51 protein-coding genes are annotated in these 56375 nt (G+C 60.9%); 21 read left to right on the forward strand and 30 right to left on the reverse strand.

Annotated elements, in window-relative coordinates:
- Positions 1 to 76: 76 nt before the first annotated feature.
- From DBR44_RS15595 to DBR44_RS15620, 6 genes are all read right to left on the reverse strand, one after another.
- Positions 77 to 1699: a CHASE2 domain-containing protein gene (locus tag DBR44_RS15595; RefSeq protein ID WP_124644945.1), complete on the reverse strand. Its 1623-nt coding sequence runs from the start codon at positions 1697 to 1699 to the stop codon at positions 77 to 79.
- Between the two features lie 21 nt (positions 1700 to 1720).
- Positions 1721 to 3271 carry a FecR domain-containing protein gene (locus tag DBR44_RS15600; RefSeq protein ID WP_124644946.1) on the reverse strand — a complete coding sequence of 517 codons (1551 nt, stop codon included), beginning with the start codon at positions 3269 to 3271 and terminating at the stop codon, positions 1721 to 1723.
- 192 nt (positions 3272 to 3463) lie between these two features.
- Entirely contained in the window at positions 3464 to 4282 is an 819-nt protein-coding gene (locus tag DBR44_RS15605; protein ID WP_103524522.1) for an ABC transporter permease, read from the reverse strand.
- 28 nt (positions 4283 to 4310) lie between these two features.
- Complete coding sequence (locus DBR44_RS15610) at positions 4311 to 5579, reverse strand: ABC transporter permease (RefSeq protein ID WP_124644947.1); 1269 nt, start codon at positions 5577 to 5579, stop codon at positions 4311 to 4313.
- A 253-nt stretch (positions 5580 to 5832) separates the two neighbouring features.
- Positions 5833 to 6858, reverse strand: coding sequence for a polyamine ABC transporter substrate-binding protein (locus DBR44_RS15615; protein WP_233578612.1), 1026 nt, complete (start codon positions 6856 to 6858; stop codon positions 5833 to 5835).
- 73 nt (positions 6859 to 6931) lie between these two features.
- Positions 6932 to 8038, reverse strand: coding sequence for an ABC transporter ATP-binding protein (locus DBR44_RS15620; protein ID WP_124644949.1), 1107 nt, complete (start codon positions 8036 to 8038; stop codon positions 6932 to 6934).
- 237 nt (positions 8039 to 8275) lie between these two features.
- Here DBR44_RS15620 and DBR44_RS15625 point away from each other — a divergent pair, with 237 nt between their 5' ends.
- From DBR44_RS15625 to DBR44_RS15635, 3 genes are all read left to right on the forward strand, one after another.
- Positions 8276 to 10033 carry a ribonucleoside triphosphate reductase gene (locus DBR44_RS15625; protein WP_255424592.1) on the forward strand — a complete coding sequence of 586 codons (1758 nt, stop codon included), beginning with the start codon at positions 8276 to 8278 and terminating at the stop codon, positions 10031 to 10033.
- A gap of 149 nt (positions 10034 to 10182) precedes the next feature.
- Positions 10183 to 10359: an anaerobic ribonucleoside-triphosphate reductase gene (nrdD, locus tag DBR44_RS15630; protein ID WP_124644951.1), complete on the forward strand. Its 177-nt coding sequence runs from the start codon at positions 10183 to 10185 to the stop codon at positions 10357 to 10359.
- Complete coding sequence (locus tag DBR44_RS15635; RefSeq protein ID WP_158613633.1) at positions 10337 to 11074, forward strand: anaerobic ribonucleoside-triphosphate reductase activating protein; 738 nt, start codon at positions 10337 to 10339, stop codon at positions 11072 to 11074. The genes nrdD and DBR44_RS15635 overlap by 23 nt, the downstream gene beginning before the upstream one ends.
- A 644-nt stretch (positions 11075 to 11718) precedes the next feature.
- Here DBR44_RS15635 and DBR44_RS15640 read toward each other — a convergent pair.
- Both DBR44_RS15640 and DBR44_RS15645 read right to left on the reverse strand, forming a co-directional pair.
- A complete protein-coding gene (locus DBR44_RS15640; RefSeq protein WP_124644953.1) occupies positions 11719 to 13329 on the reverse strand; it encodes an autotransporter outer membrane beta-barrel domain-containing protein in 1611 nt (536 codons plus the stop codon).
- A gap of 231 nt (positions 13330 to 13560) precedes the next feature.
- Positions 13561 to 14409, reverse strand: coding sequence for an alpha/beta hydrolase (locus tag DBR44_RS15645; RefSeq protein ID WP_124644954.1), 849 nt, complete (start codon positions 14407 to 14409; stop codon positions 13561 to 13563).
- Between the two features lie 904 nt (positions 14410 to 15313).
- On the opposite strand from DBR44_RS15645, the gene DBR44_RS15650 reads away from it, so the two are divergent.
- The 6 genes from DBR44_RS15650 (at position 15314) to DBR44_RS15675 (ending at position 24915) form a co-directional block, all read left to right on the forward strand.
- A complete protein-coding gene (locus tag DBR44_RS15650) occupies positions 15314 to 16972 on the forward strand; it encodes an NAD-dependent malic enzyme (protein ID WP_124644955.1) in 1659 nt (552 codons plus the stop codon).
- A gap of 228 nt (positions 16973 to 17200) precedes the next feature.
- Positions 17201 to 18883 carry an aspartate-alanine antiporter gene (gene aspT / locus DBR44_RS15655; RefSeq protein WP_124644956.1) on the forward strand — a complete coding sequence of 561 codons (1683 nt, stop codon included), beginning with the start codon at positions 17201 to 17203 and terminating at the stop codon, positions 18881 to 18883.
- Positions 18884 to 19073: 190 nt separating this feature from the next.
- Positions 19074 to 20897 carry an ATP-binding protein gene (locus DBR44_RS15660; RefSeq protein ID WP_124644957.1) on the forward strand — a complete coding sequence of 608 codons (1824 nt, stop codon included), beginning with the start codon at positions 19074 to 19076 and terminating at the stop codon, positions 20895 to 20897.
- Between the two features lie 3 nt (positions 20898 to 20900).
- Positions 20901 to 22220 carry a sigma-54 dependent transcriptional regulator gene (locus DBR44_RS15665; protein WP_124644958.1) on the forward strand — a complete coding sequence of 440 codons (1320 nt, stop codon included), beginning with the start codon at positions 20901 to 20903 and terminating at the stop codon, positions 22218 to 22220.
- A 408-nt stretch (positions 22221 to 22628) separates the two neighbouring features.
- Entirely contained in the window at positions 22629 to 23384 is a 756-nt protein-coding gene (locus DBR44_RS15670; RefSeq protein WP_124644959.1) for a hypothetical protein, read from the forward strand.
- Between the two features lie 238 nt (positions 23385 to 23622).
- Entirely contained in the window at positions 23623 to 24915 is a 1293-nt protein-coding gene (locus tag DBR44_RS15675; RefSeq protein WP_124644960.1) for a HEPN/Toprim-associated domain-containing protein, read from the forward strand.
- Positions 24916 to 25353: 438 nt separating this feature from the next.
- Here the strand turns inward: DBR44_RS15675 and DBR44_RS15680 are convergent, their stop codons facing one another.
- The 4 genes from DBR44_RS15680 to DBR44_RS15695 form a co-directional block, all read right to left on the reverse strand.
- A complete protein-coding gene (locus DBR44_RS15680; RefSeq protein ID WP_124644961.1) occupies positions 25354 to 25845 on the reverse strand; it encodes an aminoacyl-tRNA deacylase in 492 nt (163 codons plus the stop codon).
- Positions 25846 to 25910: 65 nt separating this feature from the next.
- Positions 25911 to 27161 (reverse strand): NADH-quinone oxidoreductase subunit F, encoded by a 1251-nt coding sequence (locus tag DBR44_RS15685; RefSeq protein ID WP_124644962.1) that lies wholly within the window; start codon positions 27159 to 27161, stop codon positions 25911 to 25913.
- Between the two features lie 12 nt (positions 27162 to 27173).
- Complete coding sequence (locus DBR44_RS15690; RefSeq protein ID WP_124644963.1) at positions 27174 to 28808, reverse strand: FAD-binding protein; 1635 nt, start codon at positions 28806 to 28808, stop codon at positions 27174 to 27176.
- On the reverse strand, positions 28805 to 29452 hold the full coding sequence (locus DBR44_RS15695) for a ferredoxin (protein WP_124644964.1): 648 nt from the start codon (positions 29450 to 29452) through the stop codon (positions 28805 to 28807). Before DBR44_RS15695 ends, DBR44_RS15690 begins: the two co-directional genes overlap by 4 nt.
- A 415-nt stretch (positions 29453 to 29867) precedes the next feature.
- Between DBR44_RS15695 and DBR44_RS15700 the strand changes: the two genes are divergently transcribed.
- Positions 29868 to 30809 (forward strand): AEC family transporter, encoded by a 942-nt coding sequence (locus DBR44_RS15700; protein ID WP_124644965.1) that lies wholly within the window; start codon positions 29868 to 29870, stop codon positions 30807 to 30809.
- Between the two features lie 255 nt (positions 30810 to 31064).
- Here DBR44_RS15700 and DBR44_RS15705 read toward each other — a convergent pair whose 3' ends face one another.
- Both DBR44_RS15705 and DBR44_RS15710 read right to left on the reverse strand, forming a co-directional pair.
- Positions 31065 to 31253: a hypothetical protein gene (locus DBR44_RS15705; RefSeq protein WP_124644966.1), complete on the reverse strand. Its 189-nt coding sequence runs from the start codon at positions 31251 to 31253 to the stop codon at positions 31065 to 31067.
- A gap of 148 nt (positions 31254 to 31401) precedes the next feature.
- Positions 31402 to 32073 (reverse strand): GntR family transcriptional regulator, encoded by a 672-nt coding sequence (locus tag DBR44_RS15710; protein WP_124644967.1) that lies wholly within the window; start codon positions 32071 to 32073, stop codon positions 31402 to 31404.
- A 134-nt stretch (positions 32074 to 32207) separates the two neighbouring features.
- Between DBR44_RS15710 and DBR44_RS15715 the strand changes: the two genes are divergently transcribed.
- Genes DBR44_RS15715 through DBR44_RS15725 form a run of 3 tightly spaced genes read left to right on the forward strand, consistent with a single transcriptional unit; the run spans position 32208 to position 35339 of the window.
- Positions 32208 to 32948: an SDR family NAD(P)-dependent oxidoreductase gene (locus DBR44_RS15715; protein ID WP_199731074.1), complete on the forward strand. Its 741-nt coding sequence runs from the start codon at positions 32208 to 32210 to the stop codon at positions 32946 to 32948.
- Positions 32941 to 34011: a phosphotransferase gene (locus tag DBR44_RS15720; protein ID WP_124644968.1), complete on the forward strand. Its 1071-nt coding sequence runs from the start codon at positions 32941 to 32943 to the stop codon at positions 34009 to 34011. The genes DBR44_RS15715 and DBR44_RS15720 overlap by 8 nt, the downstream gene beginning before the upstream one ends.
- Positions 34008 to 35339 carry an aspartate aminotransferase family protein gene (locus tag DBR44_RS15725; protein ID WP_199731075.1) on the forward strand — a complete coding sequence of 444 codons (1332 nt, stop codon included), beginning with the start codon at positions 34008 to 34010 and terminating at the stop codon, positions 35337 to 35339. The genes DBR44_RS15720 and DBR44_RS15725 overlap by 4 nt, the downstream gene beginning before the upstream one ends.
- A 44-nt stretch (positions 35340 to 35383) precedes the next feature.
- Here DBR44_RS15725 and mdcH read toward each other — a convergent pair whose 3' ends face one another.
- From mdcH to DBR44_RS15765, 8 genes are all read right to left on the reverse strand, one after another.
- Complete coding sequence (mdcH, locus tag DBR44_RS15730) at positions 35384 to 36316, reverse strand: malonate decarboxylase subunit epsilon (RefSeq protein WP_124644969.1); 933 nt, start codon at positions 36314 to 36316, stop codon at positions 35384 to 35386.
- On the reverse strand, positions 36313 to 36978 hold the full coding sequence (locus tag DBR44_RS15735; protein ID WP_124644970.1) for a malonate decarboxylase holo-ACP synthase: 666 nt from the start codon (positions 36976 to 36978) through the stop codon (positions 36313 to 36315). The genes mdcH and DBR44_RS15735 overlap by 4 nt, the downstream gene beginning before the upstream one ends.
- A gap of 62 nt (positions 36979 to 37040) precedes the next feature.
- Complete coding sequence (mdcE, locus tag DBR44_RS15740) at positions 37041 to 37868, reverse strand: biotin-independent malonate decarboxylase subunit gamma (protein WP_124644971.1); 828 nt, start codon at positions 37866 to 37868, stop codon at positions 37041 to 37043.
- Positions 37865 to 38728, reverse strand: coding sequence for a biotin-independent malonate decarboxylase subunit beta (locus DBR44_RS15745; protein ID WP_124644972.1), 864 nt, complete (start codon positions 38726 to 38728; stop codon positions 37865 to 37867). Before DBR44_RS15745 ends, mdcE begins: the two co-directional genes overlap by 4 nt.
- Positions 38725 to 39021, reverse strand: coding sequence for a malonate decarboxylase subunit delta (locus DBR44_RS15750; protein WP_124644973.1), 297 nt, complete (start codon positions 39019 to 39021; stop codon positions 38725 to 38727). The genes DBR44_RS15745 and DBR44_RS15750 overlap by 4 nt, the downstream gene beginning before the upstream one ends.
- A 22-nt stretch (positions 39022 to 39043) precedes the next feature.
- Complete coding sequence (locus DBR44_RS15755) at positions 39044 to 39901, reverse strand: triphosphoribosyl-dephospho-CoA synthase (protein ID WP_124644974.1); 858 nt, start codon at positions 39899 to 39901, stop codon at positions 39044 to 39046.
- Positions 39901 to 41562, reverse strand: a complete 1662-nt coding sequence (gene mdcA, locus DBR44_RS15760; protein ID WP_124644975.1) for a malonate decarboxylase subunit alpha — start codon at positions 41560 to 41562, stop codon at positions 39901 to 39903. The genes DBR44_RS15755 and mdcA overlap by 1 nt, the downstream gene beginning before the upstream one ends.
- 81 nt (positions 41563 to 41643) lie before the next feature.
- Complete coding sequence (locus DBR44_RS15765; protein ID WP_124644976.1) at positions 41644 to 42591, reverse strand: LysR family transcriptional regulator; 948 nt, start codon at positions 42589 to 42591, stop codon at positions 41644 to 41646.
- A 280-nt stretch (positions 42592 to 42871) separates the two neighbouring features.
- Between DBR44_RS15765 and DBR44_RS15770 the strand changes: the two genes are divergently transcribed.
- Positions 42872 to 43723 (forward strand): crotonase/enoyl-CoA hydratase family protein, encoded by an 852-nt coding sequence (locus DBR44_RS15770; protein WP_124644977.1) that lies wholly within the window; start codon positions 42872 to 42874, stop codon positions 43721 to 43723.
- A gap of 37 nt (positions 43724 to 43760) precedes the next feature.
- On the opposite strand, the gene pdeR is transcribed toward DBR44_RS15770, so the two are convergent.
- Positions 43761 to 45740, reverse strand: a complete 1980-nt coding sequence (gene pdeR, locus DBR44_RS15775; RefSeq protein WP_158613634.1) for a cyclic di-GMP phosphodiesterase — start codon at positions 45738 to 45740, stop codon at positions 43761 to 43763.
- 673 nt (positions 45741 to 46413) lie between these two features.
- Here pdeR and DBR44_RS15780 point away from each other — a divergent pair.
- Positions 46414 to 46977 carry a hypothetical protein gene (locus DBR44_RS15780; protein WP_124644979.1) on the forward strand — a complete coding sequence of 188 codons (564 nt, stop codon included), beginning with the start codon at positions 46414 to 46416 and terminating at the stop codon, positions 46975 to 46977.
- Positions 46978 to 47166: 189 nt separating this feature from the next.
- Positions 47167 to 47433: a hypothetical protein gene (locus tag DBR44_RS15785; RefSeq protein WP_124644980.1), complete on the forward strand. Its 267-nt coding sequence runs from the start codon at positions 47167 to 47169 to the stop codon at positions 47431 to 47433.
- Between the two features lie 105 nt (positions 47434 to 47538).
- On the opposite strand, the gene DBR44_RS15790 is transcribed toward DBR44_RS15785, so the two are convergent.
- From DBR44_RS15790 to ilvA, 5 genes are all read right to left on the reverse strand, one after another.
- Complete coding sequence (locus DBR44_RS15790) at positions 47539 to 48006, reverse strand: hypothetical protein (RefSeq protein WP_124644981.1); 468 nt, start codon at positions 48004 to 48006, stop codon at positions 47539 to 47541.
- Between the two features lie 22 nt (positions 48007 to 48028).
- Complete coding sequence (locus DBR44_RS15795) at positions 48029 to 48268, reverse strand: hypothetical protein (RefSeq protein WP_124644982.1); 240 nt, start codon at positions 48266 to 48268, stop codon at positions 48029 to 48031.
- Between the two features lie 227 nt (positions 48269 to 48495).
- Positions 48496 to 49143: an HAD family hydrolase gene (locus DBR44_RS15800; protein WP_124644983.1), complete on the reverse strand. Its 648-nt coding sequence runs from the start codon at positions 49141 to 49143 to the stop codon at positions 48496 to 48498.
- Positions 49144 to 49177: 34 nt separating this feature from the next.
- Entirely contained in the window at positions 49178 to 49552 is a 375-nt protein-coding gene (locus DBR44_RS15805) for a DUF4440 domain-containing protein (protein ID WP_124644984.1), read from the reverse strand.
- A complete protein-coding gene (ilvA, locus tag DBR44_RS15810; RefSeq protein WP_124645106.1) occupies positions 49552 to 51081 on the reverse strand; it encodes a threonine ammonia-lyase, biosynthetic in 1530 nt (509 codons plus the stop codon). Before ilvA ends, DBR44_RS15805 begins: the two co-directional genes overlap by 1 nt.
- A gap of 225 nt (positions 51082 to 51306) precedes the next feature.
- Between ilvA and DBR44_RS15815 the strand changes: the two genes are divergently transcribed.
- The 4 genes from DBR44_RS15815 (at position 51307) to lipA (ending at position 54415) form a co-directional block, all read left to right on the forward strand.
- Positions 51307 to 52455 carry a D-alanyl-D-alanine carboxypeptidase family protein gene (locus DBR44_RS15815; RefSeq protein WP_124645107.1) on the forward strand — a complete coding sequence of 383 codons (1149 nt, stop codon included), beginning with the start codon at positions 51307 to 51309 and terminating at the stop codon, positions 52453 to 52455.
- Positions 52456 to 52548: 93 nt separating this feature from the next.
- A complete protein-coding gene (locus DBR44_RS15820) occupies positions 52549 to 52827 on the forward strand; it encodes a YbeD family protein (protein WP_103526145.1) in 279 nt (92 codons plus the stop codon).
- Between the two features lie 20 nt (positions 52828 to 52847).
- Positions 52848 to 53471, forward strand: coding sequence for a lipoyl(octanoyl) transferase LipB (lipB, locus tag DBR44_RS15825; RefSeq protein WP_124644985.1), 624 nt, complete (start codon positions 52848 to 52850; stop codon positions 53469 to 53471).
- Positions 53468 to 54415, forward strand: a complete 948-nt coding sequence (gene lipA / locus DBR44_RS15830; protein ID WP_103526143.1) for a lipoyl synthase — start codon at positions 53468 to 53470, stop codon at positions 54413 to 54415. The genes lipB and lipA overlap by 4 nt, the downstream gene beginning before the upstream one ends.
- Positions 54416 to 54509: 94 nt before the next feature.
- Here the strand turns inward: lipA and DBR44_RS15835 are convergent, their stop codons facing one another.
- Positions 54510 to 55010: a prolyl-tRNA synthetase associated domain-containing protein gene (locus DBR44_RS15835; RefSeq protein ID WP_124644986.1), complete on the reverse strand. Its 501-nt coding sequence runs from the start codon at positions 55008 to 55010 to the stop codon at positions 54510 to 54512.
- Between the two features lie 116 nt (positions 55011 to 55126).
- Here DBR44_RS15835 and DBR44_RS15840 point away from each other — a divergent pair, with 116 nt between their 5' ends.
- A complete protein-coding gene (locus DBR44_RS15840; RefSeq protein ID WP_124644987.1) occupies positions 55127 to 55870 on the forward strand; it encodes an ABC transporter substrate-binding protein in 744 nt (247 codons plus the stop codon).
- Between the two features lie 17 nt (positions 55871 to 55887).
- Here DBR44_RS15840 and DBR44_RS15845 read toward each other — a convergent pair whose 3' ends face one another.
- Positions 55888 to 56289 (reverse strand): hypothetical protein, encoded by a 402-nt coding sequence (locus DBR44_RS15845; protein ID WP_124644988.1) that lies wholly within the window; start codon positions 56287 to 56289, stop codon positions 55888 to 55890.
- Between the last annotated feature and the right edge of the window lie 86 nt (positions 56290 to 56375).

Consider the following 56375-nt stretch of genomic DNA (forward strand, 5'->3'; position numbering starts at 1 on the left):
AGCGAGAGGGGTTTGTCAATAATCTGAGGCAGCCGGATGGCTGCCTTTTTCATGGTCATTCCGTCTGCATCACCTTTTAGCTGGAGGCCGGGCTCACCACATTGCGGCCGGAGCGTTTGGCGATATAGAGCGCGCCATCGGCCTCTTCGTAGATTTGCTGGGCGGTGTCGCTGGGCTGGGGAATGCGGGCGGCTACACCGATGCTGCAGGTCACCTTGTGCAGCGGGCTGCCGTCATGTGGCAGGTCGAGGTCTTCCAGTCGCTGGCGGAAGGTTTCGGCTGCATCAACTGCATCCTGCATGGTGGCACCCGGCATCAGTACGCCGAACTCTTCGCCGCCCAGCCGGGCCGGCAACTCGCCCTTGCGCTGGAATGACTCCCGCAGCACATGGGCCACGCGCTTGAGTACCACATCGCCGGCATAGTGACCGTACTGGTCGTTGTAAAGCTTGAAGTGGTCAATATCCAGCAGGACAAAGGCCAGCGGCTGCTGGGCATTACGCTGGCGCTCGATGGCCGGGATGAAGACTTCGTCAAAATGACGGCGGTTGGCCAGCTGGGTCAGCCCGTCGGTGGTGGCCAGCGTCTGCAGGCTGGCCTGGCGCGCGATGAAGCGGGTCAGGCCGGATAGCAGCAGCACCAGCATGGTACTGGCCGGGGCGAACCAGATATGGCCCTGGTTCAGCAGCAGCATGGATCCGGCAGCCACCAGCAGCGCGGCGGCAGGATAGGCCATCAGCACCGTACGCTGCCGGCCCCATGGTGCCAGCAGGTAGTCCAGCACCACGATCAGCAGCAGGGTCAGCAAGGCCTGACGTATCAGGCTGAGTGGCCGGACCAGGCTGCCATCCTGCAGGCCGCGCAGCAGATAGGCATTGATCACCACGCCGGGCATGCCGGCGGAATTGGCGGAAATCGGCGTGGTGTGCATATCGCCCAGCCCGGCCGCAGTGACCCCGATCAGCACGATGCGGTCGCGGAACGTTTCGCGTCCGGCATTGGACAGGGCGTCGATATACGATATGCGCTCGAAGGGTTCGGCACCGTTGCCAAAGGGCACCAGTACTTCGTCGTCGCGCACCCATGATTCGTCGCTGGCATGGAAGGGCCGTTTCAGCGCCGGGGCGGGCAGGCCTTGCGCGACCTCCTGCACTGCCTTGGCAAAGCCGGGAAAGTCCGGCGTGCCAAGACCGGCCATCAAATAGGTGCGGCGGATGACGCCGTCGTTGTCGCGCTCGAAGTCGGTGTGTCCCAGCCGGTTGGAGGCCGCTGCCAGCAGCGGTATCGGCCTGGTTTCGGTGAGGCTGTCGCCGGCGCTTTCCGGAAACACCGGGCTGACGACCTTGCCATTGCGTTGGATCGCGGCAGCCAGTGACTGATCGGGTTTGTTGCTGGCCAGGGTGCTTTCCGCCAGGGCAATGTCGAGGCCGACGGCTTTGGCGTATTGCAGCTGGTCTATCAGGCGGGCGTGCAATTCGCGAGGCCAGGGCCAGCTGCCCATCTCGGCCAGGCTGCGGTTGTCCACTTCGATCAGGATGGGATCGTCGGCACTCTTGTGCAGCACGTGCCGGCTGAGGGACGCGTCATAAAACCAGTAATCCAGCCGCTGCACGGCACCAGTCAGGGCCAGCAGCAGGCCGAGCAGGCCCGCCAGCAGGGGAAGCAGTTGGTATGACCGGTGTTTTATCGGTGATGGCATGCGCTTATTTTATGCGATTGCTCATTGGATGTTGATTTTTTCAATCGCTTCCACCGCGTGATATCCATCATCTCCATTGACTTCGAGTTGGGCAAAGTACTGGCCGCGTGGCAGTTTGTCCAGCAACCAGGCCGGTTGCGGCTGGGTATCGCGGTAGCTGATATTGCGCATGGCCGGATTATCCGCCAGCTTCAGCGTGTAGCGTGCACCGCTTACTGGGTAATGCCGCCCCAGCAAGGCGGGCGTGTTGTTGCCGATGCTGGAGAACAGGCCTTTGACCACGACCTGCTGGGCGTCGCTGTACGGGCCGGGCTGACCCTTGCCATCCAGCCGGGCCACGCGCCAGAACCACTGGCCCTTGTCCGGCAGTTGCAAGGTGATGTCGCCGTCCTGCAGTGTGAGATTCTGGCTGATGGTGGCAAAGTCGCTGCTGCGGGACAGTTGCAGTTGCAATGGCTGCTGCGGGCTGGCCAGTAGCTTCAGCGGCAGCGACTGGCTGCGGATTTCCTGCGGGCCGTCCGTGCCAAACAGCAGGGGCGGCGGCGGGAAGGCGTTCAGGATAAAGGTTTTGCTGCTGTCGTAGCCTTCCAGTCCGCGCTGGTTGCGCGCCCGTGCCGATAGCAGGTATTCGCCATTGGCCGGCAGTGCCGGGAACAGCTGCGGTGCTGCAACCGTGCGCTCAGTCAGCAGGCGGCCATGCTCACCAGGCCCGCGCAGCTTGATGCGGTAGGCCACGGCCTGTTGGTCGCCGGTCCATTTGAGCAGGGGCGGGTTGAAGCTGCTGGCTGCGGGCAGCAGGTCCAGGTCGGGCGCGGCGGGCAGGGCTTCCGGTGCGCTGGGCTTGCCCGAGCCGGTGGCCAGCGTGCCAAAGCCGGCCGGAACATCAACCTGGCCCTTGCTCTTGCTGCTGACGCTGACCTTGCCGCGCAGCACTTCGGTCAGCGTGGAATTGCCGGACTCGGTATTGACGCGGAATTCGGTGCCGCGCACGGTGGTGACGGCCGATGGCGTGCGAATCTGGTAGCGGTTGGGCATCAGGATGTTGGGAATCACCGAGCTGCCGGCATTACCCTTGTCCAGCTTGATTTCGGTTTTGGCCGAACCGGTGCTGGGATAGTAGATTTCGTTTTGCAGCTGGGCGCTGGAGTTGGCGTTCAGCAGCAGGGTGGAGCCGTCTTCGAAGCGCAGCTTGAGCATGGCGTCGTTGCCGGTCTGGAACTGCACACCCTTGGGATAGCGCGTTTCCTTGTTGATGGGCAGCGGTTTGCCCTTGGCATCGTGCGCTGTCACCTCGCCGGAAAACTCTTCGATCTGCGCACTGGACGGATGCTGCCGTACCCAGGGATAGGGCACTTTGATACGGCTGCCCGGTGTCAGGCGGTAGGGATCGGCGATGTGGTTGAGGCTTTGCAGGCGCGGAACATAGGCGGGTGAAGACAGGTGCTGGTCAGCAAACGACCACAGCGAATCCCCCGGCTTGACCTGGTATTCCCAGGTGGCAGAGTCGATGCCTGGGCCGGCAAACAGGGTGTTGCTTAGAAAAATCAGGCTTAAAGCCGAGATAAGTCGCATAAACAAACGGGCAGAGGAATGGGCGCAATGTACGCAGACTATCTGAATAGTATGCTGCTGGCCGAGGATTACAAGCCATAGCGGTTTTGCCGGGGCATTAAATAGCGATTGCTTGATAAAAATCAGGCCGACCTGTTAGGGCCGGCCTGCAATGCTCTGCAATGGATGGAGCAGATGAGGAAATGGTCAGACTCAGCTGGTACGCAGGCGCTCGCTGCGGCCGCGCAGCCATTCCAGCGTCAGCAGCAGCAGGATGGAGAAGCCGATCAGCAGGGTAGCCGCCGCTGCAATGGTGGGGCTGAGGTTTTCGCGGATGCCGCTGAACATCTGCCGTGGCAGGGTGGCTTGTTCCGGACCGGCCAGGAACAGGGTCACCACCACTTCGTCAAACGAGGTGGCAAAGGCAAACAGCGCGCCGGAAATCACCCCCGGTGCGATCAGCGGCAAGGTGATGCGGAAGAAGGTGGTGATGGGCGATGCACCCAGATTGGCCGCAGCGCGGGTCAGGTTGTGGTTGTAGCCCTGCAGGGTGGCCGTCACGGTAATGATGACAAAGGGCACACCCAGCGCTGCATGTTCCAGGATCAGCGTGGTATAGCTGTTGTCCATGCCCAGCGGGGCAAAGAACAGGTAGCTGGCCACGCCGACGATCACCACCGGCACCACCATGGGCGAAATCAGCAGGAACATGATGATGCCCTTGCCACGGAATTCACCACGGGTGAGGCCGATGGACGCCAGCGTACCCAGTACCATGGCCAGCACGGTGGCGGCCGGGGCCACGATCATGCTGTTCTGCAGCGAGCGGATCCATTCCGGTGCGCTGAACAGGTCCTGATACCAGCGGAAGGAGAAGCCGGTCAGCGGGTACACCAGGAAAGAGCCTTCGTTGAAGGACAGCGGGATGATCACCAATACCGGCATGATCAGGAAGAGCAAGGTCAGGCCGCTGGTGATGCGCAGTACGTAGTGCCACACCTTTTCGATGGGCGACATGGTCGGGTTCAGCATGTTTTATGTCTCCGGGAAAGGGTGAGGATCAGCCCAGGCGCAGGCTCTTGGCGCCCACCAGCCAGTTGTAAACGATGTACAGGATCATGGTGGCTGCCAGCAGCAGGCCGCCCAGTGCGGTCGCCATGCCCCAGTTGATCGAGGTATTGGTGTAGAAGGCCACGAAGTAGCTCACCATCTGGTCGTTCGGGCTGCCCAGCAAGGCCGGGGTGATGTAGTAGCCGATGGACAGGATGAACACCAGCAAGGCCCCGGCGCTGATGCCGGCCACGGTCTGCGGGAAGTACACGCGCCAGAAGCTGGCAAACGGGTGACAGCCCAGCGAGATGGCCGCCTTCATATAGCTGGGCGAGATGCCTTTCATCACGCTGTAGATGGGCAGGATCATGAAGGGCAGCAAGATGTGCACCATGGAGATGTACACGCCGGTGCGGTTGAACACCAGTTGCAGCGGATGATCGATGAGGCCCAGCCATTCCAGGGTGGAGTTGATCAGACCGCCCGATTGCAACAGCACGATCCAGGCGGCAACGCGTACCAGGACCGAGGTCCAGAACGGCAGCAATACCAGAATCATCAGCAGGTTGCTGGTGCGGGTGGGCAGGTTGACCAGCAGATAGGCCAGCGGGTAAGCCAGGGCCAGCGCGATGGCGGTGACCACCAGGCTCATCCAGAAAGTACGGGTGAAGATGTCCAGGTAAATGGCCTGATCCGGCGAGGAGCGGCTGATTTCACCCAGATCGTCGATACGGTGGTCCATCGATGCCAGCAGGTAGAACGGGGTCTGGCTGCTGGTGTTGCGGCGGATGGCCTGCCAGTAGGCGGGGTCACCCCAGCGCTCGTCCAGATTGGTCAGTGCTTCCTTGTAGGACTTGGGGGCCGGGTCCATCGGCAGGGCGCGGGCAGTCTTGTTGAGCAGGCTGCGGTAGCCGGCCACTTCCATGTTCAGGCGCTTGCCCAGGTCACCCAGCTTCTGGTTGTCGTGTGCTTGCTGGATATCCTGTGCGGCAGCGGCATAAACGGTTTCCGGTGGCAGGGCGCGGCCGCTCCAGCCGGAGATGGCCTTGACCGTGTGCGGCATGGCATCAACCACTTCCGGGTTGTTGACGCTCTTGAATAGCAGGCTGGTAATGGGTAGCACAAACACCAGCAGGATAAACAGTACCAGCGGCAGGATCAGCAGCTGGGACTTGAATTTGTTCATGCGCTCGGCGCGGGCCAGTTTCTGTTTCAGAGAACGGCCGGCCTCCGGCAGGGTGGCTGCGATAGCGGTGGTGGGTGCAGAGGAAGCGGTCATTCTTCCGGCTCCGGATCAGGTAAGGGGTAAAACCCCCTGGGGATGAACCCCAAAAACCGGTTCAGAGTCTCGCGAGCTAGAGCGAGGCAAGGCGAAAACGGCTAAGGAAGCGCAGTTTACATGCAGTAAATGAGCATTCCGCAGGCGTTTTTAACGCAGCATCGCCGAAGCGCAGCAGACTATGAATGATTTTTAAGGGGGTGGGTCTGCTGCCGGCATCAGTACCGGCAGCAGTCATGCGTGTTACAGCTGCTTATTTGGCAGCCCAGGCGTTGAAGCGTTGTTCCAGCGATTCGCCGAAGTCAGCCCAGAAAGCCACATCCACGGCTACGCCGCTCTTGATGTTCTGCGGGGCGGTCGGCAGATCAGCCACCAGTTTCGGGTCCAGCAGCGGTACGGCTTTCTTGTTGGTCGGGCCGTAGGCGATATTCTGCGAGTACACCTTCTGGTTTTCCGGCTTGCTGGCGAAGGCGATGAACTTCAGTGCAGCGTCCTTGTTCGGCGAGCCCTTCGGGATAGCCCAGGAGTCGAAGTCATACATGCCACCGGCCCAGACGATCTTCAGGTTCTTGCCTTCCTTCTGGGTGTTGGCGATACGGCCGTTGTAGGCCGAGCTCATCACCACGTCGCCGGATACCAGATACTGCGGCGGCTGTGCACCGGCTTCCCACCACTGGATGTTCGGCTTCAACTGGTCCAGCTTCTTGAAGGCGCGGTCCACACCAGCCGGGGTGGCCAGTACCTTGTACACGTCTTTCGGCGCTACGCCGTCAGCCATCAGTGCTACTTCCAGGGTGTACTTGGCACCCTTGCGCATGCCGCGCTTGCCCGGGAATTTCTTCACATCCCAGAAATCCTTCCAGCCGCTCGGGCCAACTTTCAGCTTGTCGGCGTTGTAGGCCAGTACGGTGGACCATACAAAGATGCCCACGCCGCAGGACTGGGCTGCGCCCGATACGAAGTCGGCCTTGTTGCCGATCTTGCTGTAGTCCAGCTTTTCGAACATGCCTTCATCGCAACCGCGAGCCAGCTCTGGGGATTCCACTTCCAGCACGTCCCAGGACACGCTCTTGGTGTCGACCATGGCCTTGACCTTGGCCATTTCGCCGTTGTATTCGCCGCCCACTACCTTGACGCCGGTAGCCTTGGTGAAGGGAGCGTAGTAAGCCTTTTCCTGGGCCGCCTTGTTGGCGCCGCCAAAGGAAATCACGGTCAAGTCACCGGCCAGGGTAGTCTGAGCACAGCAAGCGGCAACCACGGCCAGCGAAAGAGCTTTCATGCATTTCTTCATTTGATAGATCTCCATATTGTTTTGAGACTACAGCTACTACACGCTACTCACTTGCACGCACTCACTCGGCCAGTTCGACGGGATCGAGCGCTCTTACGTGTTCTACATTCCAGCCCAGCGAAATCACGTCGCCCACTGCCAGCTTGGGGTCGAGTGTGGCGATTGGCTGTTTGACGATGAAACTGGAGTTGCCACAGGCTTCCATGCGGATGCGCACGTGGTCGCCCAGGTAGATGAATTCGCGCACGCGGCCGGAGAAGCGGTTCTGCTCCTGTGCCACATTCAGATTGATACGTTCCGGGCGGATGGACAGCGATACCGGCTGGCCGGGGGCAGCGTCATGCACGGCCATGGCTTCCACGCGCTCGCCGTTTTCCAGGCCCACGGTACAGCGCTCGCCATCGCGGCTGAGCAGCTTGCCGTGCAGGCGGTTGTTTTCGCCGATGAAGTTGGCAACAAAGGTATTGCGCGGATGCTCGTACAGGCCTTGCGGGCTGTCGATCTGCTGGATTTCACCCTGATGGAACACCGCCACGCGGTCGGACATGGTCAGCGCTTCGCTCTGGTCGTGGGTCACGTACACCACGGTCACGCCCAGGCGTTCGTGCAGATGCTTGATTTCCATCTGCATGTGTTCGCGCAGCTGCTTGTCCAGTGCGCCCAGCGGTTCATCCATCAGCACCAGTTGCGGTTCGAACACCAGGGCGCGGGCCAGGGCCACACGCTGTTGCTGGCCGCCGGACATCTGGCCGGGGTAGCGGTTGGCAAACTTGTCCAGCTGCACCATGGACAGGGCGCGTTTCACCCGTTCGGTGACATCGGTCTTGTCCATGCCGCGCACTTTCAGCGGGAAGGCCAGGTTCTCGGCCACGGTCATGTGCGGAAACAGCGCGTAGTTCTGGAACACCATGCCGATATCGCGCTTGTGCGGCGGTACGCGGTTGAGCGAACGCTCGCCCAGCATGATCTCGCCGGCGGTCGGGGTTTCGAAGCCGGCCAGCATCATCAGGCTGGTGGTCTTGCCGGAGCCGGACGGACCCAGCAGGGTAAGGAATTCGCCCTTGCGGATGTCCAGATTGAGATCCTTCACGATCAGGGTCTCGCCGTCGTAGCTCTTTTGTACGTTCTTGAAGCGGACCAGGATGTCGCTTGCGTTCGTTTCAGCCATGACCACTCCTGTTTAAATGGTGATGACTGAATTGTAAAAAGTGGATGACAGCAGGGGTATCGGGAGGCTGCGGATTTTTCTGTCAGGAAAAATGCTGTAGTCCTGTAGGGCAATCCCTACACGACAGCGGCATGCAAAGCGGGCGGCGGCCTGGTCTGTCTGGCCGGCTGAGGCGGCACTTGATCCGTATCAAGCCTTTTTCAGCTGTGACTTTTGCAACTCTGAAATCAATATATAGTGTTTGAAAAATTTAAGGCACTACATATTGTTATGAAAAAACCTGTTCTGGTCAGTCCGGTTGCCACGCTGGACGAATACCTCAGCCGCGCCGACTGGCGCGTATCTGCCAATGCCAACCAGGGCTACAGCCTGGGTGGGATGATCCTGAATGCCGCCGGCAAGCTGACTGCCAACTACTGGCTGGATGGCATCTACCCGGCAGCCGTCGCCACCGCCCACCGCGAGGCAGATTTTCACCTGCACGATCTGGATGTGCTGGCCGGCTACTGCGCCGGCTGGTCGCTGCGCCAGTTGCTGCACGAGGGCTTTAATGGCGTGCCAGGCCGGGTAGAGGCGGCGCCGCCGCGCCATCTGAGTTCGGCACTGGGGCAGATGGTGAATTTCCTGGGCACCCTGCAAAACGAATGGGCCGGAGCGCAGGCGTTTTCCAGCGTGGATACCTATCTGGCCCCCTTCATCCGGCGCGATGGCCTGAGCGATGAGCAGGTAGAGCAGGCGCTGCAGGAGTTTGTCTACAACCTCAACGTGCCATCGCGCTGGGGTACGCAGACGCCGTTTACCAATCTCACTTTCGACTGGAGCTGCCCGGCCGACCTGGCTGGCCAGATTCCGCTGATTGCCGGCGAGGAAATGCCGTTCTGCTATGGCGACTGCCAGCCGGAAATGGACCAGATCAACCGCGCCTTCCTGCGGGTGATGGCCAGTGGCGACGCCCATGGCCGGGCTTTCACCTTTCCCATTCCCACCTACAACATCACTCCGGATTTCGACTGGGACAGCCCGAATGCCGAGCTGCTGTTTGCGCTGACCGCCCGTTACGGCCTGCCGTATTTCCAGAATTTTCTCAATTCCGATCTGGAGCCGCAGATGGTGCGCTCCATGTGCTGCCGGCTGCAGCTGGACTTGCGCGAACTGCTCAAGCGCGGCAATGGACTGTTCGGCAGCGCCGAGCAGACCGGCTCGCTCGGCGTGGTGACGCTCAACTGCGCCCGGCTGGGCTACCGCTTCCGCGGCGACTGGGCCGGCCTGCTGGCCGAAACCGACCGCCTGCTGGCCCTGGCTTGCGACAGCCTGGAAATCAAGCGCCAGCGGGTACAGGGCTGGATGGATGACGGGCTGTATCCCTACACCAAGCGTTATCTGGGCACCTTGCGCAATCACTTCTCCACCATCGGCGTAAACGGCATCAACGAACTGGTGCGCAATTACACTGGCGATGCCGAGGATATTGCCAGTGCCGCCGGCCAGCAACTGGCGCTGGATCTGCTCGACCACATCCGCGCCCGCATGGTGCAGATGCAGGAAGACACCGGCCATCTGTACAACCTGGAAGCCACCCCGGCCGAAGGCACCACCTACCGCTTTGCCCGTGAAGACCGCAAGCGCTACCCGGACATCCTGCAGGCAGGGCCGGCCGACAAGCCGTACTACACCAATTCCAGCCAGCTGCCGGCCGGGCATACCGACGACCCCTTCGCCGCGCTCAGCCATCAGGAACCGCTGCAACGCCGCTATACCGGCGGTACCGTGCTGCACCTGTACATGACCGAAGCCATCAGTTCCACTGCCGCTTGCAAGCAGCTGGTGCGCCGTTCGCTGCAGCGCTTCCGTCTGCCCTATATCACGGTCACGCCCACCTTCTCGGTGTGCCCGCAGCACGGCTATCTGAGCGGCCACCACGAATTCTGCCCCAAGTGCGATGCCGAGCTGCTGGCCCGCTCCCGCTCCACGGCAGCCACCGTGCCTTGCTGCTGAAAAGCTTGGCGCGGCTAACAAAAAGCCTGCTGCTGCGTTGCGCCGCCTTGCCGTACGGCATGTACTGTCTGCGGCGGCGCGCCTTGCCCCAGAGACGCTACGCCATTTTGTTAGCCGCGCCTGATTCCCAACCCTCACAGGAGAACAACATGTCCCATCAAACCGAAATCAAACAGGCAGAACAGCTGGACCCGGCCCTGCGTACCCGCTGCGAAGTCTGGACCCGCGTCATGGGTTATTTCCGCCCGGTCTCTGCCTTTAATGTGGGTAAGCAGGGCGAGTTTGCCGAGCGCCTGCATTTTGATGAACAGCATCTGCATCGCTGAGTCGCGCAGCCCGGCCAGCCCGGTGCTGCTGCCGCTGGCCGGGATCGAGCCGTTTTCCAGCTGCGACTGGCCGGGGCGGCTGGTGGCCACGGTGTTTGTGGCGGGTTGCCCCTGGCGCTGCGGCTATTGTCACAATGCCGCGCTGCAGGCACGCAGCGCCGGTGTGCTGGACTGGCCGGCGGTTCGTGCTGTGCTGGCGCAACGGGTGGGCTTTCTGGATGGCGTGGTGTTTTCCGGCGGCGAACCCACGCTGGCCCCGCAGCTGGCCGAGTGGATGCAGGACGCCCGCCAACTAGGCATGGCCATCGGCCTGCACACTGCCGGCATTTACCCGCAGCGGCTGGCAGCCGTGGCCGGACTGGTGGACTGGATCGGCTTTGATATCAAGGCCGCACCCGGCGGGGTGGATGTGGTGAGCGGCGTCTCCGGCAGCGAGGCGCGGATGTGGCAGGCGCTGGATATCGCACTGGCGATGGTGTCGGACAGCGGTGCCGCGCTGGAATGCCGCACCACGCTGGACCCGCGCGTGATGACGGCAGACAGCCTGTTTCAGCTGGCGGACACCCTGCAGGCCAAAGGCGTGACGCATGCCGCCTTACAGCAGGGCCGGGATGGCAAGGGCCAGCCCTTGTTTGATGCTGCACAGTGGCCGGGGAGGGCGGTGCTGGATTACTGGCAGCAATCCTTTACGCATTTTGTCTGGCGGGCAGCCTAGCACCCGCTGCCGTACCGCAGGTCAAGCAGCGTAGTTCAGCGCCAGACGACAGCGAAACCATCCTTTGCGTGAGCGGATACAAAATCTGCTCTCGTTCCATGTCGGCAAGTGGGCGGTCATCCAGTAGCGCTGCATTTAACTGCGCCGGTCTTGCTCCGCCAGCGAGGTACTTTCTTTTGCTGCGATACTTCGCCAACAGCAAGAACCCAAAGAAAAGGCGACGGGCCGCACTGCGAAATTCCGCCCGACCACGCCACTGCTTAACACCCTGGACGGCACGTCCGTGTCGGCTTACGCTGACGGGAAGCGGTTTAGTCGGTGCGATGTTGCTGGATGCGAATAGTCGTGTAGATCGGTATCTGAAACAGGGCAGGAAATTTTGCCATGCCAATGCGCTAGCATGACTGTTATCGGCCAGGTGCGGCCATTGCCTAGATACGAAGCCAAGGTTTCAATCTCGGCCAAAGCGGTCCGTGAGAATGGCTGGGAGTAACGACCGATTTACACAAGATATCGGACATACTAGCGACCAAGGATGAGCGTAGTGGAGGAGCAGGGACGCTGCAGCACAAACTAACAATACTGACGAAAAGAGACGCCCGGTAGCTAGCTGCAATGGCAAGTAGTTACCGGGTGCGATCCATTTAGATAGGTAGGCTAAGTTTGATGGCCGCAGATTGGTTCAGGTAACCATTACGGCGCTCAACATCATACTGGCCAGTCAGCTCCCAGCCGCTGTTCAGCTTTTGGCTGACGCCCACGCCAACTTGTTCTGACCAACGGGGTGCTTTTGCCCCACTGGTAGTAAAGCTGAGATTGGAGGCACCAGCATAAGCTGAGGTGACATTGGCATTGGCACGAATTGCGTCATAGCCAGCACCCACAGTCGTAAACAGGGTGGTTTTACCCCCCGAGTTGTAGTCAAACTTGCCCTTCAGACCGAAGGTCAGCTGCTCCGATGTACGGCTATCGACTTGCAGATTCAGCGCACCTGCACCGCTCTCGTTGTAGCTGCTATCGCGGATGGTATTGTAATCAGCACGCAGTTCCGGTGTGAAAGCCAGGGAGCTTGTCAGCTGATAGCTGCGCTGTATTCCGGTACCCACGGAAAATACGGTGCTGTCGTAGCTGGAGTTGGCGGTAGAGCTATCGAAGCTGATGTTGCGGCTACCATGCGTGGTGTTCTTGCCGGCGCCCACTTGCAGGGAAAGCAGTGCGCCATTGTCCAGCTTGTGGCTGCCATAAGCCGTCAGGTTCCAGACATCAATTTTGGCGGAGTTGCCAGATGCAGAGTCTTTACCGCTTACATTGGCATTGGCATAGGCTAGCGACAGACCCAGCAAATTAGAGGTCGACAGTTTGGCATCTACACCGAAGACGATACCTGCGGTATCTGCCTTGTAGCCTGCAGTACCATCACGCTCACTTTGATCAACCCAGGAACCAAAGGGTTTGGCCCATACTGTTTTGTTACTGAAAACAGTATCACCAGAGGACTGGCCCAGTACGGCAGCCTGGTGGTTGCTTACCACGTTGCCAATACCGCTCAGTGCAGAGCGACTGGCGTTCTGGCTGGCACCGACAAACAGTGGAAGCGTTTGGGAAACGATGCTGCTCTGTGATTGATTGCTTCCCGATCCTGCAGCTGCCATTTTGATGGCCAGCGCATTGTTGGGATTATTGGCAATCAGGTTATCCAGTACTTGTGCCGCGCCCTGACCCGGCAGGTTCTGTTCGGCGTTAACAGCACTGACATACTGGCTGGTAGAGCCAATCAAGGAATAGATGTTGCTGGCGCTAACAAAATATAGACCGTCACCCACAGCACTGTTGATACCACTACCTCCGTTTGCCGAGTTGACGGCGGCAAGCAAGGATTGGGTGGTACCCGGATTGACCACAACGCACTGCGTTGCGGTGCAGCTACTACCCACCCTAAAGCCATTTGCACCTTTGGTTACCAAGCTGTAGTTGTCACTACTGGTGGTAATTAGCGCAAGCAGCTTGCCTTGGGCATTGGTCAGACCAATGGTACCGGACCAGAAATAACCTGCCGTTTGCCAACTCAAGGTTGAACTGGTACCTGCCGAAGTGGTGCCGTACAAACTGGAAGAGTAGGAACCATAATTTCCATCATTAGCGTTGATGGTCCACAGCATTGGTCCGGTTGGCGTAGCAAATGCAGGAACAGCCAGCATGCTACCTACCGCTGCCATACCCAAACTAGAGCAAATCTTTTTCAAATTTATCTTCATAATCTCACCCGCATTTTAAATGTTCATTTCGGTTAATTTTTGTAATCATGCTTACGAAATGTAACACCGGGATATGAAATATGAAAATATCAGCATGAAAGATTTTCGATATTAAATTTGGTTTTTGCTTGTCACTTTTTAACTATTTGTACTGAGCTTTATCGGATGCACAGGATGCTCCATCAAACCCCAGCGGTGATCTGCTTGAATGGGAGGCACAATATGGACAACTTACTTAAAAGTTGCCGCCTCCCGCCACAGCGCAGGCCAGGTCTCTACCCAGCAGCATGGATGGGTGAACCCTGGCATTGTGCGCAGGGTTACCGGCAGGTGTGCAGTCAGGTGTGCGGCCACCCCGGCAGCCAGAGCTGGCGGGATGTTTTCATCTTCTGCACCGCTCAACAGCCATACATGCCCGGCGTGTAACTGAGAAAGCTGTGCCAGCGGGTCCAGCGAACCCTGCAAGGGCGACAGGGCGTGCAGTCTGATCCAGCCCGCCGGGTCCACATTGCCTGCCACGCTTATCAGCAGCTGCACATCGCTGCGCCGTTCGGCCAGCAACAGGGCGAGTGCCGCACCACCGGAATATCCCACCATATTGATTTGCCGTGCACCGTATTGCAGTTTGAGTTGGTCCAGTGCCTGGTCCAGCGCGGCCACCACCGGCTCGGAAAAGCGGGCAGCGGTCCACCACGCCTGCTGGCACTGTGGCGGCATGGGCTGCGCATACTGGCAGGGGCGTGCCAGATAGACGGCCACGCCATCCGGCTGCTGCAAGGCCAGTTGTAAGCCTACGGGGCGCAGTGGGGTAGGGTCATCCGACGGGGTGTCGCTATTGAGCCAGGCCAGGCCATCGCCTTCCAGATAAACCGTAATTGGCTGATTGCCTGCTGCCTGCGCGACCGGGCCGGCACTGAACAGACTGAAGTCCCCTGCCTGCAGATACTGCCCTTGCCAGCCCTTGGCTTGCAGCAACCGCTGCGACTGAGCCAGGCGGCTTGCGCCATCCGGCAGCTGAGCACAGGCCGAAAGTAGAAGCACACCACACAACAGAGCAATACGCAGCAGAATGGGAAACATGGCAAAGACGAGCGCTGAGGAAAACCACACTATAACGCTTGGACCGCAGCACCGCTCCTCTACCTGCTATTGAAGTAGTGCGTCAGCAGGTTCTCAAGCAGACCAAAGGAGATCATACCTTTACCGAAATCCTGTTGGCCGCACGTGGAGCAGCTGGAATGGCCTGTCTGCTTGCGCAATGCCAAGGCAAACTCCGTGCTGCTATGGTTTAGCATATTTGCCATGTCGCATTGCAATGTGAACCATCCCTCATTCACGAGATGCATTCATGTCAGCTTCCTCTAGGAAAGCGGAGATTTTTCATTGGTCACACGTTCGTCCACTTCGGCCGATCTCCGGTAATTCTGTGGACACATCGGAGAATGGCTGCTCAAGGTCGTTAGCAGAATCCCCCTTGTCAGTAATCTATTTAAACTTGTGCCGTTCAACTTTACGCATTCACCCCCATTCACCCGATCCGTATACCTGACCGCCCTGACGCTACCCCTTTCCCGTCCGCCGTGCGGCAGTGGCAGGCAAATCATCATCCGCGTGGCGGACAGCTGATGTTTAAACAGTTCGATAGTTGCTAAGCGACAGCGGTGTTGCGATGTCGGGCTTAACTTCGCGGGTCTTACCCCAATGCCGGGTATGGCGAGCCAAGCTCTCTTTCCCTTCCTCCGCCCCGCCAACCAGCATTTTTCCTACCCGCACAAAGCCCACTCACAAAGTACGGACTTCCGCACCCGCCGTGCGGGGCAAAGTACGGCCTGACGTCGGCGTGGTTTTTTGTGAAAATAAAAATCCATAAAAATCAATAATTTAAGAATTTTTTACAGGACAAAAAGGCTGGCACGCTAGTTGCGATAAGAAGGGCAGCTGAGAAGCTTTCAACTCACCCTTTCGATACAAACTGGAGAATGCCATGACTGTAAAGAACACTTCCGTCAAGAATGACAAGCTGAGCGCCAACGGCCAACACGGCGGCATGCCGCTGTTGCACGAACCCAAGCTGAACAAGGGCACGGCCTATAGCGTGGAAGAGCGCCGTCAGCTGGGTCTGGAAGGCCTGCTGCCGCATGCAGTGGAAAACCTGGACCGTCAGGTAGAGCGCGTCATGGCCCACCTGGACGAAAAAGCGGACGATCTGGAACGCTACACCTACCTGATCGGCCTGGAAGACCGTAACGAAACCGTGTTCTACAAGACGGTGATGTCCGACCCGAAACGCTTCATCCCGGTGCTGTACGATCCGACCGTGGCTGATGCCTGCGAAACCTTCGGCAACAACTACCGCCGCGCCCGTGGCATGTATATCACCCGCTACATGAAGGGCCGCATTGCCGAAGTGCTGCGCAACTGGCCGGAAAAAGACGTGCGCTTCATCTGTGTGTCCACCGGTGGCCGCATTCTGGGTCTGGGCGATATCGGTGCCAATGGCATGGGCATCCCGATTGGCAAGCTGCAGCTGTACACCGCTTGCGCCGCCGTACCGCCGGCCGGCCTGCTGCCGGTGCTGTTTGATATCGGCACCACCAATGAAACCCTGCGCGCCGACCCCTTCTATATGGGCACCCGCGAAGCCCCGGTTTCCGAAGCCGAGCTGGACGAACTGACCGAAGAATTCATTCAGGCCGTGCAGGAAGTCTTCCCCAATTGCTGCGTGCATTTTGAAGACTGGAAGGGCACCGACGCCATCCGCATGCTGGATCGCTACAAAGACAAGATCCTCTGCTACAACGATGACATCCAGGGCACGGCCAGTGTGGCACTGGCAGGTATCGCTGCCGGCATGAACATTACTGGCGGCAAGCTGACCGACCAGCGTGTGATGTTCCTGGGTGCCGGTTCTGCTGGCCTGGGCATTGCCAAGCTGTTCTGCGCCGAGCTGCAAACCCTGGGCCTGAGCGAAGCCGAAGCACGCAAGCAGGTTGCCCTGTTCGACATCAACGGCCTGATCGAGCATTCGCGTACCGACCTGTCCGAAACCCAGAAGCTGTATGCCCGCCCGGCCAAGCCGTGCAAGGATTTCCTCAAGGCCATCGAAGAGTTCAAGCCGACGGTATTGATTGGCGTGAGCACCAAGGCGCGTGCCTTCACTCGTGAAGTGATCGAGCTGATGAGCAAGCTGAACGAGCAGCCCATCATCTTTGCCCTGTCCAACCCGACCCACAAGGCCGAGTGCAGCGCCGAGGAAGCCTACACCTGGTCCAAGGGCAAGGCACTGTTTGCCGCTGGCGTGCAGTTCCCCGACTTCGAATACGAAGGCAAGACCTACCGTCCGGGCCAGGCCAACAACTTCTACATCTACCCGGCCATCGGCCTGGCGACCTATGCCTGCCGCCCGACCCGCCTGAACGACGAATGCTTCATCGTGGCCGCCCACGCCACTGCCGACCAGGTCACGCTGACCCAGCGCGCCAAGGCCATGCTGTTCCCCAGTCAGGAGCAGATTCTGGAAACCGAAGTGACCACGGCCGCCCGTATTGCCGAGTACATGTTCGATGCCGGTCTGGCCCAGGTAGAGCGTCCGCGTGATATCCGCGCCTGGCTTGAGGCTCAGCTGTACAAGCCGCAGTACTGAGACCCGATAACAAAACCCCCGCTCCTGCGTTGCGCCGCCTTGCCGTACTACTTGTACTGTCTGCGGCGGCGCGCCTTGGCCCGGGAGGCTTTGTTAGCGGTTCTTGATGGAAGATTGCACCGCTCAGACGGGCGGTGCATGAACAAATGACAGGTGCCACAAGCGCCTGATGCCACCGCCGGGTCGGCTAACCGGCTGGTGGTGGCCGACAATACAAAGGTGTCTATCATGGACTACATCATTCATACCCTGCAGAAATACCCGGAGATTGCGATCTATCTGACCATCGCCGTCGGTTTCTGGGTGGGTAACCTCAATATGGGCAAGTTCAATCTGGGGGTGGTCACCAGTACCTTGCTGGCCGGCCTCTTGATTGGCCAGGTGCATCTGGTGATTCCGGCTGTGCTGCAATCCACCTTCTTTGCCATGTTCCTGTTTGCCGTCGGCTATGCCGTGGGGCCGCAATTCATCCGCGCACTCAAGAGCGACGGTATCTCGCAGGTGTTCTTTACCGTGCTGGTGTGTGCCTCCGGCCTGTTCACCGCCATCTTGCTGGGCAAGATGCTGCACTATGATGCCGCGCTGACTGCCGGCCTGCTGTCCGGTGGCTATACCAATTCCACCGTACTGGGCGTGGCAACCGACCTGCTCAATCAGGCCAGCCAGATGCCGGGTGGCGTGAAAGTGGCCATGGCGCTGATGCCGGTGGCCTATGCCGTGACCTATCCCTTCGGTACTGCTGGTTCGGCCTGGTTTCTGGCTTCTTTCGCACCGAAAGTGCTGGGCTTCAATCTGGTGGAAGAGTGCAAGACCTACGAAAAGGAAAACGGCAGCGGCCATACCGTGGGCAGCACGGCTTACCGCGAATTTTCCGCCCGTGCTTTCCAGCTGAATAATGTTGATCTGTTCGACAAGACGGTTTCCGAAGTGGAAGCCATGTTCAATCACGAAATCTTCGTCCGCCGCGTACGTCAGGCCGTGGGTGCCAAGATTGTCGATTGCGAAGGCAGTACCCGCATCCAGCGCAATGATGTGGTGGCCATTTCCGGCACGCTGACCGCGCTGCTGAAATACCAGCACCATTTCGGCAAGGAAGTGAAAGACGTGCCGCTGCTGGACTTCTCCACCGAGCTGCTCGACCTGGTAGTGACCAGTCGCAAATACGCCGGCAAGACGCTGGGCGACATCACGACCGAACTGTTCGGCAAACCGGGCCGTGGCCTGTTCCTGACCCGCTTCAGTCGTGGCGATCTGGACATGCCGATGGGGCAGGATGTAGTGGTACAGCGCGGCGACGTGCTGACCATTCTGGGTGCCAAGCAGGACGTGGCCGTCGTGGCCAAGCAACTGGGCTATGCCGACCGTCCGCTGGAAAACTCCGACATGGCCTTCATGGGCTTCGGCATCGTGGCTGGCAGCATTCTGGGTGCCATCACCGTGCATGTGGCCGGGATTCCGCTCAGTTTCGGCACTTCGGTTGGCTCCATCGTGGCCGGTATTGTCTGCGGCTACCTGCGTGCCTCCATGCGTACTTTCGGCAAGATCCCCGGCCCGGCGCTGTGGGTGTTCAATAATGTCGGCCTGAACGGCTTTATCGCGGTCATCGGCCTGAATGCCGCACCGGGCTTCATTTCCGGCCTGCAACAATACGGCCTGACCCTGCTGTTTGCCGGAGCCGTGGTCACCATGGTGCCGCTGATTGTCGGCCTGCTGCTGGGTCGCTTCGTGTTCAAGTTCCACCCTGGCATCCTGCTGGGAGCCTGCGCCGGCGCCCGTTCCACCACCGCCGCGCTGGGCGCATTGCAGGACGCCGCCCAGAGCAAGGTACCGGCACTGGGCTATACCGTAGGGTATGCCGTGTCGCGACTGGTGATGGCTGTGTTCACCATCGTGCTGGTCAACGTGTTCTAGCTGTCTTGTTCTTTATCCTTTCGGTCGTCGTGGTTCTGCCATGACCTTGCCACGCAGATGACCCTGCGTGGCTTTTTTGCTTGTCATGCTGCGATGCAATAATTCGCTGGGGATTGTGGGATAATGCGCCCGCCATGGCTGCAGCAAGGCCGGTTTTTCCAGTCAGACGGGTGTGTGACCCGGAGTTGGTATGAAGCGAACCCGTTTTTATCTTTACCTGCTGTTTTCCATGTTGCTGTCGCTGCTGGCCGCGTATGCGGTGTACAGCATCAGCTGGCAGCAGCTGCTACAGCAACGGCAGCAGGAGTCCGCACGGCGGCTGGCGCGCAATGCCGGCTTTCTGGAGCACGAGGTCGACAAATACGGCCTGCTGCCGCTGGCGGCGTCCTACAACGACACCCTGCGCGAAGCGCTGCTGCAGCCGGCCGACGCGCAACAGCTGGCCCGTGCCAATGACTACCTGCTGCGGCTCAATCAGGGGGCCGGCTCCTTGCAGGCCTATCTGATGGACAAGCAGGGCAAGGTGATTGCCTCCAGCAACTGGCAGCAAAAAGACAGTTTTGTCGGGCGCAACATCGCCTATCGCCCGTATTTCCAGCAGGCAGCGGCCAACCGCATCACCACCTTTTACGCCGTGGGTACCACCGGCAACGCCACCGGCTTTTATCTGGCCACCGGCATCTACCAGGGGGGCGAGCGGCTGGGCGTGGTGGCCATCAAGATCGGGCTGGAACAGCTGGAGCACATGTGGGGCAATATTGTAGAGCCCTTGCTGGTGTCGGATTCCAACGGCGTGGTGGTGCTGTCATCGGTGCCGGAGTGGAAATACCATGCCACGGTGCCGCTCAGCTTTGACGCCAGGCTGGCCCTGGAAAAAGCCCAGCAGTACAACAAGCAGATCATCAAGCCGCCCATCTGGCAGCGCAAAAGCGTGCTTAATAGCCAGGCCATGCTGGTGCAGATGGGGCAGGGCCGCACTCGGCACGAATATCTGGCCATCAATCAGACCATTCCGGTCAGCGGCATGACGCTGACCATGGTGATTGATACCCACGAAATGCACAGTCTGGCGCTGACCCGGGCACTGGCCGTGGCGGTGATGGTGGGCTTTGCCTGCCTGCTCTTGCACTCGGTACGGCTGTGGCGCATGGGCATCAAGACCCAGGCCGAGGCCCGCCGTGCCCTGCAGCGCGCACATGACCAGCTGGAAGAGCAGGTGGAGCAGCGCAGCAGCGAGCTGAAACAGGCCAATGCCAGCCTGAAAATGGAAATCGAAGAACGCATCCAGGCCGCGCGCCAGGTGGAGAACTTCCAGAACGAGCTGATCCGCACCGAAAACCTAGCGGTGATCGGCCAGCTATCCACCGGCATCGCCCACGAGATCAACCAGCCGCTGGCTGCCTTGTCGGCGCTATCGGCCAATACCGTGCGCTTTCTGGAAATCAACGACCTGGCCACCGCGCGGGCTAATCTGGAACGTATTACCGACATCGTGGCACGGCTGGGCGCGCTCACCGAACAGCTCAAATCCTTTGCCCGCCGCCCCAGTGGCGAGCGCGAATCCGTCGCGGTGGCACAGGCCGTGGACAATGCGCTGTTCCTGCTCAATCACCGCCTGAAGAAAACCCTGATCCGGCTGGAGCTGCCAGCCCAGCCGGAAGACATCGTGGTGCTGTGCGAGGCGGTGCGGCTGGAGCAGGTGCTGGTGAATCTGGTCAGCAATGCCATTGATGCGCTGCACGAAGTGGCCGACCCGCTGATCGCCATCAGCTGGCAGCGGCAGGACGACATCGTGCGCATTCAGGTGCGTGACAACGGCAGCGGCCTGTCGGAACAGGTCAGACAGCATATTTTCGAACCCTTCTTTACCACCAAGAAAACCAGCGGGCTGGGGCTGGGCCTGGCGTTGTCCTCGGACATCATCAAGGCCTATGGCGGCGTATTGTCCGCCGACAATCACCCGGATGGCGGAGCGGTATTCACCATCACGCTCAGACAAAACAGGCAGGAGTAAAACATGAGCAATCTTCAGGTACTGGTGATCGAGGACGACCAGGATGTCCAGCTGGGCTATGTGCAGGCACTGGGGCTGGATGGCATCCCGGCGCAGGGCTTCGACTCGGTGGAAAAGGCGCGCCGCGCCATCGGCCGTGATTTTGCCGGCATCATTGTCAGCGACATCCGCCTGCCCGGCATGGACGGACTGGCCTTCATGCAGGAACTGCTGGCCGACGACCCCGACCTGCCGGTCATCCTCATCACCGGCCACGGCGACATCGCCATGGCGGTACAGGCCATGCGCGACGGCGCTTACGACTTCATCCAGAAACCCTTCCTGCCACAGGTGCTGGTGTCGGTGGTGCAGCGCGCCATGGAAAAACGCCGGCTGGCACTGGAAGTCCGCCAGCTGCGCCGCCAACTGGCGGCATTTGGCGGCCTGGAAAGCCGGCTGATCGGCAACTCCGGCGTCATGGCCGAACTGCGCCGGCTGGTGCAGGGCGTGGCGGCTACCCCCACCGACATCCTGATCAATGGCGAAACCGGTGCCGGCAAGGAGCTGCTGGCGCGCTGCCTGCACGACCTCTCCGGCCGCACCGGCCCCTTTGTGGCGCTAAACTGCGGCGGCCTGCCGGAAACCCTGTTTGACAGCGAAATGTTCGGCCACGAAGCCGGCGCGTTTTCCGGGGCCAGCAAGCAGCGCATTGGCAAGATCGAATACGCCCAGCACGGCACGCTGTTTCTGGACGAAATCGAAAGCATGACCATGCCGATGCAGATCAAGCTGTTGCGCGTGCTGCAGGAGCGGGTGATCGAACGGCTGGGCTCCAACCGGCTGATCCCGGTGGATTTTCGCGTGATTGCCGCCACCAAGGCCGATCTGTCCAAACTGGCCGATGAGGACAAATTCCGCGCCGACCTGTACTTCCGCCTGAACGTGGTCACGCTGGACCTGCCACCGCTACGTGCCCGGCGCGAGGATATCCCGCTGCTGTTCGACTACTTCGTCAGCCAGTCCGCCCTGCGCATGAACCGCCCGGCACCGGCCATCACCGCAGAGGTGGTGCGCGACCTGATGGCCTACCACTGGCCGGGCAATGTACGCGAACTGCGCAACCAGGCCGACCGCTTCGTGCTGGACCTGAAAATGTTGCCAGGCACCGCTGCCGCCGACACCCAGCTCACCCTGCACACGGCAGTGGAATCCTTCGAAAAGGGCATGATTGCCGAAGAACTGCGCAAGCAGGGCGGCAATGTCTCCAAAACCGCCGAAGTGCTGAAAATCGCCAAGACCACGCTATTCGACAAGATCCGCAAATACGATCTGGAAGAAAAGTAAGCCAGGCAGCACGCCACAGGCAAAGCCAGCAGCCGGGCAGATCACCGCCCGGCTGCTGGCTTTTTGTTTGGCGCTGCCGCGAGGGGGTACGCCATAGTGCTGTGGATATTCTTGATGGTCATTTGATGACGAATGATTAATAAGTGATTAGAATCAGCCAAGGGCAGGGGGCACTCTGCAGGGTGGAAGGCAGTTTACGGCTAGGAGTGGACGTAGACAGCGGGGGTGGTCGCAATAATCAGGCTGTATCTGGTGTTTAGTGATGTCATTTATTCGGTAGCTTGTGATTATGAGCATCGCCTTCCATCATCCTCGATAGAGTACGAATAATAGTTAAATTATTATTTTATTTTGCATTGGCATTTATCTTTAATAAATTTTATTGTCAGACTTTAAGTGGAAGTTATAATGCGTTTTAAATTAATATTTCTGCCAGCACTCTTGCTGAGTGCGCAAGCAATTTCTGCGAATATTGAGGAAGTAAAGGCTGACGATATCATTAGTCGAGATATCACAGCTGGCGATAGAACATTTTCTTTGCCGCCGGGGCAGTGGCATGTAATAGCTAGAAGTAAAAGTAATGGAGCTGATGTGGCAGGTAATCCGTTTCCAATTCGCAATGTTCTGTTGGCTCAGTACAAACATAATGAATTATTTGCCATGGTACGTGTAATCTCCCCATTGGGAGATTTATCTAAATTTGGCCGTAATGGCTGGAAGGATGATCCATGCAGCAATCTGAAGTCAGTTTACATGCAGGACAAGCTGGAGGGTAATTATCGATTACCTGAGTGCGTATATGTCCGCCCGGTATTCGGCTTTGGTGACGCTGCGGATAGTTATTGGCGAGAGGCCATGCGGCGTATACGGAGTGCAGGAGTTTCAACTCCCCCTTTAATGGTGATCGTAGATTGCCATTATTATCGAGATGGTGGTTTTGTTCATTTCTCTACATGGCTTAATCCCGAGATGGCCGGAGTTGCCAGGGACCCGGCCCTTACTGCCATCGACAGTAAATGGAATTCAGAAAATATCCAAGGCCCCTATAAGAATTTTGCTGACCAAGCAGGAAGCTGGGCATACCGAATGGCCGCTGCTGTAAAAAGTAGTTATAACGGAAATCCACTACCAGTCCCAGAGCTACCATATGTCACCATCAGATAAATAGAAGCTCCTGCTTGATTTCAGTTTGGGGTCATCTGCTGGTGCTATGTATTGACTGCTTTCGGCCACAACCGGCCAGTGGTCAAGTCGCCCAAAAGCAGCCGTATGATGTCATTGGCACTTTTAAACGATTGAAGGATTTGGCGGAATAACTAATACTGGATGTGCTCCAGAAGAATCCAGTAATTAGAGAGTTAATGAATTTAAAAATCTATATTTTGGCGAAAAGGCGTGCTAAATGGGAACTTCCATAGAACTCTGCATTGGTAATGTGTCTCTATCGTATTCCAAGAACTTCATGGGGATAGATTACGGGTTCTTGTTCCAGGAAGGTGATCTCTTCCGCCGCAAGACGGACTCAATAGATTACGAATATTACGCAGAACATCCCGAAGAGAAGGGGGAGTTGGCCGAAGCTGAGGAACTTTTTGCAAGAACGCTTTCTCGCATCTTGCCGCGTCTTGAGATACTCGGCTTCACTCTTGAAGCCGCACGCGCCGAATATGAAATGATGGTCGCAGAAGCGGTCTATATGGATAGCTATGGCGAGCCAGAAGAGAAGAAAGACAAATATCTGACGTTTGAAGAATTTTGCAATTTAGTTTGCCGCTATCCTCTAAGCGATCTGAAAAGTAATTATGTCGAGTTCGAAACACCGGATCGAGACACGCTTTCACAGGGGCGGTTTGCCGCTGAGATCGAAATATTTGAGCGGATTCCCAGAACTGAAGATTCTGATTTTTATTGGTCCGAAGCTAGCTTCCTTTCCGCAAGAGTTTGCATTCTGAGTGCTGAGTCGATGCTTCGTATCTTTGCTCTGAATTCAGCAAATACTGAAGTTGAGGTCACGTGGGAGTTTGGCCCCATTGTCCATGCCGGTTGGGTTAAACGTGAGGCATTCCAGCCGGGGGTGCGGCAAAAGCAAAAAATTCTGATCGCGACCGAGGGCGCATCTGACGCACGCATCATTCGTCGGTCGCTCGATATCCTCCATCCGGATGTGGCAGACTTTTTCAATTTCGTCGATGTCGATGAACGCCATCATTTCTGGGGAACCGGCAATCTCGTTAAATTCGCAGAAGGGCTTTTACGAATTGACCTTCTCAACCAGGTCTTATTCGTTTTCGACAACGACGCGGAGGGCGTTGATGCCTTTCGCAAGCTTGAAAAACTGAAACTACCTGCAAACATGCGAGCGATGCTCTTACCCGATCTTGAGGAATTTAGGGAATTCGTCACCCGCGGTCCGGAGGGCGTTAGCGTTTCTGATATCAATGGTCGAGCCGCCGCGATTGAATGCTATCTCGACCTAAGTTTGGATCAATATCCAGCCCCTCAGGTCACGTGGAGCAATTTCAAAAAAGACATCGATGCGTGGCATGGTGTGTTGGATTTCAAAGAATCCTATTCAAAACATTTCTACGATCAACCTGACGACCTGTTGCGAAGCAGTAGTTACGATGTTTCTAAGATATTGAAATTACTTGATGCAATGATCCATCAGGCCGGGCTGGTAATCCCAGTGATTTGAAGGGATCCTTGTTTTTCTTGCTAGCGCGTCCAAAGTTATTTCCTGAACTTGGTCGTTCCTCTAAACGTATGCTTCTTCAAACCAGCCACTTCCGCTTTGGGTCGAAAGCATCCACCACACCAACACCACCCCATCCCCCGTCAAGCATGTCGACAGGTGCGCTGCTGCGGGTTTAAGTGGCTGGCTGTTTGAGCGATTGGACGATCGTCAATCGCGAGTTCCAGCCGGGCAGCCGTAGGTCATGCTTGCCCGGGGTGGTCTGGGTGGTGAAGGAGGGCTTGGCTAGGCCAGCCCTCCTTCCCGTTTGCCACGCGGAAGCGGCATGGAAATCATCATCCGTAATCGCGGATGCCAAGCCTGATTGGTAGTCAAAGTTGGCAATTGACTAATACGACGGAATACCGGGTTTGGCTTGGCGGGCCTCGCCCTGCTGGTGATTTACTTCGCCAGCGCCACCTCCACACATCGCGCCTGTAGCAGATGGCCAATGTCTACCGGCGACATCGCTACCTGCAGGCCGCGTCGGCCGCCGTTGATATAGACCTTGGGCAGTTGCAGGATGCTGGCTTCCATATACACCGGCATCGGCGTGCGGGTGGCGAAGGGGCTGGTGCCGCCCACCAGATAGCCGGAGTGGCGGTTGGCTACGTCCGGCTTGCACGGCTGCACTTTTTTGCAGGGCAGCTGGCGGGCCAGTTCCTTGGCCGATACCTTGCAATCGCCGTGCATCAGCACCACCAGTGGCAGGCCGTCCTGGTCTTCAAACAGCAGGGTCTTGATGACGGCGTGTTCGTTGACCTCCAGTTCGCGGGCCGGGGTGGCGGTGCCGCCGTGTTCTTCGTAGCGGTAGGCGTGGCAGCTGAATTCCACCTTGTGGTCCAGCAAAAAGCGTAGTGCCGGGGTGCTGCCGGCAATGGTCTGGTGTTGCATGGTTTACTCCGTAAAGCATGAGGTCGAGGCCGGCGGGTGAACACACCGCCGGGCGCTGGTCTGGATCAGGCCTGTGGCTGCGCGGGCAGGCCGTATTCCTGTGGAAAGGTGTGCAGCGAGCTTTTCACCACGGTGACCGCGCCGTCGATCAGGCCGCAGCGGCCGCTGCCAGGCAGGATCTGGCACAGGTGCTGCAGCGCATCCAGGTCGGCCGGGCTGTGGCGGCCGCCATCCACCCGGTCCAGCAGGCGGGCCAGCTGGAAGGTGCCGCATTTGCACGATGGGCACTGGCCGCAGGAGCCCTTGGCGAAGAAGTCGATGTATTCGGCCACCTTGCGGATGATGCTGCTGCCTTCGGAGATGACGATCATGGCACCGGTGCCCAGCCGCGAATGGCGCAGCCAGACCGAGTCGAAATCCAGTGCCACGTCCAGATCGCGCGCGGTGAGCAGGGTGTTGGACGGACCGCCGGTAAATACTGCCTTGAAGGCTTTGCCCTGCAGCATGCCGCCGCCGTAATCAAAAACCAGCTGCTGCAGGCTGGTACCCATGGGCAGTTCGTACAGGCCGGGGCGCAGCACATCGCCGGACAGCGAGTACAGCTTGGTGCCGCAGGCCTTGCCCACGCCCAGTGCGCGGTACCAGCCGGCACCATGGCGCAGGATGTGGCTGACATTGGCCAGGGTTTCCACATTGTTGATCAGGGTGGGCTGGCAGTTGATGCCTTGCTCGGCCGGGAAGGGCGGCTTTTTGCGCGGGAAAGGAAAGCCGGCTTCCAGCGAGGCCACCACGGCGGTTTCTTCTCCGCCGATATAGCGGCCAGAGCTGGCGACGACCTTGATTTCCAGTGCATGACCCATGGCGGCAGCCAGCTTTTCCGGCCAGGGGCTGTCCTGCCACTGGCTGACGGCCTGCTGCATGGTGTGCAGGCTGCGGCCCTGGTGCGGGTTGAGGTAGAAGATGAGGCAGCGGGCGCGTACGGCCAACGCGGCGATCAGCGCACCTTCTATCACCTGGTGCGGCGATGCGCTGAGCAGGGTGCGGTCCTTGAAGGTACCGGGTTCGTCTTCATTGCCATTGCACACCACGTATTTGCAATCGCCCACGGCATTGGCGGTGGCTTCCCATTTGCGCCAGGCCGGAAAGCCGGCCCCGCCCATGCCGCGCAGGTCGGCATCGGCAATGCAGCGGATGATGGCGGTGGGGGCCTGCAAGGCGGCCTGCAGCCCCAGCCCGCCGCCTTGTTGCAGCCAGGCGGCCAGATCGGGGCCGACCTGCACGGACGGGTTGAGCAATACCTGATTGAGTTTTTCCATGATTGTGTTCTCTTAGGCGCGCGCGCTGGCGGGGCGGTGCAGTGTCAGCCTGGCCTGGCCCGGATACAGCAGCGGGGCTTGCTGGCTGGCGTCCAGCCCGGCCAGTGCCAGCTGGCGCTGCCAGCGATAGACGTGTTCGATACCGCCGCGCAGGGGCGGCAGCGATGATTTGTTGCGGGCGGCCTGGGCCTGGCGCGCCGCCTGCCGTCCGGCACGGCGGCCAAAGGCGAGGATGTCGAGCAGGGCATTGCCCATCAGCCGGTTGCGGCCATGAATGCCACCGGTGATTTCGCCGGCGCACAGCAGGCCGGGCACGCTGCTCTGGCCCTGGCTGTCGATCACCACGCCGCCGTTCTGGTAGTGCAGGGTGGGGTAGACCAGCATGGGTTCGCGTGTGGGGTCGATACCGCATTTGTCGGCCAGGTGTTGCAGTGCCGGCAGCTGGCTGGCCAGCGCGGGCAGGTCTGGGCCGCACAGGCGGCGCAGGTCGAGAAACACGCCTTGTTGGCCGTCGCGCACGATGCCACGGCCGGCGGCGCATTCGCGCAGGATGGCGGCGGTCACGACATCACGCGGGGCCAGTTCGTCGACAAAGCGCTCACCCAGACCGTTCAGCAGCATGGCACCGGCCGAGCGGGCTGCTTCGGAGATCAGCCCGCCGCGCAGGCGCTGCGGCCAGGCCACCCCGGTGGGGTGGTACTGGAAGGCATCCATGTCACGCAGTTGTGCGCCCAGGCGGTAGGCCAGCACCAGCCCGTCGGCCGTGGCCCCGTAGTGATTGGAGGTGGGGAAACCCTGCAGATGCAGCCGGCCGCAGCCGCCAGTGGCCAGGATGGTTTGCCGGGCCGACACCACGATGAAGCGCTGGTATTCCAGGTCGTACAGCACGGCACCGGCGCAGCTGCCGTCTTCGTGCGACAGCAGTTCCACCACCGGGCAGCGGTTCAGCAGCTGGATGCCTGGCTCCAGTTCCACCGTTTCGCGCAGCACGCGCATCATTTCCAGGCCGGTGTAATCGCGGTAGGACAGAATGCGTGGCTGGCTGCAGCCACCGGCTTGCTTGTAGCGCAGCTTGCCGCCGTCGCTGCTGGCATCGACCAGATCAAAATGCATGCCCAGTTCGATCAGCCAGCGGATGACGCCGGGTGCGTCGCTCGCCAGCTGTGCCAGCAGTTGTGGATCGGCGCAGTTGTGGCCGCCGCGCATGGCGTCGTCAAAGTGTTGCTGAGGGCTGTCGCTGGCGGCTAGTGCGGCCTGAATGCCGCCTTCGGCCATCACGGTATTGCTGTCGCCCAGCCGCAGCTTGCTGGCCAGCATGACATCGGCCCCGCCACGGGCAGCGGTCAGTGCGGCGGCTGCGCCGGCCCCGCCACCGCCCAGCACCAGCACGTCGGTGCTGCGTTGTTCGGCACCGGCCAGATCAAAGCCGTCAATCAGCGCATTGCTTTGCAGCAGTCCGGCCAGGAGCGGGTGGCAGGGCTGGCCACGGCTGCTGCCGATTTGCAGCAGCGTGCTGGCATCGGCCGCGTGGTCGGGGTGGTATTGCGCCAGCAGGGCCGCGCGTGACAGGTCGTCCGCCCGCAGTGGCGGTGTGGCATGGCTGGCCCGGTTAAGGCAGGCCTGCTGGTAGGAAATGGCCGTGCTCATGACTCGCTCCTTGCAAGATGGGCCGTGGTGTCGATGGCCAGCTGGCCGCGTGCCTGCTGTTCCAGCCGGCGCAGCAGATCGCCCGGGCGCAGGTTCTGGATGGCCTGGGCGCGGCGCAGGTAGAGCCCGACATGATTGGGGCGGATGTTTTCCGGGCAGGCCAGGGTGCACAGATTGCACATGATGCAGGGATCGAACAGCGCGGCGGCGGCTTGCAGCTCGCCACGGCTGGCCAGGGCAATGCCTTGCTGTACCGGAATGCCACGCGGACAGGCGCGGTCGCAACCGCCGCAATGCCGGCAGTGGGCGGTTTCGGGAAAGGTCTGCTGCAGTTGCGGCAGGGCCTGCCAGCCGTCGCGCAGATCATGCGGCCGATAGCGGTGGACGTGGTCGGGCAGGTAGTAGTCGATGAAGCTGACCTGCATGCCGTCTTCCACCACGGTTTCGCAGGCCAGCCGGCTGACGGTTTCGCGCTCGCCGGCCTTGCGGACCAGGCAGCGACAGGAGCCGCACACCCCCTGGCCCATGCAGCCGATATTGGCGGTGACGGCGTCGGGGCCGTGCAGCCGGGTTTGCAGGATGGAGTCGCCTGGCTGTGCGGCCATCACCTTGCCGTCAATGCTGATGCAGATGGTTTCACTCATGGGGATTTCCTTTGCTGTGGTGCTGGCCCTCTGCCCGTGCTGATGGCGGGCGGATGGCCTGGCCCTTGGCTTGGGCTTTGCAAGGAGCGTGCCACCATATTGGTGTTTTGCAAGCTATTGAAAACAAAGAGAAATGATAATTTTTTGCTGAGCGCGGGGCTGGCGGGCGTCGGATTTCCGTGTTTTTGTCATGGCCGGATCGACGGAAAACCCTGTCTGGCTTGTGGACGGTGGGCTTGGCTGGCGTGTGCGGATTTCCGCGTGGCAGGTGCGGCAGATTCGCGGGAAACCGTACTGTTGCGATGCTTGTTGTTTATTTGTGTATTTAAATCAATGGTTTGGGAGTGCTGTGCGATGGCATGCGCCTTGCTATGCAAGCGGTGAGAGACACTTTGCAGAGATAAGGAGCAATAACATGCTGGGAACCATGAGCACGGCACTGCTGCCGGTGGTGCTGTTGATGATGTTGGGTTGGTTTGGCGGGCAGCGCGGCTATTTCCGTCAGGCCGATGTGAGTGTGCTGGCCACGCTGGTGATGCGCTATGCCTTGCCTTGTTCGCTGTTTATCGGCGCGCTGAAAACGCCGCCGGAGCGCATCCAGAATGTGCCGTTCATCCTGTGCCTGAGCTTTGGCTTTGTCGGCACTTACGTCCTGGCCTTGCTGGCCGGGCGTTATTACTACCGTAGTGATCTGAAAAGCAGCGCCATCCAGGCGCTGGTCTGCACCTTTCCCGATATGGCCTACTTTGGCGCGCCCATCCTGCAGCAGGTGTGCGGGCCGCAGGGCTTTATTGCGGTACTGATCGGCAACCTGATCACCAGCTTCATCATCCTGCCGCTGACCATCGTGCTGTGCCGCTGTGGCGAGATGTCCGCGTCGGGCAGTGATGATGGGGTGGTGACCATGCTGAAGCAGAGCATGGTCAAGACCCTGTCCAACCAGATTGTCTGGCTGCCCATTCTGGGGGTGGTGCTCAGTTTCAATCATCTGCACCTGCCGGCGGCGGTGCAGGAGAGTGTGGACATGCTGGCCAAGGCGGCCGGTGGGGTGTCCTTGCTGGCACTGGGCCTGATGTTCTGTGGTGAAAAACCGGCGTTTAACAGCCATGTGGTGGGCAATGTGGCGATGAAGAATTTCCTGCAGCCGGCACTGATGCTGCTGGGTATCCTGCTGTTTGGCGTGGATGCCGAGTTTGCCCGCCAGGCGTTGATCGTGGGGGCGGTGCCGACGGCGATTGCCGCCTCGATGTTTGCCGTGCGCAACCAGACCTACGCCCTGCATGCCTCGCACTCGGTGCTGGTGGGGACGGTGATTGGTGTGTTTGGCGAGGCGGCGCTGATTTACCTGATGGCCTGAGTCGAGCCGCTAAGCAAAACCTTGCTGCGGCGTTGCGGCTGGCCCCAGCGACGCACGGCTCTTGTTAGCCGCGCTTAAGGGGCAGGAATCGAAGGGGCTGGTCAGCAGATTGACCCGCCCCTTTGTGTGCTTGCCGCAGCAAGCCGAGGCTGGCTTTTGCAAGTGGGGGGCAAGGGTGGGTAAGGCATCTGGAATCAGCTTGCGCGTAACAAGGCCCGGCTTTGCCGGGCCTTGTCACGTCTAGCGCTGCGCCGCTTATTTGCTGCGTGGGGCCAGCTTGAGGAATAGCAGGCGGATCAGCACATAGACCACGGCGTTCATTGCCGTCATCAGCAGCAGGATGGCCAGTAGTGACAGGCTGGATGGCTCGGCCAGGGGACTGGCTTTGAGGGTGCCGGCCAGCAGGGAGGCAAGCAGCAGGGTGCACAGCAGTTTGAAAGTCATGGCAGCAGCTTTCTGCAAGAACGAACGCAGCTGTGTATTGCAAACATCGTGCCTGAAATTATCCGTTCAAGTCATTGAAATGAAAGGTGTTTTTAAGGTGTGGTACGGCTGGCCGCCGATGTGGTCGTGTCAGTCGTGCGGAAATCCGTCAGTCAGCGCTCTGGCGGGTTTGCAGATGCAGCAGGATGGCTTGGCCGCCGCTGAGGATGTCGTCGCCAATGGCCAGCGCCGCCGCCGCGCCATCGCGCTGGCGCATCGCCTCCAGCACCGGATAGTGGTAGTCCAGCATGGCGCTGCCGCCTTGCTGGTAGACGGCGGCGATCAGCGGCCCCATCTGCAACCAGATACGGTAAAGGATGCCGTGCAGGAAGGGCAGGCCGGCTATTTCCACCAGCGCGAAATGGAAGTGCTGGTTCAGGGCGCAGCCCAGCGCAATGTCCTGCGCGGTCATGGCCACGGCATTGCGCGCGACGATGTCCTCCAGCCGGGCGATGTCGGCAGGCTGTGCCTTGGTGGCGGCGGTTTCGGCCGCCAGGCCCTCCAGCCGGATGCGGATGGCACGTATTTCCAGATAGCGCTCCACCGTCATGTAGGGCACGCGAATGTCGCGCGGCGACTGCATGGCCAGTGCCTGCTCCTGCACCAGCCGCAAGATGGCGTCACGCACCGGGGTGACGCTGGTGCCCAGCTGCTCGGCCAGCTCGCGTATTTTCAGCCGGGCACCGGGCTGCAGCCGGCCGCTGATCAGCGCATCACACAGCAGCTGATAAACCGTGCTGCCCAGATTGTCGTGTTCCAGTGTGTCGAGTTGGTAGTGCATGGCGGTGCGGCCGAAAGGGGGATGGCGGCATGGTAACACTGCGCTTGCCAATTTGAAATGCAGCAAATATGATGCATCATAATTTGATTCGGCTGCGTGCTGCCGTCGATTATCACGCTGACAGGAGTAATGCCATGCCTCCATCCACCCGCTATATGTTGTTGACCGGTGCCAGTCGCGGCATCGGCCATGCCACGGTCAAGCTGTTTCAGGAGCATGACTGGCAGATTTTCACCGTGTCACGCCAACCGTTTTCCGCCGACTGCCTGTGGCCATCGGCACGGCAGAGCCATATTCAGGCCGATTTGTCCGACCTGTCCTGCCTGGATCAATTGATTGCCGAAGTCCAAAGCCGGCTGCCCCATGGCGAGCTGCATGCACTGGTCAACAATGCCGGCATTTCACCCAAGGGGCCGCAGGGCGAGCGGCTGGGCATTCTGGCCAGCGCCGCCGATGACTGGAGCCGGGTGCTGAATGTGAATCTGGTGTCCACCGCCTTGCTGGCGCGCGGCCTGTTTGCCGAGCTGAAACAGGGGCAGGGCTCCATCGTCAATGTCACCTCGATTGCCGGTTCGCGCGTCCACCCGTTTGCCGGCGTGGCCTATGCCGCCTCCAAGGCCGGGCTGGCGGCGCTCACCCGCGAGCTGGCACACGAGTTTGGCCCGCATGGCATCCGCGCCAATGCCATCGCTCCAGGCGAAATCGACACCGCCATCCTGTCGCCGGATACCGCCCGCATCATCGAGCGTGATGTGCCGATGCACCGCCTGGGCACACCGCATGAAGTGGCCGAGGCCATTTATTTCCTCTGCTCCGGCCACTCTTCTTATATCAACGGCTCGGAAATCCATATCAATGGTGGCCAGCATGTCTGAGACCGTGTCTGATGGTGTGATCGACCAGCTGTTTTCCACCGCCGCCGCGCCGGTAGAGTGCAGCGAGGCCACCGCGTTGCTGTGGCAGCATTACGGCCTGCGTGGCGTGGCCAGCCCGCTCAATAGCGAACGCGATGCCAACTTCCACATCCGTGGCTACGATGGCCGCGAATATGTACTGAAGCTGACGCATCCAGCCGAAGACCGTACCGTCACCGATTTCCAGAGTCGTGCCTTGCTGCACGCGCTGGCGCAAGACTCCGGCCTGCCCATTCCGCAATTGCTGCCGCACCGCGACGGCCAGCCCTATGCCGCAGTCGAAATGACCGATGGCAGCCAGCGCGTGCTGCGCCTGCTCAGCTATCTGGCCGGGCAGCCGCTGCATCAGACTCCGCGCAGTGCGGCCCAGCGCCGTCATCTGGGGCAGACGCTGGGCCGGCTGGACAATGCCTTGCGCGACTATGCGCACCCGGCCGCCCATCACCCGCTGCTATGGGACATCCAGCATGCACAGCGGCTGCAGCCGCTGCTGGCCGAAACCCCGGACGGGCCACAAAAGGCAGTGCTGGCTGACTGGCTGGCGCATTTCATGCAGCAGGTACAGCCGCAGCTGGCGGGTTTGCGCCGGCAGGTGATTCACAACGACCTGAACCCGCACAATGTGCTGGTGGATCCGCAAGACCATGTCACTACTGCCGGACTGATCGATTTTGGCGACATGGTGGAAGCCCCCTTGATCAACGAGTTGGCGGTGGCCTGTTCCTACCAGCTGTCCACCAATGACAACCCGCTGGATAGCGCCGGCGAGCTGATTGCCGGCTACCACGCGGTCTGTCCCTTGCAGCCCGGCGAAATCGATCTGCTGTATTCCTTGATCATGACCCGGCTGTGCATGACGGTCACCATCACCGGCTGGCGCGCGGCACGTTATCCGGAAAACCGCAGTTATATCCTGCGCAACAACGGCCTGAGCTGGGACGGTCTGCAAAGGCTGGCCGCGTTTGGCCCGGCACGCGCCACCGCTTATCTGCAGCAGTTGTGCCAGACGAAAGGACAAGCATGAATCCGCCAGACCAACGCATGGCCAATGCCTTCGACCCGACCACGCTGGCCAGCCTGCCAGAGCAGGAGCAGGCGCTGATCCGGCGGCGGCAACAGGCACTGGGCCAGGCTTATCGCCTGTTCTATCAGCAGCCCTTGCATCTGGTGCGGGGCGAGGGGGTGTGGCTGTACGACGCCGCCGGTCAGCCCTATCTGGATGTCTACAACAATGTTGCCTCGGTGGGGCACAGCCATCCGCAGGTGGTGCAGGCCATCGCCCGCCAGGCGGCCACGCTCAACACCCATACCCGTTACCTGGACGAAGGCATTGTCGATTATGCCGAGCGCCTGCTGGCTACCCTGGCCATGCCCGGCTATCAGGCCATGTTTACCTGCACTGGCAGCGAGGCCAATGACTTGGCCTTGCGGCTGGCCGGCAACTTTACTGGCGGCAGCGGGCTGATTGTCAGCAGCCATGCCTACCATGGCGTCACCAGTAGCGTGGCCGCCTGTTCGCCGGCTTTTGGCGAGGGCGTGGCGCTGGGGCCGAATGTACGTACCGTGGCCGCGCCGGATGGCTATCGCGGTAATCCCGATGAGGTAGCCGCGCGCTTTACCCGCGATGTGCAGGCGGCGATGGCCGACTTGCAGCGCCACGGCATCCGCCCGGCGGCACTGCTGGTGGACACGCTGTTTACCAGCGATGGCGTGTTTGCCGATCCGCCCGGCTTTCTGGCCGGCGCTGTCGATGCCATCCACGCCGCTGGCGGCCTGTTCATCGCCGACGAGGTGCAGGCCGGTTTTGCCCGCAGCGGCAGCCATTTCTGGGGCTTCCAGCGGCATGGCGTGCTGCCGGACATCGTCACCATGGGCAAGCCCATGGGCAACGGACATCCGCTGGCCGGGCTGGCGGCACGCGCCGACATCATCGACGCCTTTGGCAGCCGGGTGCGTTACTTCAATACCTTTGGTGGCAATCCGGTGTCCTGTGCCGCCGGCATGGCGGTGCTGGAGGTGATCGAACAGGAGGGCTTGCAGCACAATGCCCACGTCACCGGGGCTTATCTCAAGGCGGGGCTAGAGGCACTGGCCGGCAAGCATGAGCTGATCGGCGATGTGCGTGGCGCGGGCTTTTTCCTTGGGGTGGAACTGGTGAACGACCGCCAGGGCAAACAGCCGGCCACGGCCGCGGCCACCCGCGTGGTCAATGCGCTGCGCGAACGGCGGGTGCTGCTCAGCGCCACCGGTCCGGCCGGCAATATCCTCAAGCTGCGGCCGCAACTGCCGTTTGCCCGTGAACATGCCGACCTGTTGCTGGATGCGCTGGATGCGGTGCTGGCTGCGCTTTAGCGCTGCTTGCTAAAAACCTGCTGCGGCCTTGCCTGCTGGCCGCACTAGCCTTGCGCCTGCCACCGGCTGGCCTGGGCTTGCAGGCTGTCCAGCCGCGTGCTGGACAGGGCCAATGCCGCGCCATCTTCAAATACCGTGCCGACCAGCTTGCTCAGGGTGCTGCCGGGCAGCATCTCCACCGCCAGCCGTGCGCCGCGCTCATATGCCAGCCGGCTGCAGTCGTGCCAGCGCACCAGTCGCGCCATATTGCCGGCCAGATCATCGGCAATTTGCTCGGGCCGCCGCAGCACGCGGGCGGAGCTGGCGCTGAGGTAGTCCAGTCGTGGAACGGCCAGGCTGATGCGGGAAAAATCCTGGCGCAGCGCGCTGGCAGCTTCATCCAGCAGGCTGCAGTGCGATGGCACGCTGATGTCCAGCCGCTGGCAGCGGCCGGCTCCCCCGGTCTGGATCAGGCTGGCCAGCTGCTGCAGGCCGGCATCGCTGCCAGCCACCACCAGTTGCCGTTCGGCATTGATATTGGCCAGATAAAGCGGATGACTGGCGGCCTGTAGCTGGGCCAGCAGGTTTGCCAGCTGGGGCTGGGCCAGGCCGCTTACCGCACACATGCCATAGCCCTGCGGATAAGCCTGTTCCATCAGTTGGCCGCGCCGCCGCACCAGGCGCAGGGCATCGGCCAGCGGCAGGGCTTCGGCCACCACGGCAGCGGCAAAGGCACCAATCGACAAGCCGGCGACCATCTGCGGCCGGATGCCTTCCTGCTGCAGCAGGCGGGCCGAGGCCACGCCAGCGATCAGCAGGCATAGCTGTACCGCCACCGTGGAGCGCAGCGCTGCGGCAGAATCCAGCAATAGCGGCGAGCTGCCCAGCACAGATGCGGCCTCGGCCAGTGCCGCCTGACAGGCCGCGTGTTGCGGCAGCTGCTGCAGCATGCCGGGGCGCTGGCTGCCCTGGCCGGGAAAGGTAAACAGTACGCTCATGGGCATTGCTCCAGCTGCTGGGTCCGGTTGCCGGGCCATGGGGCCAGCGGCTCATCCAGCAGCAAGGGGCCAGTGGCGGTTTTCAGCAGCACCCGGCCACCGCGCAGCCATTCGGCCAGCACCACGCCACCGGCTGGGGTTTGCAGCTGGATATCCACGCGACAAGGCAGCTGTGCCAGTGCAGCGACCAGTGTCTGTAACCGTGGACGATCCGGTGGCTGCGGGCAGCGCAGCAGCAAGTCAAGATCGCTGTCGCTGCCAAGGGCGGGCTGGCCGCTTGCCAGCTCAAAGCCGGCGCTACCGGTGATGCCCCAGACGAGGCCGCAGGCCAGCAAGGCTGCGTGTGACCGCTGCAGGGCTTGCAGTGCCGGCAGGGCGGCAAGGCGCGGATGCTGGCGCCAGCCTTGCTGTGCCGCCACTTGCTCCGGGCGCAGCACACGGCTTAGCTGTTTGCTGCGCGCCCACAAGGCGCAGCGTTGCCAGCGCTGCGGGCCGCGTACCCCGACCGCAATCCAGCCGGGCCTGGCGCTGGCGCGGCGCACCACCACCGGCAGGCCGGGGTGCCAATGCTGTGGCAGCCAGGCGGGCAGCTCGCTGTCGGTGGCCAGGGCCGAAGGGCTGGCAAGCCACAGCAGATCGTGCGGCAGGTAAGGCTTGAGCATCGGAAACTCCTGAAAAGAAACGGCAGGCCACAAGGCTTTACTGCGCCGGATTTGTGCTGGTTTTAGCCTTCGTTCTCCGCCCATTGCCGCTGCAGCAACTCACGTACCTGGCGTGTGGCCTGGCGGTGTTCGCCATGCAGCCGCTGGCGCAGGTCGCGTTGCGGGTCGGCCTGGATATCGTGCAAAGCCTCAGTCAGCGCGGCACGCACCAGCTGTACATCGGCCGGTGTGGGCTGGTCTGGCTGCTGCACTTTGAGCAATTGCCACAGCAGGCCCAGGCTGGCATAGCTGGCGATGTCATAGGCCATGGGCGCGATGCTGGCGGCCAGTGTTTCCAGTTCTTCCACCGTGCGCAGGGTGATGCGGGCGGCAGCCTGCTTGCCCATGGCATGCACCATCACCCCGGCATCGTCCAGCGCCAGCAGGCGGTTGGCCTGGTAGCCATGGGCCAGAAACGCGCCGGACATGGCCTTGCCGACAATCAGTCCGATTACCGGATGGCCCGCCAGCCGTGCGCCCGCATAGGCAGCAGCGGCGGCGGCCAGCGCCTGGTGAATGCCGTAGGCCTCTTCGCGCCGGCCATAAGCCTGGCTGGGGACATCGATGATGGCGACGATGGCGCGTTGGCAAGGCTGCTGGCGGTCGGCCTCCACTGCGGCGTCGATGGCGGCGGCCAGCGCCCAGCCTTCCAGCAGGCCTACCTCGCCGTGGCGCGCACGGATAAAAGGATTGTGCGGATCGGCCACCACCGCGATATAGCGTGCCGGCTGGCCGGCCAGTTCGCTGTCAGCCACCAGCAGTGATGGTGGATAGCCGGCAAGCAAGGGTTGCTGGCCGCACAGTGCGTGAAACCAGTCGCGGCCGCGCTGGCTGATGGAAGGTTGGCTCATGGGCGGGCTCCTTGCTGGAAGAGTTGACGGGCAGAGTCGGCATCGGCTTGGGCGGCGCTGTCGATGGCCAGCAGCCGCTGTAGAGTGTGCTGGCTGCGGCGGTGGCGCGGCGTGCCGGGCAGGCCGCTGGCAAAGTAGTGCAGCAGTTGCTGGCGGATCAGCACGCTGTCGTCTTCCAGCAAGGCATCGGCCAGTCCGCAGGCATGGCGCTGTTCGCCACCGCTCAGGCTCCAGATGAAGGGGCGGTTGCGTGAGTCGTATTCGGCCACGCCGGCTTCCTGCTCGATGACTTGCGGGCCGTTCAGGCCCAGCCGTGCCTCGCGGGTGACGATGAGATAACTGCACAGGCCGGCGGAAATCGACATGCCGCCAAAACAGCCCACGGTGCCGGCGATGATGCCAATCACCGGCTGATAGCGGACCAGGTCGGCAATGGCGGCATGGATTTCGGCAATGGCAGCCAGACCCAGATTGGCCTCCTGCAGGCGCACGCCGCCGGTTTCAAACAGGATGACGGCACGGGTGGCAATGCCCCGGCGATTGTCTGCCGCCGCCAGTTCCAGTGCGCAGGCCAGCTTGGCTCCGCCCACTTCACCCAGGCTGCCACCCTGAAAACTGCCTTCGATGGCGGCCACCACCGCCGGCTGGCCATCCAGCAAGCCCTTGCAGATGACCACGCCGTCATCGGCCTGCGCCACGATGCCCTGCGCACTGAGCCAGGGTGAGTACAGCCGTTCGAACGGTCCGGCCAGCTCGCGGCAGCTGCCGGCATCCAGCAGGCAGTGGGCGCGTTCGCGTGCGCTCAGCTCGATAAAGCTGCGGCCCTGCAACAGGCGGGCGATGTCTTGTTGATGGCTCATGCGGACAGCTCCTCCAGTGCCTGGGCCAGCCGCAGGCTGACCACGCCGGGGGTGGCACCGAAATCATTGATCTCCATCTGCATGGCGGCGGCCTGGCCATCGGCAAACAGGCGGTCGAGCTGGGCGCGCCAGCGGGCGGCGCTGCCATCAGCGGCACTGTGGATCACGATGTGGCAGCTGCCGGCAGCGGCTGGTGCGATCAGCACTTCCAGGTCGCCGGAGGCCACTACGCCGACCAGTACACGCTGTGTGGCCGGTGCGCCGGCCGGGTAGTCCAGATGCAGTTTTTCCATGATTGCTCCTTGCTTCTACTTGTCAGTGGGCTGCCATGGCCGGCAGCCGGTCCAGCAGCAGGGTGGCGGCCAGCAGGTCGGCTGCGCCGCCCGGTGACAGGCGTTGCGCCAGCATGTCTTTTTCCAGTTGATAGAGTCGGCGGCGTCCGGGCAGCGTGGCTACCCCGCCTGCGCTCAGTACCGCCTGTGCGCCGCTCTGCACCAGCGTCAGCCCCGGCATGCCGCCGCGTGACAGCAGGCAGGTGTCGTCCAGCCGGCTCATGATGGCCAGCAGGGCATTGAGCCGGGCATTGACCTCGCCGTCGCCGCACGCGCGGCTGGCATGCAGGGCGGGCAGGGCCAGCCGGGTGATGTGCGGGAAACCCTGCTGGGCCTCGCCACGCGCACCGCCCACGCCGTAGCGCTGGCAGGCCAGTTCACCGTTGCGCGGTGGTGCCGGCCGCTGGTGGTCGGGTAGTTTTGCCAGCGCAGCGGCACGCTGGCAGACCGCCACGGCTTGCGGCTGGCTGGCGTCCATGGCGGCGGCGGCCACCAGCAGGCCGATGGCCCAGATCGCGCCGCGATGGGTGTTGACGCCGCCGCTGGCTTGCAGCATGGCCTGCTCGCCGGCACGGCCCAGGCTGCCCAGCTGTGCGCGCAGTGCTGGCGAGGGTGCTTGCTGCCAGGCGGCGCGGGCCATGGCGAAGAAGGCCGGTTGCAAGGCATGGGCCGAGCGGCACAGCAGGGCGAGGGTCAGATCGCGATGTGCGCCGCTGCCACGGCTGTCGACCAGCCCGGGCTTGGGGGACAGCCGGGCTTCGTCCAATAGCGACTGGCAGGCCAATGCCGCCAACTGGCTGGCCAGTTGCCCGGCCTGATCGGGTAGAAGGGCGCGCCGCATTACCAGCTCCTGAACCGTGCCGGCGGCTGGTACAGCCCGTCCGACCAGCTCACCAGTTCCGCCATGCTCTTGGCCGCCAGCAAGGAGCGGCTGGCCTCGCTGCGGCGGATGCCCAGGTCTTCCGGCAGGGCCACCAGTCCGGCCCGGCGCAGGCTGGCCGTGCTGGCCGGGTCGTGGCGCAGGCCGATGGGGGTGATGCCGGCCACGGCGGCAATCATCTGCCGGCGCTGCTCCAGCGATTGCGCCTTGTACAGATAGGCGATGCCCTCTTCGGTCAGCACATGGCTGACGTCGTCGCCGTAAATCATGACCGGTGCCAGTGGCATGCCGTTGCTGCGGGCCACTTCCACCGCGTCCAGGCTTTCCACGATGGTGGGCTGGCCGCCGCCCTGGAAGGTTTCTACCATTTGCACCACCAGCTTGCGGCCACGGGCCAGCAGGTTGTCGGTCTGGATCAGGTCCAGCCAGGCCGGGCTGGCATGCCGCCGGCCATGCGGGTCGTGACCCATATTGGGTGCGCCGCCAAAGCCGGACAGCCGGCCATGGGTGACCGTGGAAGAGTGGCCGTCGCCATCCATTTGCAGGGTGGAGCCGATGAACATGTCCACCGCATATTGCCCGGCCATCTGGCAGAAGGCGCGGTTGGAGCGCAACGAACCGTCACGCCCGGTAAAGAACACATCGGGGCGTGCCGCCACATAGGCTTCCATGCCCAGTTCGCCACCGAAGCAGTGCACGCTGTCCACCCAGCCGCTTTCGATGGCCGGAATCAAGGTGGGGTGCGGGTTCAACGTCCAGTGGCGGCAGATTTTGCCTTTCAGTCCCAGTTGTTCGCCATAGGTGGGCAATAGCAATTCGATGGCGGCGGTATTGAAGCCCAGGCCGTGGTTGAGCGATTGCACCTGGTGCCGTTGGTAGATGCCACGTATCGCCAGCATGGCCATCAGGATGTGTACCGGCTTGATCAGGCGCGGATCACGGGTGAACAGCGGCTCGATAAAGAAGGGGCGGTCGGCCAGCACCACGAAATCCACCCAGTCGGCCGGAATGTCCACCCGGGTGAGTTCGGCCGGGTCGTCGACGATTTCATTGACCTGGGCAATGACGATGCCGTCGCGAAAAGCGGTGGCCTCTACCAGTGCCGGCGTGTCCTCGGTGCTGGGGCCGGTGTAGAGATTGCCATGGCGGTCGGCCTGATAAGCGGCCACCAGCGCGACATTCGGGGTGAGATCGACAAACAGCCGGGCATACAGCTCGACATAAGTGTGGATGGCGCCGATTTCCAGGCAGCCATCCTGCAATAGCTGGCCAATGCGCAGGCTTTGTGGGCCGGAGAAGGAAAAATCCAGCTTGCGGGCAATGCCGCTTTCGAAGATGTCCAGATGCTCGGGCCGGCCCACGCTGGGAATGATCATGTGCAGGTCATGCAGCCGGGCCGGGTCTGCCCGGGCCAGGCTGCGCGACAGGAAGTCGGCCTGTTTCTGGTTGTTGCCTTCCAGCACCACCCGGTCGCCGGGGGCGATCAGGATTTCCAGCGCGGTGGTCAGCTGGCGGGTGGGCAGGATGCGGCCGCTGGCCAGATGGCTGACCCGCTCAATCCGGCGGCGTTTTTCATTTCGGCGGCGATTCCAGACCGGGGAGGGGGATGAGGCTGCCAGCATGGGTGCTCCATATCGCAGATGAGAATGTCTGCAAGGTAGGCGCTGGCAGGCTGGCCATCAATCAAGCTGGCTGGCGAATTGTTAGCCTGAGGCTAATGGTTTGGCGGCAAGGCCATTGCTGGAAATGTGCCGCCCCAGCATGCGCGCTTCGGCCAGCAAGGCCAGCAGGTTGGGATCGCGCTCACGGCACTCCTGCAGCAACAGGCCGATATGCTGGGTGCTACGCCACTGCGGGGCCAATGGGGTGAAGCGGATGCGCCCGGCAAACAAGGCACTGACCCGGCCGGGCAGCAGGCTCAGGCCCACGCCGGCCGCCACCAGGTTCATCAGCGAGAAAATGTCATCTACCCGCATCACCACATCCGGCTGGTAGCCGGCGTGGCTGAACAGGCGCTGGAAGTCGCGGCTGGTGGCAAAACCGTCGTTGAGGGCGACAAACTTGTGGTGGCGGTAGTCGGTCAGATCCGCCTCTGCACCGGCAGGAGCCGGGCTGGCCAGCGAGGAGGCGAGAAACAACTCATCCTCGAACAAGGGTAGCGCCAGCAGGCCTGGCGGGCTGCCATCGACGGGTAGCGACATCAGCAGGGCGTCCACATCCTGGGCTTGCAGCTTGTCCAGCAGCTGGGTGTTGGAACCCAGCTGCAATTCGATGGCCAGCTCGGGCCGGCGCAGCTTGACCCCCATCACCAGCCGCGGAATCAGCTCCACCGTCAGCGAGTACATGGCCCCGATTTTCAGCTGGGCCGCGCCAAAGCCGGCTTTTTCGCGGGCCTTGCGGATGCCGCTTTCCAGTGTGCGTCCGGCGTCCTCGGCAGCTTCGGCCAGCGCCAGGGCGGCAGGCAAGGCAATCAGCCGGCGGCCTTCATGGCGGAACAGCGCGCAGCGCATGGCGTCTTCCAGCGAATGCAGGGCGCGGTGCACGCTGACGGTGCTCATCTGCATGCGCTCGGCGGTGCGTGCCAGGCTGCCGCTGGCGACGAAGGCGGTCAGGATCTGCAGTTTGCGCAGGGTGATTTCTTCACTGATCATCGCGTGGCCTTGCCGGGTGGGAGTGGTTGGCGCCCGGTGAAACGGTGGCCGGGCAGGCGGGCAAGCCGTTTTTTGCAAAAAACAGCGTAAATGTCATGATGAATGGAAATATGGAGGAATAGGCAAAAGTCACCATTTCCTGTTGTTTTCTTTAAATAAAATGAAAAGGATAAAATTATTCAAAACAGATGGAATGAACCGAGGTCACTGTTTATGCTGGCGGCAAAGCTGGAAAATCAAACGTTCCATCGATTTTCCACCACGCTCATGAGGAGCCGACATGACTGATGCATTCCACAAGGATTGCCAGATTTTTACCGAAGCAGGTCACACATCGCAACTGACCGCTTACTACGAAAGCGCCCGTCGCATCGTGTGGCTGATGATGCATACCCATCCGCGCCCCAGCTTCAACCCGGCCTTGCTGGATGATGTGGAAGCGGTGTTCCGCGCGGTGCGCGACAGCAAGCTGCCGATTGATTTCTTTATCTCGGGTTCAACCGTGCCGCACATGTATAACACCGGTGGCGATCTGAGCCTGTTTTCCCAGGCCATACGCCAGCGCCAGCGCGCTGTACTGTCCAGCTATGCCACCCGATGCATTGATATTCTGTGCCATCTGGATGGCGGCTTTGGCCGCAATGTCATCACGCTGGCACTGGTGGAGGGCAGTGCCCTGGGCGGGGGCTTTGAGGCGGCGCTGGCCCATCATTACCTGCTGGCGCAGCGCGATGCAAAAATGGGATTTCCCGAGATTTCGTTTAATCTTTTCCCCGGCATGGGGGCTTATTCATTTGTCGGGCGCAAGGCGGGGCAAAGGGTGGCCGAGCAGCTGATTTCCTCGGGCGAGGCACCGCGTGCCCCCTGGCATCATGAGGTGGGGCTGGCCGACCAGTTGTTCGAACCGGGTGAGGGGGTGATGGCCGCCAGAACCTTCATCGACACCCTGCAGCCCAGAATGAACGGCATCCGTGCCATGCTGCGCGCCCGCCACCGGGTATTCCCCATTCACCGCGAAGAGCTGATGGATATCACCCAGGATTGGGTGGATACCGCGCTGTCAGTGGAAGACAAGGATATTGCCTATATGGAAAGACTGGTTCAGCTGCAGAACAAGCGCACGCGCGCCTGAACCCGGGCCGCTGATTGAATGGCATGGCAGATCCGCTTCAGGGTTTGCCATGCTGGCGCAGCCATTGTTCCAGCTGGTCGGCGGGCATGGGGCGGGCAAAGTGATAGCCCTGAGCCAGGTCGACCCCGATTTCACGGATGAAGTCCAGCTGGCTGTCGGTTTCCACGCCCTCGGCCACGATCTGGAAATCCAGCTGCTGTGCCACCGCCACCATGGAGCGCAGTAGCGCCATCGATCGGGCATCCGCCGGAATGGCGCGGATAAAGCTTTGATCCATCTTGATGACTTGCAGCGGCAGGCGGGTGAGCTGTGACAGCGAAGAATAGCCAGTGCCGAAGTCGTCCAGGTGGATGTTGACGCCCAGTGCGCGCAGCGCGCTCATGATCTCGATGGTGCGTGCCTCATCCGAGGCGATGCAGGATTCGGTCAGCTCGATATCCAGCGGCGACTGGGTGAAACCATGCTGCTGCATGGCGGCCATGAAGTCGGACAATAGCTCGGGGTCGCCCAACTGGCGGGCCGACAGATTGACCGAAATGCGCAGCGGCTGCGGCAGGGTGCTCCAGCGTCTTGCCTGCGCCATGGCTTCGCGGATGACCCAGCGGCCAATCTGCTTGATCAGGCCGGAATCCTCGGCATAACGGATGAAGCTCAGCGGCGGCACCATGCCGCGCTCGGTCGATTGCCAGCGGATCAGTGCCTCCACCGAAACCGCCTGCATGCTGCGCAGGCAAACCTGCGGCTGGTAGTGCAGGCTGAACTGGCTCTCCTGCAAGGCCTGGCGCAAGCCGCCATCCAGCCACATGCTTTCCTGCAGGTGGTTGTTCATCTCGCGCGAAAAATACATGACGCCACCCTTGTTTGCTGCCTTGGCGGCATACATGGCGGTGTCGGCATTGCGTACCAGCTCGCTCAGGCTCTCGCCATCGGCCGGAAAACTGGCCACGCCGATGGAGCAGCCGGAGTAAACCTGGATGTGCTGCAGGGTAAATGGTGTTTCCATCAGCGTGCGGATCTGGCGGCACACGCTGGCGGTTTTCTCCGGGGTGGCGTCGTAGAGTAGCAGCAGGAATTCGTCGCCGCCAAAGCGTGCCAGCGCATCGCCGGGGCCGATTTGCTCGCGCAGCGCCTTGCCGACACGGGCAATCAGCAGGTCACCCATGGCATGGCCATAGTGGTCGTTGATGTTCTTGAAGTTGTCCAGATCCAGGAACAGCAGATCAAAGGGTTTGGCCGGCTTGGCGGCAACGGCGAGATTGATGATGTTCTGGATGGCGTGGCGATTGGGCAGGCCGGTGGTGCTGTCGGTGCTGGCCTGTTCCTCCAGCTTGGCTTGTGCGCGGCGCTGCTCGGTGATGTCGGTGCCGGAGCACACCAGAAACCACTGGTCCACCGTGGCGTTGCGTACCAGCCGGTTGCGCCACCAGATCAGGCGCGGGCCGTCTTTGGTCAGGATGTGGCGTTCGGTTTCCCAGCTGTGCATGCTGCGGAAGAAGGTGGTGAGGTTGGCGCGAATCTTTTCCGACTCTTCGGCCGAGAAGAACAGCTCCAGTGCGTTCTTGCCCATGACGTCGGCCTCGGTCTTGCCGGAAAGCCGTTCGCATTCGCGATTGAAGCGCTTGATATTGCCCTGGTCGTCCACGATCACGATCAGCGAGCTGACTTCGGAAATGACCTGCTCGGAGAAATTCAGCCCGCGTTCCATCTCGCGCCGCACGGCGGCAGTGTCATTGCACCAGGTGGCCACGCCGCGCCATTCGTCATGGTCGGTGCGGCGGCCAATCAGGATCAGCCCCAGTGGCATGCCTTCCAGCTGGGTTTCGATGGCGACGGTGGCGGTGGAGCCTTCCAGGCTGCGGACATCTTCGGCTTGGGCATTGCTCAGTGCAATGGCGACGATCATCCGGTCGTCGGCATCGGAAAGATAGAGCGCGTTGGAGTCCGGCGGCAGTCTCCAGCGTGGGCTGTCCGTGCCGAATCGCTGCGTCAACCAGGAGGAGGGCGTAAGGTCAATCACGTTGTTTCTTTCTGCAGATGACGTCAATTTAAATAAAAACTATAAAAAATGACGCCTATTGAGCTGTTTCATGCAGTATATCGAGTTGTTCTTATTGCATAAATAAGCTTCTGTTCAAAGATTAGCGCTGTGCCGAGCAGTCTGTCAGTGCCACTGTGCCGGTGAGGCTGGCGCAGGCTGCTTCTGTCACTGCAGATTACTCTAAATTTGTTTAAAGCAGTTGTTAGGGCGGTTTGTGTTCAGGCAGGGCAGACGCGTGGCAGGCAGGCCTGTCAGCGGCGCTTGAAGATGGCAAGTCAGCTAGCGTGACTGTCAATCAGCGGTGGGGGGGGGAGGTAGCCGGGCGGCGGAATAAAAATCGCCCACCCGGCAAGGGGTGGGCGCAAGTTCCATAAGGATGGAGGAGGATTAACGTCCCCAGTATCCAGCGGGTATTTCTTGCGGTCCAGTGCAACTTTTCACTGATTTGTGCCATATCAATACTGGCTTGTCGCCGGCGGCTTATCTGTGTGGCGAATAGCGATATGAGGAATGGGCATTTAGCAATCCAGGCTGGTCGGGCTACAGTGAGGCGTGGATCAGCCTGTTCATTTGTCTGCCGCCGCTGGTAAGCGCCAGGCCGGCATTGTCCTTTATTCCCATTAAGTATTGCCTGCAGATGGTCAGGTTTGTCATGAATGCATTTCTCACCCAGTTTTTACGCACCGTCCATGCCGAGTACTTCATGGAGTTTCCGCTATGGAGCACGGCTGACGGGCAGGTAATGGGTGAGTTCATCAAGGTGCGCTTGTCCAGCCAGTTCGAGCCGGCCCATGATGCTGCCGGCCAGTCGCTGGGCGTACTGGCGCGGCTGCAAGCCATTGCGCCGGGAGGCGAGGTGCTGGCGGACGAGGCATTGACGCGGCTGACCCGTGTCAGCGAAACGCCGGTGGTGCTGGACCGCTTTATCCGCAGCCTGCATTTGCTCAATTATCTGCAAGCCGGCTATGGCGAGCAGGGGCTGATCTTGCCGGTATCGGCCTTGCTGCTGGAGGCGGTCAGTCAGGAACATGGCCGGGTGTTTCGTCAGATTGTCGATCGGCTGGCCATGCCGGCACCACGCATCGGCTTTCTGTTACCGGCAGCCTATGCGGCCCAGCCAGCGCGGCTGGCCGTGCTGCGGGAAAACTATGCCCGTCATGGTTTTGCCACTTTTCTGCCCACGGCGCAGGGCGATGGCGTCTTGCAGCCGCTGTAGCCGACCGAAGCTGCCGGTGCCAATTTGCCCCTCACCACCCGCTGCGGTTTTAAGGCAGGATGCCGCGCCGGCGCGGCGCGCGGCGTGCGTCGCTTCACCCTCATTCGGAGGTTTGCCCGAGACAGGGTATAATGCCCGGCTGCATTCGCGTCATTTCGACATGGCAAGCTTAGGTAACGGGAAGTGAAGATGACTGAAGATCAAATCAAATGTTGCTGGTGCGACAAGGTATCCAGCCGGGCAAAGCTGACAGGCCCTGCGGCCAATCTGTGCCCGCACTGCGAAGAGCCGGTACTGCCATCGACGTTTGGTGAGCTGGAACTGGGGCAGGATTTTGCCTGTAGCCTGGGTGGTTCCTGGAAGAAGATTTCCGACAGCAAGGCTGAAATGCATGATGCGGCACCGTCCGACAAGCCTTGCGAGTTCAAGCCGGCGGAAGTGGTCTACCCCTTCTGAGTCCGGGTTCGGGCTGCCGCTGCAGCCTGATCGACATGCAACCGCCGCCAGGGTGATCTGGCGGCGGTTTTTCTTTGCCCGATGCTGTTGCAGTGAGATGCGGTTTCAGCTGGCGGGGCGGGTCAGCGTGATGGTGGCGATGTCCAGATGGTGCAGTAGTTCGCGCAGGATCAGCAGGCTGGCGATGAATTCGGCGCTATCCGGCAGGCCAGCTGCCGCACCGCCCTCCACGGCATTGGCCAGGCGTGAAAACAGGCCCTCCACGCTGTGTCGTCCCAACTGGCTGCCGGGATGTTGTGGCAGGCCGCACAGCGCTGCCATCTGGTAGATGGCCGGGTCGCTGCTGCTGACCGTATCCAGTGCCAGGCGTTGCGGCCAGCTGGCGCTGATGGCGTCTTCCACCTGCATGATGGCCAGCTCCAGAGCGGCAGCCGTTGGCAGGGTGGGCTGCTTGCCGCAGGCCAGTGCCGTCTGCCAGCCGACCGGCATGCTGGTTTGCTGTTGTGCAGCTTGCGCCTGCGCTTGACCCAGGCTGGTGTGTTCGGCACCGATATGCAGATGAAGATGGCTCATGGATGTTGCCTCGTTCGTTGTTTCAGTGATTGATACCGGCGTTGTGCTGGTTTTTCTGCAGCAGGGCTGCCTGCCAGGCGGCATTGTCGCGGGCGATGGCTGCCTGCCGTTCCGCTGGCAGCTGCGCATCGGCAGCCTTGATGGCTGCTTGCTCTGCCTGCCAGGCGCTGATGTCCGCGGCGCTGGGGCGGGTATCGTGATGGCCAGCCAGGGCGGCGGTGCTGAAGCCAAGGGCGATGAGGGCGAGGGTGAGGTTTTTCATGATCTGTTTCCTGATTGGGTTGCGCTGGCACTGCAAGCGTATGGATGCAGTGTATTGATTACCCGAATGTGGAAATAGATGCTTTCACTCAAGATATTGTTTCTTTTTGGTGTTTAATCAGGCTAAAGAAAACCCGTATCGGCCACTGGCGGGATACGGGTTGTGTGCGGGTTTTCGGTGGCTGGCTTGGAGCCAGTTCCGCAACGCAGCAGGCGATGGACAGCTTCTTACAGGTGCTGCAGCAGCTCCAGCGGGTGCTCGATGCTGATGTCGGCACCCCATCGCTGCGGCTGATCCTGTTCCGAGATATACCCCCAGTTGGCCAGTACGGTTTTCATGCCGACGGCACGGCCGGCCTGGATGTCGCGCTCGGCATCGCCCACATACAGGCAATGTTCCGGCGCAATGCCGATCAGAGCGGCGGCGTGCAGCATGGGGGCCGGGTCCGGCTTGGGGACGCCTACGGTGTCGCCGCTGACCGTTACCGCCGGGCGGCTGGCAAAGGGCAGGGCAGGTACCAGTCGGTCGGTGAAACGCATCGGCTTGTTGGTGATGATGCCCCAGGCCAGCCCCTTGGCACCCAGTGCTTCGAGCATGCTGTTGACGCCGTCGAACAGCACGGTTTCATCGGCAAAACTGTGTTCATACTGATCAAGAAAGCGTAGCCGATATTCTTCGAAACGCGGGTGCTCGCGGTCGATGCCGAAGCCCAGGCTAACCAGCCCGCGTGCGCCATGACTGGCCAGCGGACGAATGGCGGAATAGGGCTGTGGCGGCAGGCCTTCCTCGGCCAGCAGGCGGTTGAGCGCGGCGCCCAGGTCGCGCGCGGTATCGGCCAATGTGCCGTCGAGGTCGAACAATACGGCTTGAATCATGGGGTAGTGTCGGCAATATGGAGGGCTTGCCAGTTTACGCCAAATTGACGATGGCGGTGCCCTGATGAAAGCGTAGTTGCCAGCCTGTCGGGCCTTGAAGCCAGATGGAGCTACGCAGGGCTTGACGCTGCATGCTGCCGTCTGCGGCCAGTTGCCAGCTGCGGTAGCGTATCAAGGCGCTATCTGCTGTCAGCATCTCGGCGCTGAAACTGGAAGTATGCACCGCAGGGTGTGCCAGTGCAGGTCGGAGCAAGACGGCCTTGTCGTGGATGGTTCCCGACAGGCCGACTTCGACAAAATCATCATGCAGCAATAACGCCAGCCTGTCCGGTGGGAGTTGCCACCACCTGTGCAGTTCGGTTTCCTGCTCCTGCAGCAGGGCAAGCAGCTCAGGTGGTAGGGGCGGCATCAACGGATGGTCTTGCCCAGGAACAGCTTGTAGGCCGGATTGTCCGTCTCTTCCACATAGGGGTAGGCCAGGCCATCCAGGAAGTGCTGGAACTCGGCATTGTCACTGGCGGGAACCTGAATGCCGACCAGCACGCGGCCATAGTCAGCACCGTGATTGCGGTAGTGGAACAGGCTGATGTTCCAGTGGGTGCGCATGCCTTCCAGGAAGCGCATCAGTGCGCCCGGACGCTCGGGGAATTCAAAGCGCAGCACGCGCTCATCCTTCAGTTGCGGCGCATGCCCGCCCACCAGATGGCGGATGTGCAGCTTGGCCAACTCGTTGTCGGTCAGGTCCAGCCCATCCAGATCATTGGCCTTGAGCTCGCTGATGATGCGCTCCGAATCCTGCTTGCCGCTGATCTGCACACCCACAAACACATGGGCGGTGCCGGGGTCGGCAAAGCGGTAGTTGAATTCGGTGATGTTGCGGTTGCCAATGACTGCGCAGAATTGCTTGAAGCTGCCCGGCTTTTCCGGAATGGTGACGGCAATGATGGCTTCGCGGCGTTCGCCCAGTTCGGAGCGTTCCGATACATGGCGCAGACGGTCGAAGTTCATGTTGGCGCCACAGTTGATGGCTACCAGGGTCTGGCCGGTACAGCCTTCGCGTTCGATATAGGCCTTGGCAGCGGCCACAGCCAGCGCACCGGCCGGTTCCACGATGGAGCGGGTGTCTTCGAAGATGTCCTTGATGGCGGCGCACATGGCATCCGAATCCACCAGCATGATTTCATCCAGCAGCTCGCGGCAGATGCGGAAGGTTTCTTCACCCACCAGCTTCACCGCTACGCCATCGGCAAACAGGCCCACGTCTTTCAGTTCGACGCGCTCACCTTTTTCAATGGACTGCTTCATGGCGTCCGAGTCCACCGGCTGCACGCCGATGATCTTGATTTCCGGCTTCAGGCGCTTGATGAAGCTGGCCACGCCAGCGGCCAGACCGCCGCCGCCAATGGCCACGAACACGGCATCGATATGGCCGGGGTGCTGACGCAGGATTTCCATGCCGATGGTGCCCTGGCCGGCAATCACGTCCGGGTCGTCAAACGGCGGGATGTAGGTTTTGCCGGTTTCGGCCACCAGGGTCATGGCGTGCTGGTAGGCATCGCTGAACGATTCACCATGCAATACCACCTTGCCGCCACGACTGGTGACGCCGTCAATCTTCACCTGCGGGGTGGTGACCGGCATCACGATGATGGCTTCGCAACCGATTTTCTTGGCCGACAGCGCCACGCCCTGGGCGTGGTTGCCAGCGCTGGCGGTAATCACGCCGTTGGCCAGCTGCTCGGGTGTCAGCTTGGCCATTTTGTTGTAGGCGCCGCGCAGCTTGAACGAGAACACCGGCTGCAGGTCTTCGCGCTTCAGCAAAATGGTGTTGCCGGTGCGGCGGCTGAGATTGTTCGCTGTTTCCAGCGGCGTTTCCACCGCGACGTCATAGACGCGCGAGGTAAGGATGCGCTCCAGATAGTCTTGCTTGTCTTGCATGGTGATGCCGATGTCCTTGTCGTTCATTCTTATTGAACTGTCAGAGTAGCAGGAACTCCAAGCCGGCGGGAAGCCGTGTCGCCATTTTCATGCTGCATTGCCGCAATCGTCCTGCCAGCAGGCGATATTCTGCTGCAAAAACCGGCCATTTACGGTCAACGCAGCAGCGTGGGCGTGTATAATCAACGGCTATTGTTTGTAGCCCTCACCCAGTTGTCGATCTCAATGAAAACCACCATCTCCCGAATTTTGCTTGCGGCCACGCTTGCCCTGCCTGTTGCTGCCTCTGCCACTGCTGCCTTTGTACCGCCGGTGCCGGAAATTGCTGGCAAAGCCTACTATCTGGTTGATTTCAATAGCGGACAAGTGCTGGCCGCTCAAGGCCCGGATGCGCGTGTCGAACCGGCCTCGCTGACCAAGCTGATGACCGCCTACCTCACTTTCAAGGCAGTCAAGGAAAAGCGTCTGACGCTGGACCAGATGCTGACCGTGTCCAGCCGTGGTTGGAAAACCGACGGCTCGCGCATGTTCCTCGATCCGAAAGTGCCGGTTAAGGTAGATGACCTGATCAAGGGCATGATCGTGCAGTCCGGCAACGACGCCTGCGTCACGCTGGCCGAAGCCATTGCCGGCAGCGAAGACGTGTTCGCTCAGGTCATGACCCAGCAGGCGCAGAAGCTGGGCATGAAGAACACCCAGTTCCGCAATGCCACCGGCCTGCCGCATGCCGATCACTACACCACGGTGCATGATCTGGCCATCCTGTCCGCCGCGCTGATTCGCGATTTCCCGGAGTTTTATCCTACTTACTCCATCAAGTCGTTTACCTATAACAACATCACCCAGCCCAACCGCAACCTGCTGCTGTACCGTGACCCCAATGTGGACGGCATGAAAACCGGCTACACCGATACCGCAGGCTACAATATGATCACCTCCAGCCATCGTGATGGTCGCCGGGTGATTTCGGTGGTGGTGGGTACCGCCAGCCCGGAAGCGCGCGCGGTGGAAAGCTCGAAGTTGCTTAACTACGGCTTGCAGTTTTTCGATACGCCCAAACTTTACTCGGCAGCCAAGCCGGTTTCCGATGTTCCGGTGTACAAGGGTGCGGCCAAGTCGGTGCCGGTTGGTTTCGGCCAGGATGTTTACGCCACCGTGGTCAAGGGTCAGGCAGCTCAGTTGAAAGCCGACCTGTCCACCATCCAGCCGCTGATCGCGCCGATCAAGGCCGGCCAGACGGTGGGCAAGCTGGTGGTCAGCCTGGATGGCAAGCCCTTGCTGGAGCGTCCGGTGGTTGCCTTGCAGGCAGTGGAAGAGGGCGGCTTTTTTGGTCGCCTGTGGGACAGCATCAAGCTGATGCTGGGCTGGAAGTAATCCGGCTTTTGATTGACCGCCCCGTTTGACGGGGCCAGGCAATGGCCTGCATCGGAAGATGCGGGCCGTTTGCCATTGCGGATCGAGTTGAATATGGCTGAACAAATCCCTGAGAAGCAGGAAATCATCGAATTTCCCTGTCGTTTTCCGCTCAAGGTAATGGGCGAGCGGCATGATGAATTCGTGGTCACCATGACCGAAGTGGTGCGGGTGAATGCCCCCGATCTGGCTGTGCATGATGTCACCCTGCGCGAAAGCTCGGGTGGGCGTTTTTATGCGCTCACCATTACCGTGAACGCCACCTCGCGCGAACAGCTGGACAATATCTATCTGTCGCTCACCGGCCATCCCATGGTCAAGATGGTGCTTTAAACCGAACAGGAGCCTTGCGCGTGCAGCGTCTGATCAAGCATTTGGGTCTGGTGGACTACGAACCGACCTGGCGCACCATGCAGTCCTTTACCGATAGCCGCACGGCAGATACGCCGGACGAGCTATGGGTGGTGGAGCATCATCCGGTGTATACCCAGGGCCTGGCCGGCAAGCCGGAGCATTTGCTGCGGCTGACTGATATTCCGGTAGTGAAGACCGACCGTGGCGGCCAGGTCACCTATCATGGCCCCGGCCAGCTGGTGGTGTATCTGCTGATCGATTTCAAGCGCATGCACATCGGCGTGCGCGAACTGGTGCGGCGTATCGAGCAGGCGGTCATCGACATGCTGGCCGGGCAGGGCATTACCGCCAATGGCGATGTCAACGCCCCCGGTGTGTATGTGGATGGCGCCAAGATTGCCTCGCTGGGCTTGCGCATCAAGAACGGAGCGGTGTATCACGGCCTGTCGCTGAATGTGGACATGGACCTGACCCCGTTCAGCTGGATCAATCCCTGTGGCTATGAAGGCCTGCGGGTGACGCAAATGAAGGATTTGGGGGTGGATAAATCCCTGGCGCAAGTGGCAGAGCTGCTGCTGCCTCAGCTGGAAAAACACCTTACCGTGGTGAAGGAGACAGCATGAAGTTGGACAACGAGGCAGGGGTCAAGCATAAAGGCGCCGCCAAAACCGCACGTATTCCCATCAAGATCGTGCCGCTGGATGAAAAGCTGAAAAAACCGGAGTGGATTCGCGCCAAGCTGCCCACCGGCCAGCGCTTTCACGAAATCAAACAGATTCTGCGTGATCAGAAGCTGCATACCGTGTGCGAAGAAGCCACCTGCCCGAATATCGGCGAGTGCTTCAGCAAGGGTACGGCTACCTTCATGATCATGGGGGATATCTGTACCCGCCGCTGCCCCTTCTGTGACGTGGGCCATGGCCGCCCCAATCCGCTGGACGAGAACGAGCCCAAGCATCTGGCCGAGAGCGTGGCTGCGATGCGGCTGAAGTATGTGGTGGTGACCTCGGTAGACCGCGACGACCTGCGCGACGGCGGTGCCCAGCACTTTGCCGACTGCATCAGTGCGGTACGGGCTGCCTCGCCGGATACCCAGATCGAAACCCTGGTGCCGGACTTCCGTGGCCGGCTCGATCTGGCGGTGGATATTCTCACCACCACGCCGCCCGATGTGATGAACCACAATCTGGAAACCGTGCCGCGCCTGTACAAGCAGGCCCGTCCGGGTGCCGATTATGCGCATTCGCTGCAGCTGCTGAAAGATTACAAGGCCAAGAATCCGGCGGTGCGTACCAAGTCCGGCCTGATGGTGGGCCTGGGCGAAACCGACGAGGAAATCCTCGAAGTGATGCGCGACCTGCGCGCCCACAACGTGGACATGCTGACCATCGGCCAGTATCTGCAACCGTCCGATGGCCATTTGCCGGTGCTGCGCTATGTGCACCCGGACGTGTTCAAGATGTTCGAGGAAAAAGCCTACGAAATGGGCTTTGCCCATGCTGCGGTCGGTGCCATGGTGCGTTCCAGCTACCATGCCGATGTGCAGGCGCACGAGGCCGGCGTCTGAGTCTGAGATGCTGAGCGCGGCCTGTGCCGCAAAAAGGCTGTAACGGGAAGCGTGCTTGTGTGCTTCTGGTTGCAGCCTTTTTTTTGCGTGTGCCTCAGCCGGATGGCAGTAGCGGCAAGGCCAGCAGGCGTGGCGGGTGAGCCGTCAATTGCAGGAAGCGCAGCAGATCGCCGGTGGCAACGGCCAGCGTACTGCTGTTGTGCAAGGGGTGGCACAGTACGGCGGGATGTTGTAGCAGGATCGGGTCGATGATGACATCCACCACGCCGGCTTGATCATTGATGACGGCCAGCAGGCTGACTGCGCCCGGCGTCAGGCCCAATGCCTGTTGCAAGCGCTCGGGTGAGGCAAAGCCCAGTCCCTTGATCTGCAGCAGTTCGGCACAGGCTTTGAGATCAAGCCGCTGCGCGGCAGGCAAGCAGATCAGCAGATAGCGCCCGCTCTTGCCTGCTTTTAGAAAGAGGTTCTTGGTTTCTGCGCCCGGCAGGTCGGGGATGATGGCGCTGGCTTCGGCGCAGTTAAACACCGGCGCATGGTCGAAGCGCTGGTAGCTGATGTGCTGTGCCGCCAGAAATGCATACAGTGTTTGAGGCATGTCCCAGCCTAGCATGAGGGCTCCCGCTCGAAAAGTCAGTTGCCATGATGGTATTGTTGGTGTTTTGGGTGGCAGTTTGATGGCGTCGGCCGGGATGGCTGACTAGTGGGAGGCGGATGAGGCGAGCAAGCATGGGTTGTGGTGGGCTGCTGATGATCATGGCGATGCTGCCCTTGCCGCTGTGGGCGGCGGTGGTGGCTTGTGGTGGGGACAATCAGTGGCCGCCGTCATCGTATCGCCTGCCGGGCAGTAGCGAGGTGCAGGGCTATTCGCCGGATGTGCTACGTGCGGCCTTGGCTGACCGGATTGGCGTCGAAGTCAGGCTGATGCCCTTTGCGCGTTGTCTTGCCGCTGCCGAGCAGGGGCGGCAGGTGCAGCTGGTGATGGCTGCCAGCTATTCGGCAGAGCGGGCGCAGCACTTTCTGTTCACCCGCTCTTATTTGCAATTGCAACCCGTACAGCTGACCTTGCATACGCCACGGGCTGCTGCGGCCGGGCTGCCCTGGTGCGGACTGAATGGTTTCAATTATCACGCTTTTGGCTTGAGTCCGGCGCAGGTGGATGCTGGCTCGGCCAATTATCCTGATCTGTTGCGCAAGCTGCAGGCCGGGCATTGCCGTGGCTTTGTCGAGTATCGCGAGGTGTGGCAGGGCTTGCAAAAGCTGGGGGTGGCCGCGGCTGCGGGCCGCGCGCCGCTTGATATGCGGCCACTGCCTGCCAGCGGCCCGGTGCGGGTGTATTTCATGATTTCCCGGCAAATGGCTGGAGCAGAAAGGCTGCGCGGGCAGCTGGATCAGGCGCTGCTCAGGCTGGAAGCCAGTGGGCAGTTGGCGCCCATGCTGGCGCGGCATCTGCACTGAGGCCATGCCGGCAGCTGCTAGTCCTTGCTGCCTTTCAGCTGACGGTAGTCTTCCAGCACACTGTCGATCTGTTGCAGCACGGCCAGCAGGGCGGGGTCATCTTGCAGGGTGGTGAAGCTCAGGGTGGCATCCAGTTGCTGCAGGCAGCGGCGGGTGGCGGTGCTGACCTCCACAGCGGCATTGAAGTCGGCTGCGCCCAGTACCTTGCCGTTGCGTATCTTGCGGTAGTGAATCCCGGCCATCACGGCATACTTTCCGGCCAGCTCGTTGTCGGCAAAGCGCTCACCGCGCTGCATGGCAAACAGCTGGTCCATGGCATGACGGCAGGCTTCCTCGGCGCGCAACCATCTTTTCTGTTCAGGCGTGCGTGCCGCTGCCTTGGCGCGGGGTTTGTCGTGCTTGCTGTTTTTGCTGGCCATGGCTGCTTTCCCGGTGTTGTGAGCGCGGCCCCTGCGGACCCATGACAAAAGGCCCGAACACGGTGTCGGGCCTTTTGCATGAAAGC

Source organism: Aquitalea sp. FJL05 (assembly GCF_003852595.1).
Classification (GTDB): Bacteria; Pseudomonadota; Gammaproteobacteria; order Burkholderiales; family Chromobacteriaceae; genus Aquitalea; species Aquitalea aquatilis.

What these genes read in the sequence shown, in the direction of transcription:
- DBR44_RS15595 (WP_124644945.1), bottom strand. Translation starts at nt 1,699, where the DNA reads ATGCCATCACCGATAAAACACCGGTCATACCAACTGCTTCCCCTGCTG.
- DBR44_RS15600 (WP_124644946.1), bottom strand. Translation starts at nt 3,271, where the DNA reads ATGCGACTTATCTCGGCTTTAAGCCTGATTTTTCTAAGCAACACCCTG.
- DBR44_RS15605 (WP_103524522.1), bottom strand. Translation starts at nt 4,282, where the DNA reads ATGCTGAACCCGACCATGTCGCCCATCGAAAAGGTGTGGCACTACGTA.
- DBR44_RS15610 (WP_124644947.1), bottom strand. Translation starts at nt 5,579, where the DNA reads ATGACCGCTTCCTCTGCACCCACCACCGCTATCGCAGCCACCCTGCCG.
- DBR44_RS15615 (WP_233578612.1), bottom strand. Translation starts at nt 6,858, where the DNA reads ATGAAAGCTCTTTCGCTGGCCGTGGTTGCCGCTTGCTGTGCTCAGACT.
- DBR44_RS15620 (WP_124644949.1), bottom strand. Translation starts at nt 8,038, where the DNA reads ATGGCTGAAACGAACGCAAGCGACATCCTGGTCCGCTTCAAGAACGTA.
- nrdD (WP_124644951.1), top strand. Translation starts at nt 10,183, where the DNA reads ATGTCCCATCAAACCGAAATCAAACAGGCAGAACAGCTGGACCCGGCC.
- DBR44_RS15635 (WP_158613633.1), top strand. Translation starts at nt 10,337, where the DNA reads ATGAACAGCATCTGCATCGCTGAGTCGCGCAGCCCGGCCAGCCCGGTG.
- DBR44_RS15640 (WP_124644953.1), bottom strand. Translation starts at nt 13,329, where the DNA reads ATGAAGATAAATTTGAAAAAGATTTGCTCTAGTTTGGGTATGGCAGCG.
- DBR44_RS15645 (WP_124644954.1), bottom strand. Translation starts at nt 14,409, where the DNA reads ATGTTTCCCATTCTGCTGCGTATTGCTCTGTTGTGTGGTGTGCTTCTA.
- DBR44_RS15650 (WP_124644955.1), top strand. Translation starts at nt 15,314, where the DNA reads ATGACTGTAAAGAACACTTCCGTCAAGAATGACAAGCTGAGCGCCAAC.
- aspT (WP_124644956.1), top strand. Translation starts at nt 17,201, where the DNA reads ATGGACTACATCATTCATACCCTGCAGAAATACCCGGAGATTGCGATC.
- DBR44_RS15660 (WP_124644957.1), top strand. Translation starts at nt 19,074, where the DNA reads ATGAAGCGAACCCGTTTTTATCTTTACCTGCTGTTTTCCATGTTGCTG.
- DBR44_RS15665 (WP_124644958.1), top strand. Translation starts at nt 20,901, where the DNA reads ATGAGCAATCTTCAGGTACTGGTGATCGAGGACGACCAGGATGTCCAG.
- DBR44_RS15670 (WP_124644959.1), top strand. Translation starts at nt 22,629, where the DNA reads ATGCGTTTTAAATTAATATTTCTGCCAGCACTCTTGCTGAGTGCGCAA.
- DBR44_RS15675 (WP_124644960.1), top strand. Translation starts at nt 23,623, where the DNA reads ATGGGAACTTCCATAGAACTCTGCATTGGTAATGTGTCTCTATCGTAT.
- DBR44_RS15680 (WP_124644961.1), bottom strand. Translation starts at nt 25,845, where the DNA reads ATGCAACACCAGACCATTGCCGGCAGCACCCCGGCACTACGCTTTTTG.
- DBR44_RS15685 (WP_124644962.1), bottom strand. Translation starts at nt 27,161, where the DNA reads ATGGAAAAACTCAATCAGGTATTGCTCAACCCGTCCGTGCAGGTCGGC.
- DBR44_RS15690 (WP_124644963.1), bottom strand. Translation starts at nt 28,808, where the DNA reads ATGAGCACGGCCATTTCCTACCAGCAGGCCTGCCTTAACCGGGCCAGC.
- DBR44_RS15695 (WP_124644964.1), bottom strand. Translation starts at nt 29,452, where the DNA reads ATGAGTGAAACCATCTGCATCAGCATTGACGGCAAGGTGATGGCCGCA.
- DBR44_RS15700 (WP_124644965.1), top strand. Translation starts at nt 29,868, where the DNA reads ATGCTGGGAACCATGAGCACGGCACTGCTGCCGGTGGTGCTGTTGATG.
- DBR44_RS15705 (WP_124644966.1), bottom strand. Translation starts at nt 31,253, where the DNA reads ATGACTTTCAAACTGCTGTGCACCCTGCTGCTTGCCTCCCTGCTGGCC.
- DBR44_RS15710 (WP_124644967.1), bottom strand. Translation starts at nt 32,073, where the DNA reads ATGCACTACCAACTCGACACACTGGAACACGACAATCTGGGCAGCACG.
- DBR44_RS15715 (WP_199731074.1), top strand. Translation starts at nt 32,208, where the DNA reads ATGCCTCCATCCACCCGCTATATGTTGTTGACCGGTGCCAGTCGCGGC.
- DBR44_RS15720 (WP_124644968.1), top strand. Translation starts at nt 32,941, where the DNA reads ATGTCTGAGACCGTGTCTGATGGTGTGATCGACCAGCTGTTTTCCACC.
- DBR44_RS15725 (WP_199731075.1), top strand. Translation starts at nt 34,008, where the DNA reads ATGAATCCGCCAGACCAACGCATGGCCAATGCCTTCGACCCGACCACG.
- mdcH (WP_124644969.1), bottom strand. Translation starts at nt 36,316, where the DNA reads ATGAGCGTACTGTTTACCTTTCCCGGCCAGGGCAGCCAGCGCCCCGGC.
- DBR44_RS15735 (WP_124644970.1), bottom strand. Translation starts at nt 36,978, where the DNA reads ATGCTCAAGCCTTACCTGCCGCACGATCTGCTGTGGCTTGCCAGCCCT.
- mdcE (WP_124644971.1), bottom strand. Translation starts at nt 37,868, where the DNA reads ATGAGCCAACCTTCCATCAGCCAGCGCGGCCGCGACTGGTTTCACGCA.
- DBR44_RS15745 (WP_124644972.1), bottom strand. Translation starts at nt 38,728, where the DNA reads ATGAGCCATCAACAAGACATCGCCCGCCTGTTGCAGGGCCGCAGCTTT.
- DBR44_RS15750 (WP_124644973.1), bottom strand. Translation starts at nt 39,021, where the DNA reads ATGGAAAAACTGCATCTGGACTACCCGGCCGGCGCACCGGCCACACAG.
- DBR44_RS15755 (WP_124644974.1), bottom strand. Translation starts at nt 39,901, where the DNA reads ATGCGGCGCGCCCTTCTACCCGATCAGGCCGGGCAACTGGCCAGCCAG.
- mdcA (WP_124644975.1), bottom strand. Translation starts at nt 41,562, where the DNA reads ATGCTGGCAGCCTCATCCCCCTCCCCGGTCTGGAATCGCCGCCGAAAT.
- DBR44_RS15765 (WP_124644976.1), bottom strand. Translation starts at nt 42,591, where the DNA reads ATGATCAGTGAAGAAATCACCCTGCGCAAACTGCAGATCCTGACCGCC.
- DBR44_RS15770 (WP_124644977.1), top strand. Translation starts at nt 42,872, where the DNA reads ATGACTGATGCATTCCACAAGGATTGCCAGATTTTTACCGAAGCAGGT.
- DBR44_RS15780 (WP_124644979.1), top strand. Translation starts at nt 46,414, where the DNA reads ATGAATGCATTTCTCACCCAGTTTTTACGCACCGTCCATGCCGAGTAC.
- DBR44_RS15785 (WP_124644980.1), top strand. Translation starts at nt 47,167, where the DNA reads ATGACTGAAGATCAAATCAAATGTTGCTGGTGCGACAAGGTATCCAGC.
- DBR44_RS15790 (WP_124644981.1), bottom strand. Translation starts at nt 48,006, where the DNA reads ATGAGCCATCTTCATCTGCATATCGGTGCCGAACACACCAGCCTGGGT.
- DBR44_RS15795 (WP_124644982.1), bottom strand. Translation starts at nt 48,268, where the DNA reads ATGAAAAACCTCACCCTCGCCCTCATCGCCCTTGGCTTCAGCACCGCC.
- DBR44_RS15800 (WP_124644983.1), bottom strand. Translation starts at nt 49,143, where the DNA reads ATGATTCAAGCCGTATTGTTCGACCTCGACGGCACATTGGCCGATACC.
- DBR44_RS15805 (WP_124644984.1), bottom strand. Translation starts at nt 49,552, where the DNA reads ATGCCGCCCCTACCACCTGAGCTGCTTGCCCTGCTGCAGGAGCAGGAA.
- ilvA (WP_124645106.1), bottom strand. Translation starts at nt 51,081, where the DNA reads ATGCAAGACAAGCAAGACTATCTGGAGCGCATCCTTACCTCGCGCGTC.
- DBR44_RS15815 (WP_124645107.1), top strand. Translation starts at nt 51,307, where the DNA reads ATGAAAACCACCATCTCCCGAATTTTGCTTGCGGCCACGCTTGCCCTG.
- DBR44_RS15820 (WP_103526145.1), top strand. Translation starts at nt 52,549, where the DNA reads ATGGCTGAACAAATCCCTGAGAAGCAGGAAATCATCGAATTTCCCTGT.
- lipA (WP_103526143.1), top strand. Translation starts at nt 53,468, where the DNA reads ATGAAGTTGGACAACGAGGCAGGGGTCAAGCATAAAGGCGCCGCCAAA.
- DBR44_RS15835 (WP_124644986.1), bottom strand. Translation starts at nt 55,010, where the DNA reads ATGCCTCAAACACTGTATGCATTTCTGGCGGCACAGCACATCAGCTAC.
- DBR44_RS15840 (WP_124644987.1), top strand. Translation starts at nt 55,127, where the DNA reads ATGAGGCGAGCAAGCATGGGTTGTGGTGGGCTGCTGATGATCATGGCG.
- DBR44_RS15845 (WP_124644988.1), bottom strand. Translation starts at nt 56,289, where the DNA reads ATGGCCAGCAAAAACAGCAAGCACGACAAACCCCGCGCCAAGGCAGCG.